We start from the raw sequence: 55689 nt of genomic DNA on the forward strand, positions 1-55689 counted from the left end.
CCGGCGGGGGGGGGGGGCGCCCCCGGGCGGGGGGGGGGGGGCGCCCCGCCCCCCCCCCCCCCCCCCCGCCGGGCCTGGCGATCAACTCGCCGCACAGGTAGGAGGCAAGAGCCGTAGGGTTCGGCCATGGTGACTGCGACTGTCCGCGAGTGGAACGACGAGGAGGGGTGGGGCGTGCTCGACTCGTCTGAGACCCCGGGCGGGTGCTTCGGCCACTTCTCCGATATCCAGGCGACCGGCTTCCGAACTCTGACGCCCGGACAGCGGGTCGACCTCACCTGGGAAGCCCCCGGCTTCGCACAAGACGGATACGACTACCGTGCGGTGACCATCGTGCCCCGCCCGGCCTGATATCCACGTCGCCGACCCCGAGGGGTGACGTCAGGAGGGGGGCGTCAGCCAGTGGTAGTCGGTGGTGGCGCCGACGCGGCGGGCGAACTCGGTCATCCCGGCCAGATGCCTTGGGCCGAGGCCGAAGTCCAGCGTGCTGAAGTACGTTTCCAGGAGCGTCGGTTCGAAGGGTGCCCACCGGGCGGCGCGGGCCGCGATCTCGTCGAGGTGCGCCAGGGAGAGGTCCCGCGCGGCGAGGAGGGACCGGTGCACCTCGTGCACCGTATCGGGCTCCCTCGCCAGGTAGTCGCGGCGGACCGCCCAGACGGCGAAGACGAACGGCAGCCCGGTCCAGTCGTGCCACAGTCGGCCCAGGTCGTGCACGTCCAGCCCGTCCTCGGGCAGTCGGCGGGTATGGGCCTGTAGGCCGACGTCCCCGATGACCACGGCGGCGTCGGCGGCCTCGAGCATACGCCCGAGGTCGGGGCGGCAGCTGTGGTAGTCGGGGTGGGCGTGGTGGCGCTCGGCGAGGATGAGCTTCGCCAGGCGCACGGAGGTACGCGAGGTGGAGCCCAGCGCGACGCGCGCCCCGCCGAGATCGGCCAGCGGCTTCCGGGAGACGATCTCGCAGGACATGACGTCGCCGTCGCAGCCGACGGCGATGCCCGGGAGCACGGCGAGGTCATCGGCGTGCCGGAGGAACTCCATGAGCGAGACGGGGCCGATGTCGAGATCGCCCGCGACCAGCAGATCGCTCAGCCGTTCCGGGGTGTCCTTGGTGAGCTCCACGTCGAGGAGTGCGCCGGTGCGTCCCAGACCCCAGTACAGGGGAAGGCAGTTGAGGAATCGGATGTGGCCGACGCGCGGACGGTGTCTGCCGGCGGCGGGCACGCTCACCGCTCGGGCCTCGGGGCGACCGGTGTCCCCTCTATCAGCGAGAAGGGCTGGGGCCGGGGCAGCGGAGTGACGGCGGAGAGCCGGAACCCCGACGCGCGCAGCAGCGCGTCCCAGTCGGCGCGGGTGCGCTCCCGACCGCCCACCTTCACCAGCATGTTGAGGTCGCTCAGGAACATCAGCTCGTCCGCGCCCGCCGCGACGGTGTCGGGCAGCACTCGCTCGACGAGCAGCAGACGGCCGTTCTCGGTCAGGGCCTCCCGGCAGCGCTGGAGGATGGCGACGCACTGCTCGTCGTTCCAGTCGTGCAGAACGCTCTTGAGCACATGCACATCGCCGTCGGCCGTGACGGCCGTGAAGAAGTCCCCCGGTTCGCTGGTGCAGCGGTCGCCGACGCCGAGGTCCGCGAGGTGCCGCTCGGCGCCCTCCAGCCCGTCGGGGGTGTCGAAGACGACGCCCTTCAGGGTGGGGTGGGCGCGCAGGATGGCGGCCACGAGGGTGCCGCGGCCGCCCCCTATGTCGACGACGGTGGTGAAGCGCCCGAAGTCGTAGTGGTGCGCGACCAGATCGGCCACCATCCGGGTGCCCTGGCTCATCGCCGCGTTGAACTCCTGGGAGAGCTGCGGGGCGTCGCCGAGGTAGCTGAAGAAGTCCTGCCCGAACGCCTTGGAGAAGTGCGGGCCGCCGGTGCGGACGCTCTCCTCCAGTCCCGTCCAGGCACCGACGGTGATGGGGTCGGTGAGCATACGGACCAGCGCGTGGAGGGAGTCCGGGTGGTCCGTGCGCAGCGGCGATCCGGCCTCGGTCAGCGAGAACCGCCCGCTCTCGTCCTCCGCGAGGAGCCCCAGCCCCGCCATCGCGCGCAGCAGCCGGTGCATGGCCTGTGGGTCGGCTCCGCATGCGCGCGCCAGATCAGCCGACGTACGCGTCGTGTCGCGGAGCAGATCGGCTACGGACAGCCGGGCCGCGACGCGCACCACCTGCGCGGCCATATGCCCGTGGGCCAGTCTCGCGACGGTCGCGGTGACGCTCCGACCGTCCTCCGTGCGCATGCCGGATAAGCTCATCCGTACATCCCCCGTTCGCGACCTGCGGGTTATGTCCCACAGGGTTATGGGCGCCACATTAACACCAGCGCATTCGGGCGGGCCAAGGGGTTTTGGTGTGCGACTTCCCCCTTTCACAATTTTTAATTGAAGGCAGAACGTATTTCGCCCGAGAAGGGGAATTCCTCTCCACGATGCGGGACTTCGAGGAAGTTTCCTGTGGAAAGGGGTGCGAAGCTCACGCTCACGGGTGCGCCTCGGTCTCCCGGGCGGAGAATGGGAGGGTGGCTCGTTCATCGTTCCGGATCGGAGGAGAACCGTGGCCGAGAACGCCGAGAACTACCACCCCCGCCGTACCGCGGTCCTGCTGGTCGATCCGTACAACGACTTCCTCTCCGAGGGCGGCAAGGTCTGGCCGCAGGTCGAGCCCGTGGCCAAGGCGGTGCGGCTGCTGGACAATCTGCGTTCCGTGGTGGACTCCGCGCGCCGGGCGGGCATGCGGATCGTGATCGTCCCGCACCGCCGCTGGGAGCCGGGTGACTACGAGAGCTGGGACCATCCGAACCCGACCCAGCGGTCGATCATGGAGCGGCACAGCTTCGCCCGGGGGACCTGGGGTGGGGAGTTCCACCCCGACTTCCAGCCGCGGGCGGGGGACATCGTCGTCAAGGAGCACTGGGCGCAGAGCGGGTTCGCCAACACCGATCTGGATTTCCAGCTCAAGCAGCACGGCATGACGCATGTGGTGGTCATCGGCCTGCTCGCGAACACCTGCATCGAGTCCACCAGCCGGTTCGCCATGGAGCTCGGCTACCACGTGACGCTGGTCCGCGACGCGACCGCGGCTCTGCTCCCCGAGATGATGCACGCCGCGCACGAGTTGAACGGCCCGACCTTCGCCCACGCCATCCTCGGCACGGAAGAGCTCGTCTCCGTGTTCCAGGAAGTCATGTGAGAAGTCATGTGAGAAGTCATGTGAAGGGCGCGGGACGTGCGCCGTCGCCGTCGACGCGGTCGGCGACGACCATGGCGACGTCGTCCGCCAGCACCCCTTCCGTATGGCGCAGCAGGCGCCCGTGCAGGTCTTCCAGGAAGGCCGGCGGAGTGCACGGCCGTACCGCTTCCATCTCCTCGGCCAGGGGGAAGAAGGCCCGGTCGCGGTCGCGGGCTTCGATGACGCCGTCGGTGTAGAGCAGGAGACGGTCGCCGGGGGCGAAGGGGTAGGTCTCCACCCTGGTGGGCGCGGCGGAGAAGAAGCCTTCGAGGCCCAGGGGCGGCAGGGGCGAGCTGGGAGTCAGGGAGCGGACCTTTCCCTCGCGGAGCACCATCGGGGGTGGATGGCCGCGGTTGACGAGTTGGATCACGAAGGAGTCCGGGACCTGGGCGACCAGGATGGTCACGAACTCCTCCGCCTGGGCGTCCTGGTTGCCGGTGGTCCCGATGGCGGCCTCGCGGCTCAGGGCGGCCGCGCAGTGGTTGACGACCTCGGCCAAGTCGTCCTCGTAGTGCACGGCCTCGCGGAAGGCGCTGAGCACGGCGGCGGCCGCGCGGACGGCGTGGAGGCCCTTGCCGCGGACATCGCCGATGATCAGGCGGATGCCGTAGTGAGTGTGCACGGCCTCGTAGAGGTCGCCGCCGATCTGGGCGCCGGTCTCGGCCGCGAGATAGGTGCTGGCCGCGCGCAGGGGGCCGAGCCGGGCGGGGACGGGGCGCAGGATGACGTCCTGGGCGGCGGAGGCGATACGGCGGATCTGGTCGAGCTCGCCCTGTCTGCGCGTACGCACCGCGCTACTCATGGTGATGCTGGCCGAGGACACCAGCAGCAGCCCCAGGAGGTTGCTGTAGACCTGGTCGCTGCCCCACGCCTCGTTGTAGGTGGCGGTGGTCACGCTGACGGCCAGGGCGACGCCCGCGGCCGCCATCGTGCCCCTGGGGCCCATCGTCAGCGCGGCCAGTGCGGGGGTCGCCGTGAGGAACGGGCCGGTGTACAGGAACTCGAGGGGTGAGAGCTCGATGCCCAGCGCGATCAGCGCGATGAGGAAAGGCACGCACCGCTCGAACACGATGACCCACTGGCCGTGACCACCCAGCCCCGGGCGAGGCCGAGGTGGTGAGCGGACGAGCGACCACATGGATCCAGCCTGCCCCGTCGGAGCGCAAGGTTCCACTTCAGCCGGACGCGGGACCGCCCCACCCGGTCACAGGGCCAGCTCCTGGCCGTCGAAGCGCGCCCGCAGGCGGCGGTCGTGGGTGGCGATCACCAGGGTGCCCCGGTAGCGGGAGAGCGCCGCGTCCAGCTCCTCCACCAGGGCGGGTGAGAGGTGGTTGGTGGGTTCGTCGAGCAGGATGAGGTCGGCGGGTTCGGCCACGAGCAGGGCCAGTTCCAGTCGGCGGCGCTGGCCGGTGGACAGGACGCGGAGCGGGCGGACGAGGTCGCGGTCGTGGAAGAGGCCGGTGGCCGCCAAGGCTGCCGCGCGCTCCTCGCCGTAGCGCTGGAGGACCGTACGGTCGTCGCGGACCGGCCGGGTGCTCTGCCGGAGGAAACCGACGCGGGAGGGGCGGTCGACCGTGCCCGCGGCCGGGACGAGTTCACCGGCGAGGACCTGGAGCAGGGTGGACTTGCCCGCGCCGTTCTCCCCCGTGACCAGCAGCCGGCCGCCGGGCGGGATCTCCAGGGCGGCGAGCGCGAGCCGTCCGGGCACCTCGACGCCCGACAGGGTCACACCGCGGTCGGCCTCGCCCTCGACACGGGCCGTGAAGCGCAGCGGCACCGGGGGCGGCGGCACCGGGGCCGAGGTCAGCCGGTGGAGGCGTTCGCGGGCGTTGCGGACGCGGCTCATCGCGCCGTGCGCACGTGACCGGGCGCGAAAGGCGCCCGCGCCGCTGAAGGCCGCCGGGGCCTTCCGGGGGATCGCGGAGAGCAGGCCGATGTTGGTGGCGGCGAGCCGGGACTGACGGGCCACATCGGCGCGCCAGGCGTCGTGTTCGCTGATCCAGCGGGCCCGCTCGGCGGCCTTCGCGGCGAGGTAGCCCGCGTAGCCGTTGCCATGGCGGCGCACGGTGCGCCGGTCGGGGTCGACCTCCAGAACGGTGGAGGTGACCCGCTCGAGGAAGACGCGGTCGTGGGTGACGGCGACGACCGTGCCGCGGTGGGCGCGGAGGTGCTCCTCCAGCCAGCCGACGGCCTCGTCGTCGAGGTCGTTGGTGGGCTCGTCGAGCAGCAGCAGTTCGGGCGAGGAGGCGAGGGTGGCGGCGAGGGCGAGCCGGGAGCGCTTCCCTCCGGAGAGGGTGCCGAGGCGACGGCCGGGGTCGAGTGGCTCCCGCTCGCCGAGGCGGCGCAGGGTGACGGCGACCCGGCGGTCGGCGTCATAGCCGCCGCGCGCCTCGAACTCGGCGAGCAGCCGGGCGTATTCCCCGGCCGCGGCCTCCTCGGCCTTCCGAGCCTCCTCGGCCCTCCCGGCCCTCCCGGCCCTCCCGGCCGTGGACAGGGCGGCCTCGGCCGCGTGGAGGCGGCGCTCGAGGCGGCGCAGATCGGCGAGGGCGAGATCGACGGCCTGGCCGACGGTCGCGGAGCCGGGCAGGTCCAGGGTCTGGGCGAGATGGCCGATACCGCCGGGGGCGACGACGGTGAGCGTGCCGTTGTCGGGGGTCTCCTGCCCCGCGAGGAGCCGCAGGAGCGTGGACTTCCCGGAGCCGTTCTCCCCGACGACACCCACCTTCTCGCCGGGGCGGAGGGTGAACGAGACGCGGTCCAGGACGACGCGGTCGTCATAGCGCTTGGTGACGTCCACGAGGGCGAGCTGCGAATCGGCGGCGGTGATGGGGGTGGGGGCGTCTGGGAACAAAGGCGGTCCCTTCGATGGGGTACGGGGCGTCGACGAGAGCGCGAGACGGTGCGTATCGTCTTGCATCCCTCGTAACATAACACCCGCCCCCCGGGTTCGCAAGACGCGGCGTCTCGTTTGCCGGGCCCGGGTCGAGGTGCAGCGCGACCACCGGCAGCGCGCCGACACCGGGCGGGCCGAACGCAAGGAAGCCATCCGCGAGTTCCTGACCGCCGCGCAGCGGGTGGAGTTGATCCTGGACCGCAGGAAGCTCGGGCTGCCGTCGCCCGACGATCCCGAGGATGAGAAGCTGCACGGCCTGTGGCTGACGCAGAAGGCCGTGGAGCTGGTGTGTTCATGGGAAGTGGCGCTGGCAGCACATGAGTTCACCAGCGTGCTGCACACGCTGGTCCGCGACAGCGCGCCGGACGGGCAGCCGTCGGGGAAGCGGGAGCGGCGGCATGGCTTCATGGAGGCGGGCGCGCGGGGAGCTGGAGTCCGCGCGGACGGGGACGGGGACGCGGGCGGGAACGCGCACGCGGGCCGCAACGGGGATGGGAGACCGGAGATGAGCAGACGGCGGTATGTGGCCCGGGGCGTGCCCGGCGGGTACCGGATCTGGGACAACCACGGGCGCCGGTGGTGGGGCGACTTCTACGAGCTGTGTCCCGACGACCTCCTCACCGAGCTCAACGGTGCGGCCGACCAGGCGAGGATCACCGCGCTGCTCAAGCGCTACCGGGCCCTGAAGAGGTAGGCCGGACGCCACCTCAGGACGTCCCACTTGGGGAGGTCTGGGGAGGTCATGGAGAAATTTCAGCGGGCATTGAGAACTTTCGCCGCTGTTGCCGTATCTCCTATGACCACATCCCTGAAGGGTGGACATGTGAAGAGAAAGAAGCACAGACGGTCTCGACTTCTCGTCATGACCGTCGCCGGAGTTGCCGCGATGGGTGTCGGGGCTGGCGCCCTTCTGATGACCGACAACGACGCCTCGGCCGGGCAGTCGGCCACACCGCGGGCGGCCGTGCGGGAGACCCTCACCATCAAGTGCCCGGACGTCTCCATCCGGTTGACGCGGGTGCCGCGGCAGGCGCAGCCCACGGTGGACGACGAACTGGCGCGGATGGACAGCCAGGTGGCCCAGGCGTACCAGCAGCTGGCCACGCGGGGATCCAGTGCGAGCGACGACTGGGTGAAGACGCGGGTGCTGGAACCGCTGTCGACGCGGCGCCGCTCCGCGATCATCCGCATCACCACGACGATCGACAAGGTCGCGTCCCGGCCGCAGGGGCTGTCCTCGCTCGCCTCGTGCACCGTGCAGCGGGACACCGCGGCACCCGCCAGCGCCGACGCGAACGCCGACGCGAGCGCCGGGACCACCGCCACTCCCGCCCCGGGTGGTGCCACTCCGGCCGCGGGCGGTCAGCAGCAGCAGCCGCAGAGCGGGCCGCAGAAGGCCGACTTCGTGGACATTCGCCGGGTGCGGCCCAACGTCAGCAAGCCGGCGCCGAAGCGCAACGCCTCCAAGGGCACCTTCTCCTCGCGCTGCGGCCGCAACGGGAACAAGCACTTCAACCCGGACAACGTGATCGTGGCGCCCGGTGTGAGCAATGGCGCGCACCATATGCACGACTACGTCGGCAACCTCGCGACCGACGCGTTCTCCTCCGACCAGGACCTCGCCGCCGCCGGGACCACCTGCTCCAACGGCGACCGCTCGACCCACTACTGGCCGGTCCTGCGGCTGCGCGACGGCAGCGACGAGAAGGACCTGAACGCGGACGGCGGCGGCAAGGACGGCAACGTCGGCCGTATCCTCCAGCCCTCCTCGGTGAAGCTCACCTTCCGCGGCAGCCCCGTCGGCAAGGTGACGGCGATGCCGAAGTTCCTGCGGATCATCACCGGTGACGCCAAGTCGTTCACCAACGGCACGGCCAACGCCAACGCTTCCTGGAGCTGCACCGGGTTCGAGAACCGGCAGCTGAAGGACAAGTACCCGCTGTGCCCGCGCGGCAGCGACGTGGTGCGTACGTTCAACTTCCAGAGCTGCTGGGACGGGAAGAACACCGACAGCGCCAACCACCGGGCCCATGTGGCGTTCGCCCAGGCCGACGGGTCGTGTGCGCAGGGGTTCCGGGCCGTTCCGCAGCTGGTCCAGCGGATCACCTACAAGGTCAAGCCCGGTTCGGTGTTCGCCGTCGACAGCTTCCCCGAGCAGTTGCACAAACCGGTCACGGACCACGGCGACTTCATCAATGTGATGTCGTCACGGCTGATGGCGAAGGCGGTGCGCTGCATCAACAACGGCAGCAAGTGCGGCTGAGCCGCGTTCCGGCTACCGTTCGCGCCATGACACCAGCGCCCCGGAGGACAGGATTCGTCCGCCGGGGCGCTGGCGACGGTCTGGAGGGCCGCTGGACCAGCACGCCCTTCGACCTCGGCGCGATGGAATCCAGCGAGCTGGGATTCCTGCCCGACGGGCGCGGCTGGAGCCTCTGGGCGAGCGCCGGTGAGGGGCTGAGTGTGACCCGGTTCCGGTGGCACTGTCCGGCACCGGGCCGTCTCGTCCTCCGGGAGGAGTGGCTGACCTGTGGCGACTGGGCGCCCGGCGAGGAGGACTGGAGCTTCGCCTCGGTGGACTCCAGCGGCCCCGCGGACGGCATGACGGCCACGGCGTACACCCTGGGGCCGCAGCCACCGCCCGGGGGCGGGGAGCGGCCGCTGTGGGCCGTACGGTTCGAGCAGGCCGTGGAGTTCAGCCATTTCTTCGCGCGTGAGGAAGGGCCGGTGCGCCCCGACCAGGACCCGTCGTACCGCTACTTCCCCGGCCCCTGAACACGCTCTGAACAGGGCCGTCGGACGGCGGAACGGGGAACGGCGGGGGAACGGCCTGTCGCCCACATAGGTTCATCGGGAATACTGCCCGCCGTGGAGCAGAGCACAGGACCGATCATCCCGCCCATGCACACCGGCGCCGGCACCGACCCGGGGTACATCCCCGGGCTCACGTCCCCGCGCCCCGCCGACGGGGAGGAGGAGACCCCGAAGGACACGGCGGAGCAGCCAGCCGAGGACGTCGTCGAGGAGGACACCGCGACGGAAGCCGAGGCGGACGAAGCCGACGAGGCCGAGGACGACACCGAGGCCGACGACGCGGCCGAAACCGAAGCCGAAGCAGAGGCCGACGCCGACGGCGGGGACACCGACGAGGACGACGGTGACGGGCCCGTCTTCGAGGCGTCCGACCACCGCGGTGGCATCGTCGCGCGCCGCTCCGGGATCACCGTCCGCATGGACGGCGAGGAGGCCGAGTTCGGCTGGGACGAGATCGGGGCGGTCGAGGTCGACACCCCCCGGTTCAAGAAGCGGTTCTCCGTCACCGTCTACGCCACCAACCGCCGCTGGTACGAGGCCGAGGTCAAGCCGTCGTCGCGGGGGCTGCTGGCGACGTGGACCGCGGAGCTCGACGCGGTCCTGGACGCCTACTTCGACGACTCCAAGCCGGACACCGAGCCGAAGGCCGAGAACGCCGAGGAGAAGGCCGCCGCGGACGACGAGTGACGGGCAGGGCCGCACCGGCCCCGCCCGCACCGCCCACTCTCCGCCCGCACCGCCCGCCCGGCTCCGTGCGGGCAGAACTGCTCAGTGCAGGCAGAACTCATTGCCTTCCGGGTCGGCCATGACGACATGGCTGCTGCCGGGCTCCTCCACGGCCCGCAGGACGGTGGCGCCGAGCCCTTGCAGCCGTGCCATCTCCATCTCCCGGCTTTCGGTGACGGGGTGCACATCGATATGCAGCCGGTTCTTGTCCCGCTTCCCCTCCTTGGCCTCCGGAACGGCCTGGAAGAGCAGGCGTCGGCCGAGACCCGTGCCGGTCCGTGGGTCCACGGGGTCGTCGGGGTGGCGTACGGCGGCGGCGTGCCGCCACACCTTTCGGCCGTCGACCACCGCGTAGTGCTCCTCCCCGATCACCCCCTGGGCGAGCAGCCCCTCGATGAGGGCGCTGTGGTCCTCCTTGGTGTAGTCGAGCGTCTGCGCCCAGAAGTCGGCGAGCAGCTGCGGATCGGCGCAGTCGATGACAAGTTTCCAGTGCACGGCCATGGGTCGTTCGGTCCTCCGCGTCCAGGGGCCTGGGGCAACACGGCCAGTCCATCACCCCGGCGCACCCGCCGCACCCGTTCACCGGCCCGCTGACGCGCTGCCGCGGCGCCGCCGGTGGGCGATCCGGCCCAGTACGACGTCGAGCGCCAGGAACGCGGCCAGCGGGATCCCCAGCAGCGGCAGGTAGTACCCGAGTACGGCGACGGCGGCGGCCAGCGGGAGCAGGACGTACGGCGACACCTCGCGCCACGCCCCGCGCGGGACGGGGCGGCCGAAGGCCGAGCCGCGGCCGCGCTGCCACCACATCCGGTAGCCCCACCCGATCAGCAGGATCAGCGCCAGCGCGAGCGCGGCCAGGGCGATCTGGTTGACGAGGCCGAAGAGATTGCCGGTGTGCAGATCGATGCCCCAGCGGGTGAGCTTGGCGAGCACCGGGTAGTCGGCGAACCGCTGGACGTCGGTCACCTCGCCGGTCGCCGGGTCGATGGCCGCCGCGTCCTGCTTCTCCGGCCAGCTGCGCTGGATCTGGCTGACCACGTACGCCTGGTCCGGTCCGGCGGGCGGCACGATTTCCACCGGGTTGCCGAGGCCCTCGGCGCGGGCGGCCTTCAGTACGGCGTCGAGGCCCACATCGCCGGTGTGCCGTCCGCCGGACCCGCCGTGGTCCATACCCGGCATGGCGCCCGCTCCGCCGCCGTGGCCCGCGTGTTCACCGCCGCCACCTGCGCGGTCGTCGTCCAGGGTGGCCGAGACGGCGGGGGTGTTCTGGCCGAGCGCGGAGCGGAGGTCGGCGACGCTGGTACCGGCGTAGGTGGACCAGGTCAGCCCGGTCGCGGAGAGGAAGAACAGCCCCAGGGCCACCCACACCCCGACCGAACCGTGGAACGACAGGGTGCGCCGACGGCCGGTGGCCGAACGGTCGGGCAGGGCGACGGCACGCACCCCGCGCCGGGCGGCACCGCCACGGCGGCGGCGCGCCAGCCACAGCACCAGACCCGCGCCGGTGATCACCCACAGCCAGCTGGCGGCGAGTTCGCTGTAGAGCCGTCCGGTCTCACCGAGGTGCAGATCGCGGTGGAGCTCGTCGATCCATGTGCGCAGCGGGAGGGCGCCGGAGGAGCCGTACTGCTCCAGCGCGCCGCGCACCTTCCCGGTGTACGGGTCGACGAACACGGCCAGGGTGTGGTCCGCGTCCACGCCCTTCACCCCGGACAGCAGCACCCGGGTGGTGGCGCCGTCCTCGGGCGACGGCCTCACGGCGCTGATCTCGCCCTCGGGGTGGGCCTCGCGGGCGGCGGCCACCTGGCGGGAGAGCGGCAGCTCGGTGTCGCCGGTGGGGACGCGCAGTTCATGGTCGTAGACGAGCTTCTCGGCCTGGAACGAGCCCGCGTAGAGGAGTCCGCTGACGGCGGCGACGAGCAGGAACGGCGCGATCAGCACCCCGGCGTAGAAGTGCAGCCGCAGGACGAGCGGGCGCAGCGCCGCCCATGAGGCGCGGCGGGCCGGGGTGGTGGGTTCCTCCGGTGGCGCGGTGTCCGGGGTGCCCGGGGCGTCGTCCGCGGCGGCGGAGAGGGGTTCTGCGGTCATGGACGGCTCCCGGATCGCTGGGTGTGTCGGTCGTCGTGCCGCGCGGGGCGGTCCGCACGTCGGCACAGGGGTGCCGGTTGAGTGGTCGGCCAAGTGGACGCCCGAGTTCCGGAACTTCGGCTGTGATCTGAAGCACACCGCTCCCGTTTGTCATGCGAGGACGAAGATTCACCGGGGGCTCCCGTCCACCGCCACGGCCGCTGGCACGATGACCGCCATGGCCACCGGGTCGTTCCTCCGCCTCGCGCGAGCCGCCGTGTTCGCGGCGGTGTGCGTTGTGGTCACGGCCCTCGGACATGTGCTGATGTCCGGTGGTGGCACGCTGCCGCTGTGGTCGGTGGGCTGCGCCTTCGCCGGAACTGCGGCGGTCGCGTGGTGGTCCGCCGGACGGGAGCGCGGCGCGCTGGCCGTGACCGGTTCGACGGTGGTCGCCCAGTACGGGCTGCATGTGCTGTTCACGCTCTCGGAGTCGTGGGGCGCGACGCCCGCCCACGGGCCTCCTCCGATGGCCATGCCCATGCACCACGGCGCGGACGCGATGTCCGGCGCCGGGCAGCCGATGGGCTCCATGGACGCCATGGGCTCGATGGACGCCGTGGGTTCGATGAGTTCGACGGGGCTTCCGGGGCTGGACCTGCCCTGGCACGGCAGCGCCGGCATGGCCCTCGCGCATCTGCTCGCCACGCTCCTCACCGGAGTGTGGCTGTGGCGCGGTGAGACCGCCGCCTTCCGGCTCGTCCGGGCGCTCGCGGCCGCCGTGTTCGTACCGCTGCGCGTCGCCCTGCGGATGCTGGGCGCGGTGGCGCCCGAACCGCCCGGCTGGTCCTCCCTGCCCACCGCCACGCGCCGGTTGCGCGGTGCGCTGCTGTGGCATGTGATCCGCCGCAGAGGGCCGCCGGGGCATCCGCTCCTCTGCCACTGACCGCCCTTCCTCAGCGCGCCCTTCTCGCGGCGCACCGGTGAGGGGCGGAGCACCGGCTGCCCGCCCGGCGCCGGATCGATGCCCGGTACCGCGGGCCCCCGTGCCACTCCCGGCTGCCGTCCGCGCGCGCCCCCGCGCCCGCCGCGCGGCGGACCGTGCGGCTCGAGCACCTCCGCGGACCGTCCACCGCCACCGGAAGGACGTTTGACGATGCCCGCTGCCCTGAACGACGCCGTCGAGTACGCCGTCGAGTACGACGCCCAGCAGGTCACCGCCTGGGCCCTGGCCGCCCGCGACGGTGACCCCGACGCCGTGGAGCGGTTCGTCCGCGCCACCCGCCGCGACGTCCGCCGCTTCGTGCTGCACCTCAGCTCCGATCCGCATGCCGCCGACGACCTCACCCAGGAGACGTACTTGAGGGCGCTGACCGGCCTGCCGACGTTCGCCGGGCGCTCCTCCGCCCGTACCTGGCTGCTGTCGATCGCCCGCCGCGTGGTCATCGACCGCTACCGCAGAGCCGCCGCCCGCCCCCGGCTGCTCGACACCGACGACTGGCAGGAGGTGGCCGAACGGGCCCAGCCGGTCGGGCTCCCCGGTTTCGACGAGGGGGTGGCGCTGCTCGACCTGCTGGAGGAACTGGCCCCGGCCCGGCGCGAGATGTTCCTGCTGACGCAGCTGCTGGGGCTGCCGTACGCGGACGCCGCCGAGGCGACCGGCTGTCCCATCGGCACCGTACGGTCCCGAGTGGCCCGCGCCCGGGAGGAGATGACGGCGCTGCTGGCGTCGGCGGCCTGAGGGCGGGGGCGTTGGCGCCGGGGATATGGGGAGCCGGGGCCCGGCGCGTGGGCCCCGGTAGCGTGGAGCCATGACCGGGGGAGAGAGCGAGCCGATGATCCGGGTGCTGCTCGCGGACGACGAGCCGATGATCCGCGCCGGGGTGGCGGCCATCCTCGGCGCGGCCGGGGACATCGAGGTCGTCGCCGAGGCCGGGGACGGCCATCACGCCGTGGAACTCGCCCTGAGCCACCGCCCGGACCTGTGTCTGCTGGACATCCGGATGCCCCGGCTGGACGGGCTCCGGGCGGCGGCCGAAATCGGCCGGGCGCTGCCCGGCACCGCCGTCATGATGCTCACGACCTTCTCGGAGGACGAGTACGTCGCGAGTGCGCTCGGCTCCGGCGCGGCCGGATTCGTGCTCAAGTCCGGCGATCCGCGCGAGCTGATCGCCGGGGTGCGCGCGGTGGCCGGGGGCGGTGCGTACCTCTCCCCGTCCGTGGCGCGGCGGGTCATCGCACAGCTGGGCTCTGGGCAGTTGGGCCGACAGGCCGGTGCCCGCGCGCGGATCGCCGAGCTGACCGGGCGCGAGCGCGAGGTGCTCGCCCTGGTCGGCGCCGGGCTGTCCAACGCGGAGATCGCCCGGCGGCTGCACCTGGTCGAGGGCACGGTGAAGGCGTACGTCAGTCAGGTCCTCGCCCGGCTCGGGGTCAAGAACCGGGTACAGGCGGCGATCCTGGCGTACGAGGCGGGTCTCGTACACCAGGAGTGATCCGCACCGGGCCCGGGGCCGGTCCGGCCGGAGACCTTACTTTCGTCGGGGGCGCCCACGGGGCCGATCGACGATGCTGGGCCCATGCTGCGCAGTGGACTTCGACGGCTGGAAAGGGCACGGCTGGCACGGGGGCGGGGGCGGGGGTGGGCCTCCCGGCTCCTCGACGCCGCGCTGTGGACGGCGCTGTGGCTGCCGCCCGCCTCCGAGGCGGCGCTCTCCTCGTACGGCCGGGCCAAGGTGGTGGCGGTCGTGGCGGCTCCGCTGCTGGCGGCGGCACTCGCGGTGGGCCGCCGGTGGCCACTGGCGGCGCTCGGGGTCCCGGTGGCGCTCAGTCTGGCCCTGAGCGCGAAGATGTTCACCCCGCTGTACTGGCCCGCGCTGGCCGTATTCGGCTTCCTCGCCGGATGCCGGACCGCCACGGCCCGCCCCGTGCTGTGGTTCCTCGGCTCGGTGGCGGTGGCGGGGCTGCCGCTGTGCGTGGTGGTCGAACGGGATCTGTGGGCGTGGCCGGGGCTGTTGCTGACCCTGCTGGGCAGCGCGGGACTGCCGTGGCTGCTGGGCCGATACCGCCGCCAGTACGCCGAACTGACCCGGCTGGGCTGGCGGCTGGCCGACCGGATGGAGCGTGAACAGCGGGTCGTCGCCGAGCGCACCCGCTATCGCGAACGGGCCCGCATCGCGGGCGATATGCACGATTCGCTCGGCCATGAGCTGACGCTGATCGCGGTGCGGGCCGCCGCCCTCGAAGTCGACGCCACACTCACCGCGCGCCAGCAGCGGGCCGCCGGGGAGCTGCGGGCGGCCGCGGGTGCCGCCACCGCACGGCTGCGGGAGATCATCGGGGTGCTGCGCGCGGACGAGGACACGGACCCGGAGGGGGCGGACCGGCCCGCCACCGCCCCGCCCGGGGAGAGCGCCGAGACCCTGGTGGCGCGGGCCCGTGCCTCCGGGCTCGACATCACCCTGGAGCGTCACGGCGAGCTGACCGGGCTGCCGCCGATGGCCGCCCTCGCCGTACACCGGGTGCTCCAGGAAGGGCTGACGAACGCCGCCAAACACGCACCGGGCGCGGCGGTCCGGGTCCGGCTCGTCCGTACCGAGGACCCTCCGGCCGTCGCCCTCACCGTCGTCAACTCCCCCGCCGCCACGGCACCGCTGCCGGAGGTGGTCTCCGGTGGCTCGGGCCTGGTGGGGCTGGACGAACGGGTCCGGCTCGCCGGCGGTGAGCTGCGCGCGGGCCCGGCCCCGGACGGCGGCTTCGAGCTGACCGCCGACCTTCCCGCCACGGCCGCTCCCCCACCGCGCGCCGCCACCGACGCCTCCCGGCTCACCACCTCCGGACGGGAGTTGACACGGGCCCGGCACCGGGTGCGGCGCCAGCTCACCCAGGCCCTGGTGGCACCGGTGGCGGCACTGGCCGGGATCCTGCTGCTGATGGCCCCCGTCAGCCTGGCGAGTTCGTACTTCTCGGTGCTGGACCGGAGCACCTACGACCGGCTCGCGGTGGGCACCCCGCGCGGCGAGGTGACACCGCGGCTGCCGCTGTTCACCCGGGACGGACCGCCCGACGGCTCCCCGGCCCCGCCCCGTGGCCAGGACTGCGTCCACTACAGCACCGGGCTGCTGGCCTCCGACGCCTACCGGCTGTGTTTCGCCCGCGACCGGCTGGTGTCCAAGACACTGCTGACACACGGGCGATGAACGGGGCATCCCTCATCCCGCCCACACACCCGAGAAGGGGGCCGTTCCGCGCTGACCGCTCACACCGCCATCAGCCGCGTCAGCTCCTCCGCCACCGCTCGCGCCGCCGGGCTGGTCCAGCGGCGGCGGTGGTGGGTGAGTTGGATGGGGACGGGGGGTACGGCGGGGGTGTGGACCTCGGCCAACGTGGCCTCCGCGAGCTGGCGTTCGGCCGTGGTGCGGGGGAGGAGGGTCAGGCCGAGACCGGCCGCCACGCAGGAGCGGGCCGCCTCGATACTGCCGAAGCGGGTGAGCCGGGGCGCCGGGCCCGGCAGGGCGAGCAGGGTGCGGACGAGCTGGTCGCTGTAGGAACACCCCTGCTCATGAACGAAGAAGCGCTCCCCGGCCAGCCCAGCCCAGCCCACCGTATGCCCGGCCAGCGGATGGTCCGGGCCGGACAGACAGACCAGCGGTTCGCGGGCGATCGGGCGGGCGGTGAGCTCGGTATCGGTCACCTCCGGCTCCAGCAGCAGGGCGAGGTCCAGCCGGCCCGAGCGCAGCCCCGCCACGGCCGCCTCGGTGCCCACCGCGTGGAGCTCGAGGTCGATCCCGGGGTGGCTGCGGCGCAGCGCGGCGATGAGTCCGGGCAGCCGGGACGCGCACAGGGACTCGCCCGCGCCCAGCACGACCTGTCCCTCCACCGCGCCGTCCGCCGCGTCCGCGCTCCCGGCCGCCGCGGCCGCCCGCAGCCGGGCCTCGGCGTCGAGGACGTCCTCGGCCTCCTTCAGCAGACGGCGGCCGGTGCTGGTCGGGAGGGTGCCGGAGGGCAGCCGGTCGAAGAGCCGGGTGCCCAACTCCTTCTCCAGTGTGCGGATCTGGACCGTCACGGTGGACTGGGCGAGATGGAGTTCGGCGGCGGTGGCGGTGAAGCTCCCGGTCCTCGCCAGGGCCGCGAACGTCCGCAGGAGTCGGGTGTCCATCCCTCCAGGCTATCGGGATCCTCGATGGACACCAGCGAAAGGAATCGTTGGACGCGATGGCCGTGAGGGCTCGATCATGGTTCCCATGACGACCCCACCGCTGAACGACACCGAGGTGCTGCGCTACTCCGCCTTCACCACCGAGCCCGCCGGCGGCAACCCCGCCGGTGTGGTCCTCGACGCCGGGGCCCTCGCGGGCGACGACGCCGCGATGACCGCCGTCGCCGCCCGGCTCGGCTACTCAGAGACCGCGTTCCTCACCGAACGGGACGAGGCCGCGCGCCGTTACCGGCTGCGGTTCTTCAGCCCACGCGCCGAGGTGGCGTTCTGCGGCCACGCCACCGTGGCCACGGCCGTCGCCCTCGTCGAGCGCGACGGCCCCGGCGAGCTGGTCTTCGACACGGCCTCGGGCGAGATCCGGGTGGCCACGGCGACGGACGGCGACGGACCGCCCCGCGCCACCCTCACCAGCGTGCCCACCCGGTCCCGCCCCGCCGAGGACGCCGAACTGGACGCGGCGCTGACGGCCCTGGGCTGGTCCCGGGACGACCTCGACCCGGCGCTGCCCCCGCATGTCTCCTTCGCGGGCAACGACCACCTCGTCCTCGCCGCCGCCACCCGGGAGCGGCTGGCGGCGCTCGACTACGACTTCGCCGCCCTGGAGGAGCTGATGACACGGCGCGGCTGGACCACCGTGCACCTGGTGTGGCGCGAGCACCCGGACCGCTTCGACTTCCGGGCCCGCGATCCGTTCCCGGTGGGCGGGGTGGTCGAGGACCCGGCCACCGGCGCCGCGGCCGCCGCCTTCGGCGGCTATCTGCGCACGCTGGGGCTGATCCGGGAGGAGACACGGGTACGGATCCGCCAGGGCGAGGACATGGGCCGCCCCAGCGACCTCCTCGTCGAGGTCGCCCCCGACGACGCCCGGGTCCGCGTCAGCGGCCAGGCCGTCCCGATCCCCTCCTGAGGCCGGAGGAACCACGTCACAGACGGTCGTAGGGTCGGCCCTCCTCGTTGAGGAGGATGTACGACGGGGAGAGGGCCGACGCCTCGCGGGCCAGCTCCAGCAGGCGGGAGGCGGACGGCAGGGGGCCGAGGCCCAGCCGCTCGACGAGTTCGGCGCGGTCACCGGCGAGGTCCTCGAGACCGCAGTCCTCGCTGTACTCGGCCTCGAGGGAGGCGAGCAACTCCGCGGTCTCGCGCTCGTCGAACTCCCGCCCCGCACGCGCGATCGTGTCCAGCGCCTCCCCCCAGCACAGCGCCCCGATCCGCAGTCGCAACGCCTCGGTGAGACCGGTGCCGACGATCCCGGCCGAGCCCTCGGAGTCGGCGTAGAGCACCGGGCGTTCGTCGCCACCGTCCCCGCACAGGAAGAACGAGCCCCCGCCCGCGTCCTTCCCGATCCCCTCCAGCGCCGCGCCGGACGCCAGCCGTACCGGTTCGACGTGCTCGTAGAAGCCGGGGTCGAAGTCGAAGGGGTGGGTGGCCAGTTCGGCGGCCCGGGGGTCCTCGCGCAGCCGGTCGAGCAGGGAGCCATGTCGGTTCATGGGGCGGACCCTACCGAGGGGCACCGGACCCGGCCCCCGGCCCCCGCTTCCGCGCCGCCCCGGACGGGTACGGCCGCGCGGCGGGGCGGCCGGACGGGGCTCAGGCCGGATAGGCGTGGGTCTGGGCGGCCTTGAGGGTGGCCCAGACGGTACGGCCCGGCTGGAGGCCGAGTTCGGCGACGGCCACCGTGGTCAGATCGGCGAGCAGCGGCAGTTCACCGGTGAGCTCCACCCGGATCTGGTCGCCGTGCGACTCCAGCCCGGCGACCTCGGCCCGCCATACGTTGCGCGCGCTGGCGTCGGGGTGGTCGCGGTGCAGGGTGACGGCCGAGGGCGGGAAGGCGACGAAGACCGGGCCGGTGAGGTCCTCGGTGGTGGTGATGGCCGTACCGCCGTCGAGGGTGACGGTGTGGCCGTCGGCCCGCCCCTGGTAGAGGTTGAGCCCGACCAGGCTGGCGATGTAGTCGGTGCGCGGGCGGCGGGAGATCTCGGCAGGGGTGCCCTCCTGCACCACACCGCCGTGTTCGACGACCACCAGCCGGTCGGCGAGCACCATGGCGTCCAGCGGGTCATGGGTGACCAGGACCGCCACCGCCTCGAAGTCGGCGAGGTGGCGGCGGAGCTGGGCGCGGACGTCGAGGCGGGTCCGGGCGTCCAGCGCGGCCAGCGGTTCGTCGAGCAGCAGCAGCCGGGGCCGGGTGGCCAGCGCGCGGGCGAGCGCGACCCGCTGGGCCTGGCCGCCGGAGAGCCGTCGGGGCTTGGCGTGGGCGTGTGCCGCCAGGCCCAGCCGGGCCAGCCAGTCGGTGGCCTCGGCGCGCGCCTCGGTCTTTGACAGGCCGTGGCAGCGGGGGCCGAACGCCACGTTGTCCAGCGCGGTGAGGTGGGGGAAGAGCAGATAGTCCTGGAAGACCACGCCGACCGGGCGGGCTTCGGGCGGGGTGGCGATGCGCCGCTCCGGCTCCTCCAGCGCCTGGCCGTCCAGCCAGAGCGATCCGGCGGTGAGCGGGGTGAGTCCGGCCAGGGCGCGCAGTGCGGTGGTCTTGCCCGCGCCGTTGGGGCCGAGCAGGGCCACCACCTCACCGGGCGCGGCGGTCAGCCGCAGATCCAGCCGGAAGTCGCCGCGGGCCACCACGAGATGGGCGTCCAGGCCCTCGGCGGCGGTCTGCCGCGCGGCGGACGGGGTGCGGGCGGGGCGGGTGCTCATGACGCCGCCATCCAGCGGTCGCGCAGTCCGGCCAGCACCGCGATGGAGACGGTGAGCAGCACCAGGCTGAGCGCGATGGCCGCGGCCGGGTCGCTCTGGAGCGCCAGGTAGACGGCCAGCGGCATCGTCTGCGTACGGCCGGGGAAGTTGCCCGCGAAGGTGATGGTGGCGCCGAACTCGCCGAGCGCCCGCGCCCAGGCGAGGACGGCTCCGGCGGCCACCCCCGGCGCGATCAGCGGCAGGGTGACCCGCCGGAAGGCGGTGAAGCGGGAAGCCCCGAGGGTGGTGGCGGCCTCCTCGTAGCGGGGGTCGGCGGCGCGCAGCGTGCCCTCGACGCTGATGACGAGGAACGGCATCGCCACGAACGCCTCGGCGACCACCACCCCGGTGGTGGTGAACGGCAGGGTGATGCCGAAGGCGGAGTCCAGCCAGCGGCCGACCACCCCGTTGCGGCCCAGCGCCAGCAGCAGCGCCACACCGCCGACCACGGGCGGCAGCACCAGCGGCAGGGTCACCAGGGCACGCAGCAGCCCGCGGCCGGGGAAGCGGGCCCGGGCCAGCACCCAGGCCAGCGGTACGCCCAGCACCAGCGCCACGGCGGTGGCGGCGGTGGCGGTGATCAGCGACAGCCGCAGCGCCTCCCAGACCGCCGCGCTGGTCAGCTGCTCGGGCAGACCGCGCCACGGCGCCCGGAGCAACAGCGCCACCAGCGGCAGCACCAGGAAGGCGAAGCCGCCGAGCGCGGGCAGCAGCAGCGGCACCGGGACCCCGGTCCGGGTACGGCGGACAGTACGCCGGGACCGCGGCCCGCCGCTGAGCCGCTCGGCGGCCCCGCCGGTGGTTCCGGTGGGCGTCACGGCTTGAGGAAGCCCGCCTGGTTCAGCACCTTCTGGCCCTGCGCGGACCGCACCAGATCGATGAAGGCACCGGCCGCCTTGGCGTTCGGCGCGTTCTTCAGCGGCACGATCGGGTAGTCGTTGATCGCCTTGGCCGACTCCGGGAACTCCACCCCGGCCACCTTGCCGCCCGCGGCCTTCACATCGGTCTTGTAGACCACGGAGGCGTCCACCTCCTTCAACTCCACCTTGGTCAGCGCGCCCTTGACGTCCTGCTCGTAGGAGACCGGCGTCAGCTCGAGGTGGCTCGCGTCCAGGGCCTTCTGCGCGGCGGCGCCGCACGGCACCTCCTTGGCGCACAGCGCCACCTTCGTCCCGGACCGGGTGAGGTCCTTGAGGCTCTTGATCTTGTCCGGGTTGCCCGGGAGGGTCGCGATCTCCAGCTGGTTGCGGACGAAGGTGTCCGGAGCGCCCTTGGCGTCCTTGTGGTCGGTGACGATCTTCATCGTCTTCGGGCTCGCGGCGGCGAACACATCGGCGGGCGCGCCGGAGGTGATGCTCGCCGCGAGGGCGTCGCTGCCACCGAAGTTGAACGTCACCTTGGTGCCGGGGTGCTCCTTCTCGAAGGTCTTGCCCAGTGTCTGGAAGCTCTCCTTCAACGAAGCGGCCGCGAAGACCGTCACCGTGCCGGACAGCTTCTCCGAGGCGCCGGAGTCCTTCTTCTTGCCGCCGTCGCCGGAGTCGTCCGAGGAACAGGCGCTGAGCGTCAGGGCCGCCACGGCGAGGCCGCCGACCACGCGCAGGGCACGACGGGACGCGGAACGGGTGGTCACAGGGTCTCTCCCTCTCTGTCGCACCGGGCGCGGACCCTCATGATCCGGCCACGGCACGCGGGTTCACGGTCTTTCCACGACCACATTGGTCGACTTGATCACGGCCACCGCGGGAACGCCCGGCTCCAGCTCCAGCTCCTCCGCCGACTCCCGGCTGATCATCGACACCACCCGGAACGGCCCCGCCTGGATCTCCACCTGCGCGGACACATCGCCCAGGATCACTTCGGTGACGATCCCCGGGAAGCGATTGCGGGCCGAGGAGCCGGGGTTCTCCCGCTCCGCGCCCCGGGCGGCCTCCCGCGCGAACGCGGCCAGCGCGGGCCCCGGCACCATCCGCCGCCCCTGCTCATCCCGCTCCGCCGCCAGCCGCCCGCTGTCGACCCAGCGCCGCAAAGTGTCGGCACTGACCCCCAGCAACGCCGCCGCCTCACCGATCCGGTACTTGTGCATCCGGCAATCATAGTGGCGCATCTGCGAGGGCGGAGTCATCTATGGGATCGCATAAGGCCGGTGAGAGGCGCATTGGGGCTGGCATGTGCGGAAGGACAACACCGGGCGGGCGCGGGCCGTTGGCCGGATTATTTTCATTGCCTTAGGCGACTGGTGGTCGATGCAATCACTTCGGCGTACGGTGGGGAAACAGGGCCTTCCGCCGCGGGACCGGCGGAAATGTCGCCCGCGAGGCAGAGCCATGCCCCGGAGTGACGGGGCGAGCCGACCGGAGGGAGCGATTCCGCGGATGTGCGGTATCACCGGATGGATCTCGTACGACAAGGACCTGACCGCCGAGCGTGAGGTGCTCGAGGCGATGAACCGGACGATGAGTTGCCGGGGGCCGGACGCGGAGGGGGTGTGGGTGGACCGCCATGCGGCGCTGGGGCACCGGCGGTTGGCGGTGATCGACATCGAGGGCGGCAAACAGCCCATGGCGGTCGAGCGCGACGGGCGCACCGTGCTGGTGACGACGTACAGCGGGGAGATCTACAACTACCGCGAGCTGCGGCGGGAATTGGCGGTGCGCGGGCACGCCTTCCGGACCAACAGCGACACCGAGGTGGCCCTGCACGCCTATCTGGAGTGGGGCGAGGACTTCGTCCGGCGGCTGAACGGGATGTACGCGTTCGCGCTGTGGGATCCGCGCGAGCAGGAATTGCTGCTGGTGCGGGACCGGATGGGGATCAAGCCGCTCTACTACTGGCCGACGGCCGACGGGGTGCTGTTCGGCTCCGAGCCCAAGGCGCTGCTGGCCCATCCGCGGGTGCGGCCGGTGGTGGACGGGGAGGGGCTGGCCGAGCTGCTCGGGTTCGTGAAGACGCCGGGGCACGCGGTGTACCGGGGGATGTACGAGGTGCGGCCCGGACATGTCGTACGGGTGCGCCGCGAGGGGCTGACCGAACGGCGCTACTGGGCGCTGGAGGCGCGGGAGCACACCGATGACCAGGAGACCACGGTGCGGCGGGTGCGGGAGCTGCTGGACGACATCGTGGACCGGCAGTTGATCGCCGACGTACCGCTGTGCACCCTGCTCTCCGGTGGACTCGACTCCTCGGCGATCACCGCGCTGGCGGCCCGGCGGCTGGCCGGGACGGGGAACGGACCGGTGCGGTCGTTCTCGGTGGACTTCGCGGGGCAGACCGAGAACTTCACGGCGGACGCGCTGCGCGCCACCCCGGACGGCCCGTACGCCCACGCGCTGGCCGAGCACGCCCGCTCCGACCACCAGGACATCGTGCTGGACACCGCCACGTTGATGGATCCGGAACATCGCGCCGCCGTGCTGACCTCGCGCGATCTGCCGTTCGGACTCGGGGAGGGCGACACCTCGCTCTATCTGCTCTTCCGGGAGATCCGGAAGCGCTCCACGGTCGCGCTCTCCGGCGAATCGGCGGACGAGGTGTTCGGCGGCTACCGGTGGTTCCACGACGAGGACGCCGTACGGGCCGACACCTTCCCCTGGCTGCACGCCTTCCGCAACACCGGTTTCACCGGGACCGACACCGGCGGGCTCGAGACGCTGATGAGCCGTGAGCTGCTCACCAAGATCGACCTCGAGGGCTACCGGGACGCCCGCTACCGCCAGGCGCTCGCCGAAGTGCCCCGGCTGGAGGGCGAGTCGGCGGCCGAGCGGCGGATGCGGGAGATCTGCCATCTGCATCTGACCCGTTTCGTCCAGATCCTGCTGGACCGCAAGGACCGGATCAGCATGGCGGTCGGCCTGGAGGTGCGGGTCCCGTTCTGCGACCACCGGCTGGTGGAGTACGTGTTCAACACCCCCTGGTCGCTGAAGACCTTCGACGGCCGGGAGAAGTCACTGCTGCGGGCAGCCACCCGGGACGTCCTCCCCGACGCCGTCGCCGACCGCGTCAAGAGCCCCTACCCCAGCACCCAGGACACCCGCTACGCCGACGCGCTGCGCGGCCAGGTCCGGGAGCTGCTCGCGGACCCGGGCGCCCCGGCCCGGCCGCTGATCGACAAGGAGGCCGCCGAACGGGCCGTGCACGGCCGGGAGCATGAGTCCCGGCAGGCCATGGAGATGGTGCTGGGCGTCGACTCCTGGCTGCGCGCCTACGGAGCCGAACTGGCCCTCTGAGCCACCGGCTCCGGCTGATCCACCGCAGGACGCGCGCCCGGCGATCCCCCGTTCGCCTCCGCGCCGCTCCCCGCCGCGGCGGCCCGGACCTCCCCGTCCCGGGCCGCCGCACAGGGGTTTCGGTCCCCAACGACCGGGGTTAACCTCGATCCGACCGCTCGAAGCAGCCCGCCAGGTGGGGCCGATCCCGCCCCACCGGGACCCCTCGATCTTCTTGTCACCCTGCTCACACCGTGAAAGGCTCATCGGCGCCCCGACAAGGGGAATCCCAAACTCCGAGGCAGTTCCGTGCTGTTCGGCTGCCCACCCCCGCGGCCTGTTGTGAGAGGGTTGCCCCCGGCGGGGGCGCCGCTGTTCATGAGTGAGGAAACGCCCATGCCCCACCACTCATCTCTCCGGGACGGCGTGAACGTGCCGTCCGGCCACGCCGCCCCTCCCCATGAGGGACCTGACGGCGAGGCCTCCCCGACCGCCCTGCTCAACACCTACTGGGACGCGGTCGCCGACTACGCGGAACTCTGCACCACCAGCCCCGAGAACGGCATGCGGCTGGCCACCGAGGCGTTCCGGCGCGGTATCCGGCAGACCCGCAATATGCGCACCCGGGGCTGGCAGCGGCTCCCCTGGCTGCCGCTGCTGCTGGCCGCCGTGCGGAAGACGGCGGCGGACTGGCACACCCACCGCCACGGCGACCGGCTCAACCCCGATCTGCGGCAGTGGCTCGATTCGGACCAGGCCGCCCGCTACGCCGTACCGCGCCGGGAGCAGCCGCTCGCGCTGCGCGGACTGCGTGATCTCCCCGAACCGGACGGCACGTTGCTGTGGTCGGTCGAGGTGGAGTCCTGGTCCGTGGAGACCGTCGCCCGTGAGCACGGCTGCGACACCCTGACCGCCGCCGAGGAGATCGACCGGGTCCGCCACGCCTACCGGGAGCGCTGCCGCCGCAACCATGTGGAGTCCCTGACCGGTGCGGAGTGCGCCAGCTACGCCAAGTTGCTGGACGCGGCGACCCGTTCGCCCGACGCCCCCTCCCCCGCCGACCTGTGGGACCACCTGTCGTGGTGCGTACCGTGCCGGGAGGCGTCCGCCTGTCTCTATCTGCACGGCGGCGGACTGCCCGGCGCGCTGGCGGGCGGTGTGCTCGGCTGGGGCGGACACCCGTATCTCGAACGGCGCCGGATGGTCGCCGCACGGGCCCCCGGCGCCCCCTCCGTCCGCTCCGCGGCGACCCCGGACGCGGTCAGGCCGCGTTTATGGCAGAGGCTGCTGGACCGGTTCGACCTGCCGTGGCTCAGACGGCTCCGCCACAGAGGCGGGCGCCACGGCGGCCGGACCGTCCGCGGACGTGACCGCCCGACCCGGACCACGGTCGTGCTGTCGGTGACCGCGGTGGTGCTGCTCGCCGGGGTGGTGGCGCTGACCAGTATGGGCACCTCCCGCACCCGGGACGAGGCGTCACCTCGGGACCCGGCCACCTCGCTGCCGGACGGGGTGCCGCCGGGCACGGCGCCGGACGACCACGACCGGTCCAGCAGCCCCGAACCGCCCAAGGACGACGAGCACGACAAGGACCACAAGCCGAAGCCCCCGCGCTCCCAGCAGCCCTCGCGGCCCGGGGAGGACCGCGACCCGGGCCATGGATCCGAGGACCCGTCCGCGTCGCCCTCCCCGCCCGTGTGCACCTCGGAGTTCGCGGTCACCGAGACCTGGCCCGGCGGTTTCGAGGCCGAGGTCACCATCACCTCCCGCAAGGCGCTGGACACCTGGCGGGTCAGCTGGACCGTGCCCGGCTCCCAGGAGATCACCAACCTGTGGGACGGGAAGTACACCCGGAGCGGCGACAAGGTGACCGTGACCCCGGAGAGCTACAACGGGCAGGTGAAGGCCGGCGGCTCGATTTCCTTCGGCTTCACCGCCGACACCGGGAACGGCGCCAAGGCACCCAAGTCCTTCGCCCTGGGCGGCAGCCCCTGCTCAACCTGAGCAGACCGCTCTGACCTGCGCATATCTCCATAGGGACCGGGCCCGCCCGGGGCGGCGGACCACCCGGATGGCCGTACCAGACCTCCGGCCGCGGACGAACCTGTGGCGGAATGCGGGGGAAGCCCTCCTTCCCCCACGGTGAGGTGAGCGATGAGCGGCGGCCCGGCATGAGCAGCGTCCTGAGCGGCATCGTGTCCCTGCCCGCCGACACCCCGGCGGGGCAGGCGGCCCGGGTGGTGGTGGAGGTCCGCAATGTGTCCCGCGCGGACATGCCCTCGTCGGTGGTGGGCGCGCAGGTGCTCACCGACGTCCCGCTGAGCCCGGGCGGCCACGTCCCGTTCAGCGTCAAGGTGCCCGGGGAGCTGGTCCCCGGGGACGCCTACGGGCTGCGCGTCCACGTCGACGTCAGCGGCACCGGGTTCCTGGAGCGCGGCGACCTGGTGAGTGCCCAGGCCAATCCGGTTCCGGCGGCGTCGGTCGCCGGGCTGATCGCCCCCGTCAGCAAGGTGTGAACGGGCGTCGGGCGGAGGGGTACGGACCGCCGGGCCCGTCCGTACCCCTCCGCCCGCGCCGTCATCCGTTCGCGTCGGCGTCGGAGTCCGCCCGGTTCACGGCCGACTCGGCGTCGTCCACCAGCTTGTTGAGCTCGGCGAGTTCGGAGGACGACGGGGCCGGGGTGGTGGCCGAGGGGGTGGCGTCCGACGGCTTCCCGGAGTCGTCCGAGCCACCGCCGCAGCCGGTGACCAGCGCGGCGCAGAGCACCGCGGCGGCGGCCGCGGCCCCTGCCGTGCGGCGGGTCACGAGGCGGATCCGTTGTGGTGCGCGGTGCACCACGTCTTGACCTTGGCCAGGTCCTTCTGGCGCTTCTCCAGCGTGGGGACGAGGGCCTTGCGGAACTTCAGCCGGTCGTTGAGGAAGGTGGCGATCTCGGTGTGGCCCGCCTGCTTCGCCTTGTCGATCCGCTTGCTGATCCGGGCGATCGAACCGCGCCGGGTCTCCGGGCCGCGCAGCCGCTTCAGGGCCCGCTCCAGCCGCTTGTCCATCTTCGGGGCGCGCTTGCACAGCGACGTGGCGCCGTCGCCGGTCACCTTGCCGCCCTTGCCCCGGCCCTTGCCCTTGCCGTGCCGGTGTTCGCCCTGGCCGTCCTTGCCCTGCGCGCCCTTGCCGTCGGCGCTCGCGGTGGCCGCCGGGCCGGAGGCAGGGGCGCCGCCGTCCGCCTGGGCGAGACCCGCCGTGCCGAGCAGGGCGGCGCTGGCCGCGAGGGCCACGGCCGCGCTCTTTCCGCGGTGCATGGTGTCGTCCTTCCTTAGGCCGTAGCTGCCTGTCGGAAGGGACGCTAGGGACGCTCTTTGTGGAATTCCTGTGGGCCGGGTCCCGGGTGCGGGCCGGATCCGGCGTACCAGTCCCGGCGCAGCAGCGGCAGGGTGACCTCCCCCGCGCCGAGGGCCGCCCCGGACCCGTCGGCGACCACCGGCAGCCGGACCCCGATCCGCGCGCCCGGCAGCCCGTCGGGCCGGTCCGCCACCGCGACCGTGCCGCGGTGCAGGGCGATCTGCTGGGCGATCAGGGTGAGGCCGAGCCCCGAACCCGGGCTGTCCGGGCGGCGGTGGAACCGCTGGAAGACCTCCTCACGGCGCTCGGGCGGTATCCCGGGCCCCCGGTCGTCCACCGTCAGCGCCGCGACCGGGCCGTCCGGGGTCCGCACCGGGTCCAACGCCACCTCGATCAGCGCGGGTCGGCCCTCGGCGGTGCCGTGCGTCAGCGCGTTGGTGAGCAGGTTGTCCACCACCGAGCGCAGCCCCTGCTCCCAGCCGTGTGTCCACAGCCCCGGCACGGTGCGCACCCGCACCTCGGCCTCCGGGTGGCGGCGGCGCAGATCGGCCGCCGACGCCTCCACCACCTCGGCGAGATCGACCGGTTCGAAGGCGTCCGCCTCCACCAGATCGCCGTGGGCCAGCGCCCGGAGCATCACCAGCAGCCGCAGCAGCCGCCCGTGCTCATGGCCGAGGTCGGCCAGTACCTCGGTGCGGTCGGCGGTGGGCAAATCGGGGTATTGGGCGAGGATGTCGAGGTTGGTGCGCATGCTCATCAGCGGGGTGCGCAGTTCGTGCGAGGCGGCGGCGGCGAACGAGCGCGCGGTCTCCAGCGCCTCCGCGGTGCGCGCCGCCTGCTGGTCGTAGCGGTCCAGAACGGTCCGCAGAGTGGCCGCCAGATCGTCCACCTCGGCGATCCCGCTGCGCCGGTGCTCCAGCCGGGCCGGGCTGGTACGCGGATCGAGCCCGCTGGTGCGGCGCTGGAGACGGCGCAGCGGCCGGACCGTACCCGACGCGGCGGCCCAGGCCAGCGCCCCGGCGAGCGGGGCGGCCAACAGCGCCACGGTCACCACGCGGCGCCGTACGAGGGAGAGTTCGGCCTCGCTGGTGGCGTCGGGGGAGAACAGCCACAGGGTGCCCCGCGCCGGGGATCCGCCCTTCCGCGGTCCGACCGTCACCGCGAGGGACAGCGCCCGCCAGCTGTCACCGTCCGCGCGCACCGTGACGGGCCGCCCGGTCACCTCGGGCAGGGCCGTGGAGTCGTCCGGCCGGGGGCCCGCGGAGACGGCTCCCTGGGGGCCGTTGAGCCGGATGCCCATGTCCAGCGCCGAGCCCAGCAGCCGCCGTTCGCGGTTCTGCTGGGCCTGGGGACGGCCGGAGGTGGTGGCGCGCAGCAGTGCCCGCGCGTCGGGGGCCACGGCATGGGCCGCCCGCCGCAGCCGGGCGTCCTGTTCGTCGTGCAGATCGGCGGCGACCAGCCGCAGCAGCACCCAGCCGGAGGCGAGGACGAGGACGGGGACGGCGGCGCCCACGGCGAGCGCGATACGGGTGGCCAGCCTCATGACGTCCACCCGCCGGGGCCGTCGGTGACGTTGGCGGAGTCGGTGGCTTCGGGGGAGTCGGGGGAGCGCAGGACGAAGCCCACGCCGCGCACGGTGTGCAGCATGCGCGGCCGTCCACCGGCCTCGAGTTTGCGCCGCAGATAGCTGACGAAGGTGTCCACGGCGTCGGTGCGCACCTCGAAGTCGTAGCCCCAGACGCGGTCCAGCAACTGGTCACGGGTGAGCACGATCCCGGTGTTGCGGGCGAGCACCTCCAGCAGTGCGAACTCGCGCCGGGTGAGCCGCAGCGGCGCCCCCGCCAGCCGCGCCTCGCGCGCCTCGGGGGCGATCTCCAGCGGGCCGACGCGCACCCGGTCGGTGGGCGCGGACGGGCGGCGGCGCAGCAGGGCGTGCAGCCGCAGCACCAACTCCTGCAACGCGAAGGGTTTGACGAGGTAGTCGTCGCCCCCGGCCTGGAGCCCGGCGACCCGGTCGGACACCTCGTCGAGGGCGGAGAGCATCAGCACCGGGATGTCGTTGCCGTCCCCGCGCAGCGCCCGGCACACCTCGATACCGCTCAGGTCCGGCATGGAGATGTCCAGGACCACCACGTCGGGGGTGTGGTCGCGCACCGCGGCGAGGGCGGCGCGGCCGCCGTCGGCGAGCGACACCGAGAAGCCGTTGAGCCGGAGTCCGCGCTCCAGGGAGCGCCGGATGGCCGCGTCGTCGTCGGTCACCAGGACCCGTCCGCCACCCATGGTCTCCATCGGGCACCACCTCCGGCCCGCGATGGTACGGGCCCGGTGCGCGCACGGGGTGGGACGGTCCGAAGCGGCGGGCTACGCGGCGGTGTGGTGGGCCAGCGGGGCGTGTGGATCGGGGGCGCCGGGCACCGGCGCCGGATCGGCGTGGATCAGGGCGGCGGTCAGCCGCGGTACGGCGTGCAGCAGGGCGTGCTCGGCCTCGACGGCGACCCGGTGGGCCTCCCGTACGCTCAGCGCCCCGTCGACCACGACCGCGACCTCCGCCCGCAGCCGGTGGCCGATCCAGCGCAGCCGCAGCTCGCCCACGCCCCGTACGCCCGGGACCGCGGTGACCGCCCGCTCGGCGGCGTCGACCAGCTCCGGGTCCACGGCGTCCATCACCCGCCGGAACACCTCGCGGGCGGCGTCCCGCAGCACCAGCAGGATGGCGGCGGTGATGGCCAGCCCCACCAGCGGGTCGGCCAGCCGCCAGCCGAGCGCCGCACCGCCCGCGCCCAGCAGGACGGCGAGCGAGGTGAAGCCGTCGGTGCGGGCGTGCAGACCGTCGGCGACCAGCGCGGCCGAGCCGATCTCCCGGCCGACGCGGATGCGGTAGCGGGCGACCCATTCGTTGCCGAGACAGCCGATGACGGCGGCCGCGGCCACGGCGGGCAGCTGGGTGATCTCCTGGGGGTGCAGCAGCCGTTCGACCGCGGTCCAGGCGGCGAACGCGGCGGAGGCCGCGATGGTGAGCACGATCGCGATCCCGGCCAGATCCTCGGCTCGGCCGTAGCCGTAGGTGAAGCGGCGGGTGGAGGCACGGCGGCCGAGCACGAAGGCGACGGCGAGCGGCAGCGCGGTCAGGGCGTCCGCCGCGTTGTGCACGGTGTCGCCCAGCAGCGCGACCGAACCGGACAGCGCCACGACCACGGCCTGGACCACGGCGGTGGTGCCGAGCACCGCGAGCGAGACCCACAGGGCGCGCATGCCCCGCGCGGAGGACTCCAGGGCGTGGTCGGTGCGGTCGGCGGAGTCATGGGAGTGGGGGCGGAGCAGATGCCCGGCCCGGTGGCGCAGCCGGGCCCACCGGCCGCCGCCGTGCTGATGGCCGTGCCCATGCTGCCCGTGGTGTCCGTGCCGGTCGTCCACGACGCTCCCCTTCCGCTCGCCGGCCGGCCCGTCGTCGGCTGGTCCGATGCGCTGGACACGGTCGCTCCCGTAGGGCCATTATGTGCGTATGAGCGCACGCATGCACCTATCAGCTGCGCATCATGCGCATCAGCGAGCACCGAGCGCCGAGCAGTTCGACCGCGCGGCGCGGGTCCTCGGGCTGCTCGCCGACCGCACCCGGCTGGCCCTGCTGCATACGCTCACCCGGGGCGAGGCCGATGTCTCCGCCCTGACCGCCGCCTGCGGCGCCGCCCGTCCGGCCGTCAGCCAGCATCTCGCCAAGCTGCGACTGGCCGGTCTTGTCAGCTCCCGCAAGGACGGCCGCCGGATGGTCTACGCGCTCCAGGACGGACATCTCGCCCGGCTGGTCGCCGAGGCCCTCAGCCACGCCGATCACGAGCTCTCCGGCCTTCCCCGGCACGACTGACCCGGACCCGGCCCCGTCGGGACCCGCCCGCCCCGTCGGGACCCGCCCGGACGCGTCCGGACACGTCCGGACCGAGAGCGGAACCAAAGGTTCCGGTGTGATCCGGCCGGATCCGGCTGTGTGCCCATTCAGTCGCGACAGTCCCACTGGTTACGATCTGGCGCGATGGGAAGCCCGCGGGACGCAGACGGCGGCATAGCGAGGGGCGTGGTGCGCGGCACCGCGCTCGTCGGGCTGTGGCGCGCCGCCCTGCTGCTGGCCGCGGTGTTCTGGGTGATGCCGTCGTGCGTCCACCCCGCCGCGCACCACACCGCACCGTCCGCGGGGTGCACCCACCACGCCACGACGCCCGCACCCGATCCGCTCGCCCCCGGCGCCCAGCCGGTCCGCGCGGAACAGGACCACCCCTCCGATCCGGACCCGGGGGACGGCGACAACTGTGTCGCGGGCCCCCGCGGCACGGGCCAGGCACTGGTGCCCACGCCCTTCGCACCGCCCCTGCGCACCGAGGTGCCGCCCACCGGCGAACCGCGGACGATGGTGTCCATCCGGGCACCGCCCGGCCGCTCCGTCCACGCCCTCGGCCTCCACCAGCTCCAGGTCCTGCGGACCTAGACCGGCGGCCGAACCAGACGCGATCACTTCCCCCATCCAGTGCGCGAAGAGCGAGGACTGACAACAGCCATGGCTTCCAAGGGCTCGAAGACGAAGGGCGCGGCCGCCGATCGCCGCGCGAAGATAGAGGAGCTGCGCCGCGCGGAGAAGGCCCGCGAGCGCCGCTACCGGATCCTGACCATCACCTCCTGCACGGTGATCGTCGCCGGTCTGGCCGTCGGCGGCTACTTCCTGGTGGGCGCCGGGGACAAGAAGGAGGAGAAGCAGTCCAAGGTCACCTCCCAGACCGTGCGCAGCGGTACGTTCAAGGGCATGACCACGTGGAAGGGACTGACCCAGACCCACGTCCGGGGCAAGGTCAAGTACGCCATGTCGCCGCCGGTCGGCGGGAACCACAACCAGGTCTGGCAGAACTGCTCCGGCGATGTCTACGACAAGCCGCTGGAGAACGAGTACGCGGTGCACTCCCTGGAGCACGGCGCGGTGTGGGTGACCTACACCGACAAGGTGCCGGCGAAGGACCTGGCGACGCTCAAGGCGCGGGTGGAGAAGACCCCGTACTCGCTGATGAGCCCCTACCCGGAGCAGAAGTCCCCGATCGTGCTGAACGCCTGGGGCAGTCAGCTGAAGATCGACAAGGCGTCGGACCCGCGGGTGGCCGCCTTCTTCAAGAAGTTCGTGCAGGGCGACCAGACTCCTGAGCCGGGCGCCGCCTGCACCGGAGGGAAGCCTTCATGACCGGTGTCCGGGCCGGGTTCGGCCGTGCGTCGCGCCAGCCCCTGGTGGCGGGTGTCGCCGCCGCGCTCGCCGTGCTCACCCTGGTCGCGGCGGGGCTGCTGTGGCTCATGACGGACCGCTCGGAGGGCAGCACCGGCACCGGCACCCCGTCGGACACCTCGGCGGAGGCGGGGTTCGCCCGGGATATGGCCGTCCACCACCAGCAGGCGGTGGAGATGTCGTTCATCGTGCGCGACCGCACCGACGACGAGGAGGTGCGGCGGCTCGCGTACGACATCATCAACACCCAGGCCAACCAGCGCGGGATGATGCTCGGCTGGCTGGATCTGTGGGGGCTCGACGTGACCTCCGACGACCCCCCGATGACCTGGCTGGAGCGCGGCTCGAAGGACCATGGCTCGATGGACCACGAGGGGATGGAGGGCATGGGCGACGGCTCGCGCTACACCCCGCACGACGGGTCGCTGATGCCGGGCATGGCCACCAACGCCGAACTGGACAAGCTGCGTTCTGCCAAGGGCAAGAAGGCCGAGGTGCTCTATCTCCAGCTCATGACCGCCCACCACAAGGGCGGGGTGATGATGGCCCGGGGCGCGGTGAAGCTGGCCGACGACCCCACCGTGACCCGGCTGGCCAGGACGATGGTCCAGGGGCAGCAGTCGGAGATCGCGCTGATGGCCGATCTGCTCAAGGCGCGCGGCGCCCGCGCTCCGTCCGGGAGCGGAACCTGACGGGGCCACCACCCGTGACACCGGCGCCCCGGCCCTCGCGGCCGGGGCGTCCGCGCTCCGGTGGCCACCGGGAGGGATTCAGCCCAGCGGCGCCGGGGTGAAGGTGACCGGGATGGAGGCCACTCCGCGCATCAGGGTGGAGGAGCGCCACTGGATCTCCTCGACCGGCACGGTCAGCGTCACATCAGGAAGCCGGTCGATCAGCACCTCGATCGCCGTCATGGCCATGACCTCGGCCAGTTCGCGCGCGGGCTCCGGACAACCGTGCTCACCGTGGCTGAACGCCATATGGGCCTGGTTGCCCGAGGCGCCGGCGCGGAAGTCCGGGCGGACATGGGGATCGGCGTTGGCGGCGGCGAGCCCGAGGACCAGACAGTCGCCCTTCCTGATGTGCTGTCCGCCGAGCGTGGTGTCCTCGGCGGCCCAGCGGCCGATGAAGTTGGGGACCGGGGTGTCCTCCCACAGCACCTCGTTGAGGGCCTGGCCGACGCTGCGGCGGCCGCCCGCCATGGTGACCGCGAAGCGTTCGTCGGTGAGCATCAGCCGCAGCGCGTTGCCGATCCAGTCCGCGGTGGGCTGGTGGCTGGCGTAGACCATGCCGATCAGATCGTTGACGATCTCCTCGTCGCTCAGCCCCGCGGGGTGCGCGGCCAGCCGCTCGGTGATGCCGGGCGTCGGGTAGACCCGGACCTTGGCCACCAGCGCCGCCATCCGGTCGTACATCCGCTGGTACGCGACGGGCTGATTGCCACTCTCGATGGTGAGGTCGAGCATGTCGCGCTGGAGGGCGGCCGATTCGGAGGCGTCAAGACCGTACATCCGGGTCACCACCCGCAACGGGAGCTGGTCGGCGTACTCGGCGATCAGATCGGCGCGTCCGCCGCCCGCGAAGGTGTCGATCAGTGCGTCCGCGACCCGTTCACAGTCCGCCCGCAGCTCGAACTGGTCCACCGAGGACAGTGCGTCGAACATCGCGTCGGAGCGGCGCTGGTGCTCGGCGCCCTCGGTGAAGAGCATCGTCGGGCGGTAACCGACGAAGGTGATCATCGGCCAGTCGGCCGGGATACGGTCCCAGGCGTGCCAGCGGCGCGAATCCCGGGCGAAGATCTTGGGGTCCGAGGTGACCCGGTGCAGCTCCCGGTAGCCGAGCACCAGCCAGGCGGGCACATCGCCGTCGAGCAGGACGGGCGCGACGGGCCCGTGGTCCCGGCGGAGCTGCTGGTAGAGCTCCTCCGGACGGTCCTGGAAGCGCTCGGTGGGCGTACGCACCGCGTCGGGGTGGAACGGACACCCCGACGCGGGAGTCGCGGGCGCGGCCGCCTCGCCGGGCGGACTGCCCGCCGCGGCCGGGAAGGCGGGTTCGGGGGTGGTCACACGGTGCTCCCCACAGCGGAGGTGGCGGACAGGGAGTAGAGGTAGCGGGCCAGCGTGACCAGTACGGTCTTACTGGAGTCGCGCTTACGGGCATCGCAGTCGATCACCGGGACCTCGGGCGGCAGATCGAGCGCCTCCCGCACCTCCTCCAACGAGTGCTGCGGTTCGGTGAAGTTGTTGCGCGCCACGATGAACGGGGTGCCGTGGTGCTCCAGGCGGTCCAGCGCGTACCAGGAGTCGGCCAGCCGGTTGGTGTCCACCAGCACGACCGCGCCGAGGGTTCCGGAGAACAGCCGGTCCCACAGGAACCAGAACCGCTCCTGGCCGGGGGCGCCGAACAGATAGAGCACCATCCGCTCGTCGAGGCTGATCCGGCCGAAGTCGAAGGCGACCGTGGTGGTGGTCTTGTGCTGGACGAAGGAGGCGTCGTCGATCCCGATCCCCGCCTGCGTCATGGTCTCCTCGGTGCTCAGCGGACGGATCTCGCTGACCGACTGGACCATCGTCGTCTTGCCGACGCCGAACCCGCCGACGATCACGATCTTGAGGCCGTCGCTCGCGCTCTCCCGCAGCGGGGCGCGTTCGGCGCTGTCAGAGGTTCTGGAGTGCAACGAGCACCTTCTTCAGGGTTTCGGGCTCCGGCAGCCGTCCGCCGGGACGGGCGGCGTGCGGATGGCGCGCGGTGATCCGGCCGGTGTCGAGCAGATCGCACAGCAGGATCTTCACGACGCTGACGGGCAGGTCCAGGTACGAGGAGATCTCCACGACCGACAGCGGGCCGCGGCACATCCGCAGGATCTTGATGTGCTCGGACTGCATGCCCGGTACCGGATCGCATTCGCTCACGATCAGCGTGACCATGTCGAAGACGCTCTCGTCGGCGCGGCTGCGTCCCCCGGTGACGGTGTACAGCCGGTCCGGGTCCTCGTTGTCGAGTGCCCCTCGGATCATGCGCCGGCCCCGGCGCCGCCGGCGGCCACGCGCGGCGCGGCGCGCAGATACTCGCCGATCTGCTCGACCAGCTCGTTCATATTGTGGCCGATGACGCCGACATCGGCGTCGTCATGGGCCACGACGGCCAGATGGGCGCCCTCACCGGCCTCGACGATGAACAGGATTCCGCCGTGGAACTCCGTCATCGACTGCCGGACGCCGCCGCTGCCGTCACCGAACTCGATGGACGCGCCGTGGGCGAGGCTCTGGATGCCCGACGCGATGGCCGACAGCTGGTCTGCCTGGTCCACCGACAGCCCTGAGGTGAGGCACAGCTTGAGGCCGTCCCGGGACAGCACCAGCGCGTGACGTGAACCCGGAGTCTTCTCCAGGAGGTTCTCCAGCAGCCAGTCCAAGCTGCGGTCAGTGGTGTTCATCGGCGTTCCTTCTGTCACGGCTGGTCGTTCTCAGCAGGCTCGGCGGACTCGGCGGACTCGGAGTGCTCTGCGGACGCCGTCGACTCGGCGTTACTCGCGGCACCGGCGGAGCCTTTGCGGGTTGCCTGGCGGAAGGCGCCGAAACGCGCCCCGGCCTCCTCGGGGCGCGGACGGCTGGTCTTCGTACCCGCTTCCGGCGAAGGCGTGGGCGTGGACCGGGAGGCGGCGGCCAGCGTCTCGCCGCGGCGCCGCTTGGGCAGTCCGTTGACCGAACGCGGCGGCTGGGCGGCGGCGGACGGGGCACCCGGGCCCGGACCCGGATCGGCGGCCGCCTCCGGGGCCGGGGCCGCCTCCGGCGCCTCGGCCGGGGCGCTTTCGGCGCGTTCGGCCACCCGCGCGGACGCGGTGGCGGCCGCCTGCCGGGACTCGACGGCGCGGGCGCGGGCGGGCGGTTCGAGTACGGCGTCCTGGTTGACGTGGGTGATCAGCTGCTGCGGGATCAGGACCACGACGCCGGTGCCGCCACGCGCGGACGGCCGGAAGGAGACGGTGAGATCGTGCTTACGGGCCAGACAGCCGACGACCGCCAGCCCGAGCCGGGTGCCGGACAGGGTGGTCAGGTCCAGGGTCTCGGAGGACACCGCCTTCTGGGCCCGGGCGAGCGCGGCGGGGCCCATGACCAGACCGCCGTCCTCGACGGTGACCACCACACCGGTGTGGGTCTCCTCGACGTAGACATGCACCTCCTCGGTGGGAGGCGAGAAGCTGGCGGCGTTGTCCATCAGTTCGGCGAGCGCGTGCATGACGCCCTCGGCGGCGTACCCGGCGACCGCGGCGTTGCTCGCCGAGTGGACCCGTACCCGCTGGAAGGCGCTGATCCGGCCGACCGCGCCGCGCAGCACGGACTCCATCACGATGGGCTTGGTCCAGCGGCGGCCGGAGCGGGCGCCGGTCAGTACGGCGATGGAGTCCGCGATCCGGCCCGCCTGGGCGGTGGTGTGATCCAGCCTCAGCAGATCGCCGAGGACGTTCTCGTCGTGCCGGTTCTCCATCTCGCGCAGGTCGGCGAGCATCGTGGTGGCGAGCGCCTGGACCCGGCCCGCGGCGTTGGCGCAGGCGGCCATCGCGGAGGCGCGCATCCGTTCACCGGTGCCGATCTCCTGTACCAGCACCCGCAGCAGCCGCTGGTGGGCGGCGCTGACCGGACGGGTCACCTGGGTCAGCACGGTGTCCGCGGAACCCCCGCCCCGCAGCCGCTTCACCGCTGCGGGAATCGTTTCGTCAGCGAGCCTGGCGGCCTCCAGCTCCTTCGCCCCGGCCTCCCGCTCCAGCGTGGTGATCCGCTCCTGGAGGCGGCTGATGGACCGCGACCGGAGGGCCGCGACCGCGAGGGCCACCGCCAGCAGAACGGCGGCCATCCCGCAGAAGACGGCGACCGCGGTGCGGTCCGCGGCGGGCACCTCGGCCGTCACCCACAGCCCCGCGCCTCCGGCGACGACGGCTGCCAGCAGGGGGACGACCAGAGCCTGCCGCGTCAGCGAGGGCCCCTTATAGGGATGGCTGGATATGTGTGCTGACATCTATCAGGTCCTCATGGGCGCGTTCGTGGTGGTGAGACTGGACCACGCGGACATCAAGCCGTGGGCGGCACATGCTAGTACTGCTCACGCGGTTTTGACCGGTACCGCTCAGTACGCGGACCATGACATCGCCTCCGCGTCCGGGGACCCGCGCACACCGTTCACCAGGACAAAGGTGAACAGTTCTGAGGTGATGTCACGTATCGGTCCGATGAAAGGCCGGAAATCGGCCTCGTTATCGGAGAGTGCGGGTCCAGTAGCGCGGGAACTCTCACATGACCTCCACGGAACAGTGTCAACGTGAACGTCGCCGTAACCGTGCGCGTCGGCCCCGCGGTCGGGCCCTCGCACCGCTAGGGCAGCGTCAGTTCGGCCCAGATGACCTTGCCGGAGGAGGTGTAGCGGGTGCCCCAGCGCTCGGCGAACTGCGCCACCAGGAACAGTCCGCGGCCGCCCTCGTCGGTGGTGGCCGCGTAGCGCAGATGCGGTGAGGTGCTGCTGGTATCGGACACCTCGCAGATCAGTTGCCGGTCGCGGAGCACCTGCACCCGGATCGGTCCGGTGGCATGGCGGATGGCGTTGGTGATCAGCTCGCTCAGCACCAGCTCGGCGGTGAACGCGATCTCGTCCAGGCCCCATTCGCCGAGCTGCCGCATCACCCCGGCGCGCACCTCGGCCACCACCGCCGGATCGGAGGCCACCTCCCAGGACACCACCCGCTCCGCGCCCAGCACCCGGGTGCGGGCCACGATCAGCGCGATGTCATCGCTGGGGGTGGTGGGCAGCATCTCGTCCAGCACATGGGTACAGATCTCCTCGGGCGTCCGGCCGGGGTGCGAGAGGGCGTCGCGCAGCAGCTCCAGACCGGTGTCGATCTCACGGCGGCGGTCCTCGATCAGCCCGTCGGTGTAGAGCACCAGATGGCTGTGTTCGGCCAGTTCCAGTTCGGCGGTCTCGAACGGCAGCCCGCCCAGGCCCAGCGGCGGACCCGCGGGCAGATCGGGGAACTCCACCGAACCGTCCGGACTCACCACCGCGGGCGGCGGATGCCCCGCCCGCGCCATCGTGCAGCGCCGGGTCACCGGGTCGTAGATCGCGTAGAGACAGGTGGCACCGATGATCGACTCGCTCGCGGCCTCCAGCCCCTCGCCCCCGTCGGCGGAGCCCGGGCTCTCGTCCTGGTCGATCCGGGCGATCAGATCGTCCAGATGCGACAGGATCTCGTCCGGCGGCAGATCCAGCGTAGAGAAGTTATGGACCGCCGTACGCAACCGGCCCATCGTCGCCGCCGCGTGCAGACCATGCCCCACCACATCACCCACCACCAGAGCAACCCGCGCCCCCGGCAACGGAATCACATCGAACCAGTCACCCCCCACCCCCGACTCCGCCGGCAGATAGCGGAAGGCGACGTCCAGGGCGTTCTGGGCGGGCAGGGCGCGCGGCAGCAGGCTGTGCTGGAGGGTCACCGCCATGGTGTGCTCACGGGTGTAGCGCCGGGCGTTGTCGATGCAGACCGCCGCGTGGGAGGCCAACTCCTCGGCGAGGGAGACCTCTTCGTCCTCGAAGGGCTCCCGCTCCTTCATCCGCCAGAAGTTGACCATCCCCAGCAGTACGCCCCGGGCCCGCAGCGGCACGGTGACCAGCGACCGCACTCCGTACTCGATGACCTTGGCGGTCTGTTCGGGGTCCTGGGCCTGCCAGCCGGTGGCCTCGGCGAGATCGGTCTCCACCACCGGCCGTCCGCTGCCGTAGCCCCACGCCTGGGGGGTGGAGGCGACAAACGCGAAATGCTTGCCGACCGGGTAGAAGGGGTGGTCATGGCGGATGCCGTAGACCGCCGCCCGCACCATCTCCACCCCGCTCACCGGCAGCGGCTCCTCGCCCCGCCCCACCGGCTCCGCCAGGTCGACGGTGACGTAGTCGGCGAACCGCTCCACCGCGATCTGCGCCAGCTCCTCGGCGGTCCGGCCCACATCGAGGGTGGTGCCGATCTCCACACTGGCGTCGAACAGCAGCTTCAGCCGCTTCTGCGCCACATCGGCGCGGCCGGAGAGGGCGCGCAGCTCGGTGGAGTCACGCAGGGTCGCGACGCTGCCGGACGGCCCGCCGACGCGGTCGGTGAGCCGGTTGTTCACGGCCAGCAGCCGCTCACCGGCCACCACCACCTCATCGGTGACCACCCGCCGGGAGACCAGCAGATCGGCCATATGGGGCTCGAGACCGAGCTCCTCGACCGGGCGCCCCTCGGGCCGGGGCGGCAGTTCCAGCAGCCGGGACGCCTCGTCGTTGGCGAGCACCAGCCTGCCGTCGGCGCCGACGATCAGCACCCCCTCGCGGACCGAGTGCAGCACCGCGTCATGGTGCTCGTACATCTGGGTCATCTCGACCGGGTCCAGCCCGCGGGTCTGGCGTTTGAGACGTCTGGTGACCAGACCCGTACCGCCGGTGGCGAGCGCGAGCGAGGCGATGACGGCGCCGATGAGCAGCGGGAGCTGGCGGTCGGCGACCCCGCTCACCTTCTTGACCATGATCCCGGCGCTCACCAGGCCGATGACATGGTGATGGTTGTCGAAGACCGGGACCACCGCCTGGCTCACCTCGCCGAGGGAGCCGTGCACGGTCTCGATCACCTGACCCCCGGCCAGCGCGGGTTTGATGGTCCCGATGAAGGGTTTGCCGATGCGGTCGGGCTTGGGGTGGGTGAGCCGGATCCCCCTGTTGTCGGTGACCACGACGAAGTCGAGATCGGACTTCTTGCGGACGTCCTCGGCCTTCGGCTGGAGCAGCGGGGTCGGATCGGGGCTCTGCAACGCCCGGATGATCCCGGGTGCGGCGGCGAAGGACTCGGCCACCGCGAGCGAACGCCCCTGCGCCTCCTCGGTGGCGTCATGGCGCACCTGGAGCACCAGCGCGATGGTGGCCGCGGCACCGAGCAGCAGCACGATCACCAGTTGCAGAACGAAGACCTGTCCGGCCACGCTGCGGACGCTCAGCCGCGACCCCGAGCGCCGCCCCGCCACCTCCGGGCGCTCACGCCGCTGACTCCGTGGGCGCCGACCGGGGATCATACGGGCAGCCCACGATCGACCCTTAAACCGGGCCATATACCTACATCTACACCGGAGCTTCCCCGAAGGCGAGTTCCGGCGCCCTGACCCCGCCCGGGTACCGGCGACGTTCCGTGATCCGCCGGACACCGTCCATCACCCGCGCCGACACTCGCCACGCGGGGTGCCGAGCCGGGTGGTCTGTGTAAACCTGAAGACGGGACATTTCACCCGAATTGCCCCTCATCGGGACCATGTGGTCTTCGATTGCGCCTGATGAAGGAGCCCGAAATGGCCAGTCACGCCGGTGGAGTTCAGACAGGAGCCGCCACCCCGCGCGCCCATCATGAGGTGAGCGGATGGCTCGTCTTCGCCGCGGTCATGATGATCTTCGGCGGCCTGATGACCCTGTTCCAGGGCATCTCGGCCATATCCAATGACCGAGTTTTCGTCGCCACCCAGAACTACATCTTCCAGTTCGACCTGAGCGGCTGGGGCTGGGTCCATATGATCCTCGGCATCGTCCTCATCGTGGCCGGCCTGGCCGTGTTCACCGGGGCGATGTGGGCGCGGGTCACCGGTGTGGTGCTCGCCGGACTCAGTCTGATCGCCAACTTCCTGTGGCTGCCGTACTACCCGGTGTGGGCCGTGGTCCTGCTGATCGTGGACGGCTTCGTCATCTGGGCGCTGTGCACGGGATCGAGCCGCGGCACCGCCTGAGCCCCCGGCCCCGGCCGAAGGGCACCGCTACAACCCGATGACGACCAGCGCGGTGTCATCGGCGGCCGGGCCGCCGGTGACACCGAGCTCCGCCAGCAGGGCGTCGGCCAGCTCCTCGGGCCCCAGTCCGCTGTGCCGGGAGAGGCTGCCGGTGAGCCGGTCGAGTCCGGTGTCGATGTCCTCGTCCCGGCGCTCCACCAGCCCGTCGGTGTAGAGGACCAGGGTGGACCCCGGCTCGTAGTGGACCTCGGCCTGCGGCCGGGGCACATTCTCGAACCGGGCGCCCAGCGGTGGATCGGTGGCCCGGTCCAGCAGCTCCGCCCGGCCGTCGGTGCGGAGCAGCGCGGGCGGCGGATGGCCCGCGCAGCTGTACACCACGGTGTGCGCCCCCGCGTCGATCACCACCTGTACGGCGGTCGCGGCGAGCGCCCCCTCGACGAAGCGCGCGTACAGCCCGAGCACCTCAAGGGCGCGCGCGGGCCCGTCCACCACCCGGGTCGCGGCGGACAGCGCACTGCGCAGCTGCCCCATCACACAGGCCGCCTCGAGCCCTTGTCCCACCACGTCCCCCACCGCGACCGCGATCCGGTCCCCGGACAGTTCGGTCAGCTCGTACCAGTCGCCGCACACATTGAGCGAGCCCACGGCGGGGCGGTAGCGCACGGCCGCGTATGGATACTCCTCCGGTGAGCTCCTGGGCAGCATCGCCCGCTGGAGCGCGAGGGCGGTCTCCCGCTCCCGGGCGTGGGCCTCCCGCAGCCGCTCGTTCAGCTCCTGGAGCTCACGGGCGCGGATGTAGAGGTCGGCACCCATGTTCTCGGCCCGCGGGCTCATCGGCGACCGCTCCCCGGCCCCCCGCTCGCGCCCGCGGACGAACTCCGTCACATCCTCGACCCGGTGGATGATCAGCTCCACCCGGCCCTCCTCGTCCAGCACGGGGGTGTTGATGGGGCTCCAGTACCGCTCCTCGAACCGGCCGCCCTCGCCCACCACCGGGATGTCGTACTTCAGCATCCCCATGGTGTCCCGCTCCCCGGTGCGCAGCACCCGGCACAGCGAGGACTCCAGACTGCGGGTGGCGTTGTGCTCGGGGTCGTCGGGGTTGTCGGGGAAGGCGTCGAAGACGTACATCCCGACCAGTTCCTCGCGGGTGCGCTGGGTGTCCCGCAGATACGCGTCGTTCACCGCGACGATGACCAGGTCACGTCCCAGGATCAGCACCGGGGTCGGGATGGCCTCGAAGAGGGCCTCGTAGTCGATCTGCGGTCCCGTGGCGCGCTCCCTGTGTCTGCACCCGCCGGGCCCCCCTCCGTACCAATGTATGCCGCTTCCGCCGCCCCCTCCCCTCGGCGGGCCCTCCGGCCCGGGTGCGGCCGGGGGCCGGGCGGGGCAGGCTGAACCCATGCTGCTGGCAGATGTCGCGCGGACCTCCCGGCAGGTCGCGGCCACCTCCTCGCGTGCGGAGAAGACCGCCGCGCTGGCCGGGCTGTTCCGCCGCACCGAGCCCGCCGAGGCCCCGGTGGTGATCACATACCTCTCGGGCAGGCTGCCGCAGCGCCGCACCGGGGTGGGCTGGGCCACCCTGCGGGAGCGGTACGAGCCCGCCGCCGAGCCACGGCTCACGGTGTCGGAGGTGCACCGGGCGCTGGACCGGGTGGCCGCGGTCTCGGGCACCGGCGCGGCCGCGGCCCGCAAGCGGCTGGTGGCCGAGCTGATGTCCGCCGCCACCGAGGACGAGCAGCGCTTCCTGCGGGGGCTGCTCAGCGGGGAACTGCGGCAGGGCGCGCTGGACGCCCTCGCCGTGGAGGGGCTCGCGGCCGCGGCCGGTGCCCCGCCCGCGGAGGTGCGCCGGGCGGTGATGCTGGGCGGCTCCCTCGGCGCGGTGGCCGAAGCCCTGCTGGGGCGCGGCCCACAGGCGCTGGCCGGGTTCCGGCTGGAGGTGGGGCGGCCGGTGCTGCCGATGCTCGCGCAGAGCGCCAAGGACGTCGACGAGGCCATGGACCGGCTCGGTCCCTGCGCGGTCGAGGAGAAGCTCGACGGTATCCGGGTCCAGGTGCACCGGGACGGCGAGGAGGTACGGATCTACACCCGCACCCTCGACGAGATCACCGCCCGGCTGCCGGAGGTGGTCGCGGCGGCGCGGGAGCTGGCGGTGGAACGGGCGGTCCTGGACGGGGAGGTGATCTCGCTGGACGCCGAGGGGCGGCCGCGGCCGTTCCAGGAGACCTCCGCCCGGGTCGGCTCCCGGCTGGATGTGGCCGGGGCCTCGGCCGCGCTGCCGCTGTCCCCGGTCTTCTTCGATCTGCTCGCCGTGGACGACCGCGATCTGCTGGAGCTCCCGGCCCGGGAGCGCCACGGCGAACTGGCCCGGGTGGCACCCGCGCCCCGGCGGGTGCGGCGGCTGGTGGCCGAAAACCCCGCGGACCCCGAAACCCGCCGCGCGGCACGGGAGTTCGCCGCCGATGTACTGGCCCGCGGGCATGAGGGGGTGCTGGTCAAGGGGTTGGAGTCGGTGTACGGCGCGGGGCGGCGCGGTGCCTCCTGGCTGAAGGTGAAGCCGGTGCACACCCTCGATCTGGTGGTGCTGGCGGCGGAGTGGGGGCACGGCCGGCGCACCGGAAAGCTGTCCAATCTGCATCTGGGCGCACGGCGGCCGGACGGCACGTTCGCCATGCTCGGCAAGACGTTCAAGGGGCTCACCGACGCACTGCTGTCCTGGCAGACCGAGGCACTGCTCGCCATCGCCGTCAGCGACGACGGATGGGTGGTGCGGGTACGGCCGGAGCTGGTGGTGGAGATCGCCTTCGACGGGCTACAGCGCTCCTCCCGCTATCCGGCGGGCGTCACCCTGCGGTTCGCCCGGGTGCTGCGCTACCGGGAGGACAAACCGGCGGACCGGGCGGACACCGTGGAAACGGTGCTGGCGCTGCGGCGCGACGGCGGGGAGTGAGCGGGCCGGAGCGGGAAGGCCGACGGGAGGCGACGGGCGTGGACGCGGGTCTCAGCGGCCCAGCGCCCGCGCGGCCAGCCGGTACGCGGCCAGGTCGGTCACCGAGATCATCGGCATCAGGCGGCTCGCGGCCAGTCGGCTGAGGTCGCCGTGGCCCGCGGTGTTCCAGTCCGCGCGGACCACCTCGCACATCGTGGTGACGCCGGAGAGCCCCGCCAGCAGCGACAGATCGACGGCGGCCTCGGGGTACGCGGCCCGCTCCAGCACCCCGCCGGGCACCGCGCGCACCGGGAAGACATGGCCGGGGCGGCCCAGTTGACCGGGGGTGGTACGCGGATCGGCGAGCGCCTGGATGGTGTGCGCGCGGTCGAGTGCGGAGCCACCGGTGGTGGTGGGCCCGAGCAGATCGACGGAGACGGTGAAGGCGGTCGACTGGAGAGCCGTGTTCTCCTCCACCATCTGCGGCAGCGCCAACCGGGCGGCGCGCTCATGCGGCAGCGCCACGCACACCACTCCGGAGGTGTGGTCCAGCAGCTGGCGCAGGGCGCCCTCGTGGGTGTGTTCGGCGGCGAGCACAAGGTGGCCCTGGTGCCCCCGCGACGCGTCGTCCAGGACGACCACGAAACCGCCCTCGGCGAACGCCTCACTCGCCTGTTCCACGGCCAGCAGACGTTCCGTCCCGACCGGTTGCTCCAGCACTGCCATGGGTGCGGCCCTCCTGTCAGTCTCCCTGCGGATTTCCCCGCGGATTCGGTTCCGGGGACGCGGTGCCGGGGGCAACGGGCAGAAGCGGCGCGGCGCACGGTCCGGGCTGCCCGGCCGTCCGGCGGGCGCCACCGTGCGGCACGGGTGCCGCCGCGTACCTCCTCCCATCCGGACTGTCACCGTCGGTCCCGGAATTCCACCGGATCGGCCGGCCGATGGATTCGGCCGGGTCGCGGACTGTCACCGCCGGTTCGGATTTTCACCGACCCCGGAGCACGCGTACTCACGCTGGAGAGCATCTTGGCACACACCAATCCTCTGACGAAGTGTCAATCCTCACACCCCGTACGTTGGTGACTACACAAGATCATGCCCGTACCGGACCCTTGGGCACAGCGCCTCGGCCCTCAACTCTCGCTCGGATCATAGGAGTTGGCCAGCTCGAACGGATCGGGCTCCAGACCCGCCGTCGGCCAGCGCTGCTCGCGCCGCCACCGCTCGTTCTCCAGCGCCAGCGCGTTCCACAGCTGGTTGAGCGGATGCGAGGCGTCGTAATGGGCCCGCTCACCGCGCCGGGTGAAAGCGCCGAGCAGCACCTCCAGCCGGGGCCCGGTGTCATTGACCAGCTCCACGGCGCGCAGCTCCCGCCCCTGGGCGACCCGCGGATCGCCCGCGGCGTCCGCGACCCCCTTGGTGACCAGCATGCAACCGCGCAGCAGCCCCGAACGCAGCAGCTCGAAACCGTAGTTGACGGTGTCGATCTCGGCGGCGATGCGCAGCCTGCCGCGGTAGTCGGCGCCGAACCAGGTGTGCAGCACCCCGTTCATCAGCCCGCTCGTCGAGATCACCAGCGGGAGGCCGCGCAGCGCACCGGCCTCGACGGTCGGGCCGGGCAGCTCCTCCTCGGACAGATTGGTCAGCAGCGAGACACCGTTGCGGCGCCACTCCATCACGTCGAACGCGTCGAGCTCAGGGTCGCCACCGGGCCTGGTCACCACACTGCCGCAGACCAGATCCACGTCCTTGGCACGCAGTTTGGCCAGCACATCGCGGGTGCGGACATGGCCGACCTTGAGCTCGATACCGCGCTGCCGGAACTCCTCGGCCACCCGCTCCCCGGCGCCCGCCAGATAGCCGAGGGTGAAACGGGTGGTGCCCACCATCAGCGTTCTGCCGAGCCGCCGCCGTGACTCGTGGATCCCCTCCAGCCAGTCGCCGAGCGTGCCGCGCGCCAGGTCGACCAGCGCCTCCCCGGTACCGGTGAACAGCACGTCCTTGCCCCGCCCCTGTTTGAGGACCAGCGGTTCGCCGCACAGCTCACGGAAGTTGCGGTTCATGGTGTCGAGCTGCTTCTGCACACTCGACTGCTCCCGCCCCAGAACCCGCGCCGCCCCCAGGGCCGTTCCCGCCTCATGGACCACGATCAGCGTACGGAGCTGGTCCATGGTGGTGTCCATCAAGGCGAGCGGGCTCTGGAGAAGCCTGTTCCGGCCGCCCGCTACCGGCGGTCCCAGTGCACCTGATCTCGACATGATTCCCCCCGCTTTCACTCTGCCCCTGATTTTCAGGACTGATGAGTTTAGTCACGGATCCCCATGGGATACCCGGAATTGATATTCATGCGAAAGGGAACGGCGGGCGGAATCGGCGGAAAGCCACTGATGCAGAAGAATGCCCCCGAATACATTCCGGACCGGATACGCCGGGCGCCCCTGTCGCCCTACGGTCGACCCCGCGGGAGCCGGACGACCCCCGGGCCCATGAGGACACCAGGGGTCGTTCGCCGCGCGCCGCGCGAAAGCGGCCGAACCCGCGGAATGGTCGGTTCAGACGCCGATGTCGCCGCCGTCACGCCGCCATACGCTGATCACCGACGGGCGGACCAGCTTGCCCGGTCCGTCCGGCCAGCTGGACTTGGGGTTCTCCACACTCGCCCCGTCCATCTCGCCCGGGTGCTGCACGGCCACCAGAACCCGGCGGTCCTGGACGATCGGACCGCAGGTCTCGGCACCGTTCGGCACCGTCAGGAACTGCTTGACCTCACCGCGGCGGCGGCCCGCGGTGGCGACGCCGAACAGCCCGTCGTGGTTGCCCAGGGCGTTGCCGTCGGTCGAGATCCACAGGTTGCCGTAGGAGTCGAAGGTCAGGTTGTCCGGGCAGGAGATCGGGCTGACCTGGTCCTTCGGGAAGCCGCCGAAGTAGGTGGCCGGGTCCTCCGGGTCACCGCAGACCAGGAACAGCCGCCAGCTGAAGCCGCGCGAGGCCGGATCGTCGCGGTGCTCGGTCAGCTCCAGGATCTGGCCGTGCTTGTTGCCGTTGCGCGGGTTGGCCTCGTCGGCCGGCGCCTTGTCCTGCTTGCCGCGGTCGCTGTTGTTCGTCAGCGCGATGTACACCCGGCCGGTGCGCGGGCTCGGCTCGACGTCCTCGGGACGGTCCATCTTCGTCCCGCCCGCCTTGTCGGCGGCCATCCGCGTGAAGACGTACACCTCCTCGGCGGTCATGCCGTCGACATACGAGGTGTTGCCATTCGCCAGCGGGATCCAGCGGCCGCCGCCGTCGAACTCCCCGTCCTCCGGCAGCTTCCCGCTGCCGTCGATCTCGGCGGCCGGGCTGTCACCGGTGAACTTGGCGACGTACAGCGTCCCCTCGTCCAGCAGCGTGCGGTTGTGCTCACGCGCGGCGCGGCCGGAGCCCTTCATCATGCGCTTGGACGAGACGAACTTGTAGAAGTAGTCGAACTTCTCGTCGTCGCCCATGTAGAGCACCGGACGGCCGTCGTCGGTCAGCCGGGGCTCGGCGGCCTCGTGCTTGAAGCGGCCCAGCGCGGTCAGCTTGCGCGGGGTGGAGTCCGGGTCGTACGGGTCGATCTCGATGACCCAGCCGAAGCGGTTGGACTCATTGGGCTCCCGCGCCACGTCGAAGCGCTTGTCGAAACGCTCCCACTTGCGCTCGGAGGCGGCACCGGCGATGCCGTAGCGCTTGAGGCGCGCGGCCGTCGTCGGGTCGGTGACGGAACCGCCGTTGGCGAAGTACTGGTTGAAGTTCTCCTCGCCCGACAGCACCGTGCCCCACGGGGTGATGCCGCCACCGCAGTTGTTCAGCGTGCCCAGGATGCGCCTACCGGTCGGATCGGCCGAGGTGCGCAGCAGCTTGCCGCCCGCCGCCGGGCCGGTGACCTCGAACGGCGTGGTGCCGGTGATCCGGCGGTTGAGGCGGTGGCGGTTCACGGCGGTCAGCTTGCCGAGGCGGCGGTCCTCCTGCGCCACCACGACGGACATCCCGTGCGCGGCCCAGCCGATCTCGGCCTGCTCGCGGGTGGGGTTGTCCGCGTCGTACCCCGCGAACATCAGCACCTCGTCGGTGTACTCGTGGTTGACCACGAGCAGCTGCCGGTCCCGCTCGTGCGGGACGTCGAGGACGGCCATGTAGTCGTTGTTGTAACCGAACTGCTGCGCCTGCGCCTTGGCCGACTGGTGGTCCGCGTCGAAGGCGGGCGCGCCGCGGAGGATCGGGTCGCCCCAGCGGATGACGACGTTCTGGTCGTGGCCCTCGGTGACGACCACCACGTCCTTGGTGTTCGGCGCGACCGGTGTGAACCGCAGGCCCCGGGCCGCCCGCCCCTTGGCGGCCGCGGAAGCGGTCTGCTCCGCGGCGGCGGTCCCGGCGGCCGAGGCACGCGGTGCCCCGCCGAGCGCCGTGGCCCCGGTCGCGGCGGCCACGGTCACCACGGCACTCGCCCGCAGCAGCGAACGGCGCGACGCGGAACGCGCGATGACGTCGCCCACGTACTCGTTGTCGCTGGTGTTCGGCACCTCGTGGAAACAGGCGTCACCACAGCGGTACCGGCACGTCAGCGCGGAGCGACCGCCCGGATGCGCGCTGATGAGCGGCAGTAGCTTGCGCACGTCTTCCCCTCCGTAAGGGTGTCACGTAAGGCTTCTGGTGGACCCGCTCGCGCGGCCCGCACCGACATCACGTCGGAATCCTCTTTCGGCGCGAAGCTATGGGCGTAGAACTTCGGTGCGGCATCCGGTTCATGAACCATGAGTGAACGGCGGGCGACTGGAATCGGCGGAAGAGCGTGACCTGGCGGCCCGCTAGCCTTTCGGCACCACGGTCATGCACCGCCATGCACCGCACACGACACGTGAGAGGCATCTCCCATGGGCATACGGGACCTACTGCGCAAAGTTTTCGGACGCTCCCGGGCCACGACGGCGGACGACTCCGCCACACCGGAGGCCGCAGTTGACCCGGCCCCCGAGCCCGGGGAAACGGAGGCCGCCGCGACGGCCGTAGCGACCGAGGAGCCCGCGCCCAAGCCCCGGGCGCGGCGCTCCGCCGACGACGACACCCCGCCCGACCCGGCCCTGGCCGAACCCCTGAAGACCCTGGACGAAATCCTGGGCTCCCCCACCGATGCCCCCGCCCCGACAGCAAAGCCCGCCGCCGAGCCGGAGCCGAAGGCGGACACCGCCCCGGCGGCCGCCACCGAGGCGGAGTCCAAGGCGGAAGCCGCCCCGGCGGCCGAAGCGGAGACGGCCGGGGCGGCCGAGCCCGAGCCCGCCCCCGCGACGGAAGCCACCGCCGAGGCCAAGCCGAAGGCGGAGGCGCCCGAGGCCAAGGCCCCGAAGGGGCCCAAGGCCGAGGCTACGGAGGTGGACCCCGCCCCGGCCGCTGAGGCCGAGCCCACCGCCCCCGAGCCGGAGGCCCCCGCCGAGGCCAAGCCGAAGGCAACGGCCGCGCCTGCCAAGAAGACCGCCAAGGCCCAGGCCAAGAAGCCCGCTCCGGCGGCAAAGGCCGAGCCTGCCAAGGCCCAGGCCAAGAAGCCCGCCCCGGCGGCGGCCAAGGCGGGCGCGGCCGAGGTTCAGGAGAAGGCTCCTGGGCTCGTCGGGTTGTACACCGCCGCCGCGGAGGCGATCGAGAAGCAGGGAATGACGGGCACCCCTGCCGTCGTCTACCTCGTGCTCGACCGGTCCGGGTCGATGCGGAACTACTTCAAGGACGGCACCGTCCAGCACCTCGCCGACCAGGCCGTGGCCCTCGCCACGAACCTCTCCACCGGCACCGTCCCCGTCGTCTTCTTCTCCACCGACATCGACGGCACCGCCGAGATCGACCTCGCCAACCACTCCGGCCGCATCGAGGAGTTGCACGGTGCGCTCGGCCACATGGGACGGACGAACTACCACACCGCGATCGACGCGGTCATCGACCACTACAAGAAGTCCGGAGCCACCGACCCCGCGCTGGTGATCTTCCAGACCGACGGTGCGCCCACCGGGAAGCCCGCCGCGGAGAAGGCGCTGTGCGCGGCGGCCGGGCTGCCGCTGTTCTGGCAGTTCATCGCGTTCGGCGACCCGGAGGCGAAGGGCTTCGACTTCCTGCGCAAGCTGGACTCGTCGGCCGCCCTCGCCGTGCCGGAGAAGCGCGCCGTGGACAACACGGGCTTCTTCCACGCCGGGCTGGACCCGCGCGCGGTGGCGGACACGGAGGTGTTCGAGCAGCTGGTGCGGAAGTTCCCGGAGTGGCTGGTGGCGGCCCGCGCGGCAGGCGCCGTCAAGGGCTGACGCCGGTCACGGAACCCGGCACCAGGGGGCCGCCCGCGGCGGGGAAATCCGGCGCGGGTGGCCCTCTGTGCTCCGATACGATATGGGCAGCTCGTCAAGGAAAAGTCACCCACAGTACCGACTCGGGAGCAGCCTGCAATGGCTCGACACCTCATCACCAGCGCCCTTCCCTACATCAACGGGATCAAGCACCTGGGCAACATGGTGGGGTCCATGCTCCCGGCCGATGTCTACTCGCGGTATATGCGCCAGCGCGGCCATGAGGTGCTCTACATCTGCGCCACCGATGAGCACGGCACCCCGGCCGAGCTCGCCGCCAAGGAGGCGGGGCTGCCGGTGGACGCGTTCTGCGCCGAGCAGCATGACGCGCAGAAGGCGATCTACGACGGCTTCGGCCTCGCGTTCGACTACTTCGGCCGTAGCTCCTCCGAGCAGAACGTGCAGATCACCCAGACGATCGCCCGCGAGCTGAAGGCGAACGGGTTCATCGAGGAGCGCTCGATCCGTCAGGTGTACTCCAACACCGACGGCCGCTTCCTCCCCGACCGCTATATCGAGGGCACCTGTCCGCACTGCGGCTACGACAAGGCCCGCGGCGACCAGTGCGAGAACTGCACCCGGGTGCTGGACCCGACCGATCTGATCGACGCGCGCTCGGCGATCAGCGGCAGCAGTGACCTCGAGGTGCGGGAGACCAAGCATCTGTTCCTGCTCCAGTCCAAGCTGGCCGAGGAGGTCGGCGCCTGGGTCGACGAGCACGGCAAGGACTGGCCGACGCTGGCGTCGTCGATCGCCCGCAAGTGGCTGACCGAGGGGCTCCAGGACCGGGCGATCACCCGTGACCTGGACTGGGGCGTACCGGTCCCGGCCGACACCTGGCCGGATCTGGCGGCCGAGGGCAAGGTCTTCTACGTCTGGTTCGACGCCCCGATCGAGTACATCGGCGCCACGAAGGAGTGGGCGGACCAGAACCCGGCCGACCGCGACTGGAAGTCGTGGTGGTACGACGTGGACCGGACCGTCCGCTACACCGAGTTCATGGCGAAGGACAACGTCCCGTTCCACACCGTCATGTTCCCGGCGACGCTCCTGGGCACCCGGGACGCCTGGAAGAAGGTCGACTACGTCAAGGCGTTCAACTGGCTGACGTACTACGGCGGTAAGTTCTCCACCTCGCAGAAGCGCGGTGTGTTCACCGACGCGGCGCTGGAGCTGCTGCCCGCCGACTACTGGCGCTACTTCCTGATGGCCAACGCCCCGGAGTCCGACGACACCTCGTTCACCTGGGAGCACTTCTCCGCCACGGTCAACAAGGACCTGGCCGACACCCTCGGCAACTTCGTCAACCGGGTGCTGTCCTTCTCCCGTAAGCGGTTCGGCGACGACGTCCCGGCGGGCAAGGCGGCCGGTGCTGCCGAGGAGCGGCTCGGCGAGGAGATCGCGCGGCTGCTCGCGGAGTACGAGGAGCACATGGACACGCTCCAGTTCCGCAAGGCGGCGGCGGCGCTGCGCGCCCTGTGGAGCGCGGGCAACTCCTACCTGGAGGAGAAGGCCCCCTGGCTGGAGATCAAGACCGACCAGGAGGGCGCGGCGCTCACCCTGCGCACCGCGATGAACCTGATCCATCTCTACGCGATCGTCTCCGAGCCGTTCATCCCGGCGTCCGCGCGGGCCATGCGGTCGGCGTTCGCGCTGACGGACGACACCGCGCCGTGGGTGAGCCAGGAGGAGGCCAGGGCGCTGGCGTCGGTTCCGGCGGGCACCGCGTTCACCGTGCCGCCGGTGCTCTTCGCGAAGATCACCGAAGATGACCTGGAGTCCTACCGGGAGCGGTTCGGCGGCGTGGAGCAGCCGACGGCGTAGTCCCGGTACGGCGGGCCCGTTGAGCGCCCGACAACCGTTCGTTTAGTGCCGCCGATGACCCTGTGAGTCCACACCACGGGGAAGTCGAGGAACACAGTGCCGGACGCACGGGTCACGGTGACGGTCCACGGCCCCGACCCGCACGCACGGGCCGGGGTCGTCCGCCATCTCCAGGAGCAGCCCGCCGTCGAGCTGATCGCCGGTGAGGAGTCCCCCGCCACCGTGGCCGTCATGCTCGCCGACCGTCTCGACGAGGTGACCGGCACCGAGCTGCGCCATCTGGTGCGCGGCGGGGCGCAGCGGGTGGTGCTGGTCGCGGGCGAGCTGCGGGAGACCGAGCTGATGGCGGTGATGGAGTACGGCGTACGGGCGGTGCTGTGGCAGCACCGCACCACGCCCAGGCGGCTGTTGCGCGCGGTGCTGCGGGCGGCGCGGACCGAGCGGCGGGGCGAGCCGTGCGGGGTGGACCGGCGGCTGTCGGAGCCGGGCATCCGCGGCTAGCGCCAGGAACGGACAGCGGGCGGACGTCAGCGGGCGAGGGACGCGGAGTCGCCCATCACCACCACCGGATGGCGCTCCGGGTCCAGGGTCAGCAGCAGGCTCTTCATATTCTTCCGGGAGAGGCTGACACAGCCCTGGGTGGGGCCGCCGTGGTCCACGTGGAACCAGATGCCACCGCCCCGGTTCCAGCCCATCGGCCGGGCCGGATCCAGCGGTGAGGCACCCGCCCGCCGGTTGTAGTTGATGGCCACCACATAGCCGAAGGACCCGGACAGCGGCTCGCCCTCGGAGCCTGAGCCATGGATGGTGAAGGCCCGCGGGGCGTGTTCGTAGGGGAGCAGCGTGCCGGGGTCCTTACGCCGCCCGCCCGCGTCGGTGAGCCCGAAGACCCCGATCGGGGAGCGCAGATCGCCCTGGTGGTGCCGGTCGGTCCAGCCGCGCCGCCCGTTGTGGGCGATCCAGGAGGCACCGGACCGCCAGGCCACGCCCGCGTCGCCCGTACCGCTTCTGGTGCCGTGGCTCTCCTCGTCCGCCTCCACCCGCTCGTAGAGCACGACGGTGGAGCGGGAGGAGTCGCGGCCGGTGCCGGTGACGACCACCACCTGGTCGGAGTCGTCCGGCAGCTCGTCCCGGGTCCGCGGGCCGAGGCCGGGCAGCTCCCGGGACAGCTCGAGGTCGGGGACGGAACGGGCCGCCGGGCGGACCGGGCCGCCCCGCCCGGGGTGGTGCGCGCTGGCGGGCTCACGGGCCGCCCCACGGCCGGACGGAGCGCCGTCCGTGAAGGCGTCCGGTGCGCCGGGGCGGCCGGGAGATCCCTTATGGCCGCCGCCCGCCTCGCATCCGGTCAGCGACAGTGCCGACAGGAGGAGGGCGGCGGCGGTCAGCGCGCCCGCGGCCCTCCGTCCGGTCCGCGTCCGTACCCTCAGACAGCTCTTCACACTTGAAGAACCCGCTGGGGTACCGGTGTGGTTGCCTCACCGCGCCGCGCGTTACTCCGCGGGCTTCCCGGCCTGGTCCTCGGCCCGCTGCTCGTCCTTCTTCGCGGTCTGCTTGAGCTGCGGCTTACGGATCGACAGATGCAGCTCGCGCAGCCGGGACTCGTCCACCTCGCTGGGCGCGCCCATCAGCAGATCCTGGGCGTTGCCGTTGAGCGGGAAGGCGATGGTCTCGCGGATGCTGGGCTCATCGGCCAGCAGCATCACGATGCGGTCGACACCGGGGGCGATACCACCGTGCGGCGGGGCGCCGAAGTGGAACGCGCGGAGCATACCGCCGAACTCGCGCTCGACCTCCTCGCGGGAGTAGCCCGCGGTTTCGAACGCCTTGAACATGACCGCGGGCTCATGGTTCCGGATGGCGCCCGAGGACAGCTCGGTGCCATTGCAGACGATGTCGTACTGCCAGGCCAGGATATCCAGCGGGTCCTTGGTCTCCAGCGCCTCCAGACCGCCCTGCGGCATGGAGAACGGGTTGTGGGAGAACTCGATCTCCCCGGTGTCCTCGTTCCGCTCGAACATCGGGAAGTCCACGATCCAGCAGAAGCGGAAGACGTTCTCCACGAAGTGACCGGTGCGCTTGGCGGCCTCGACCCGCACCGCGCCCATGATCTTGGAGACCTCGTCGTAGTCACCCGCGCCGAAGAAGACCGAGGTGCCGGGCTTGCCCTCGACCTCGGCGATCAGCTTCTCGACATCCTCGTCGGAGAGGAACTTGGCGATCGGGCCGGTCAGCTTGGCGTCCTCGCCGATCCGCACCCAGGCCAGCCCCTTGGCACCGTGCAGCGCCGCGAACTCGCCCATCTGGTCGAAGAACTTCCGCGGCTGGTCGGCGGTGTCCGGTACGGCCAGGGCACGGACGTGCTTATCGGCGAACGCCTTGAAGCCGGAGCCCGCGAAGACATGGCTGACGTCCTTGAGCTCCAGCTCGGCCCGTAGATCGGGCTTGTCGGAGCCGTACTTCAGCATCGCCTCGCGGAACGGGATCCGCAGGAACGGCGAGGTCACATGGCGGCCGCCGCCGAACTCCTCGAAGAGCTCGGTCATGACCTTCTCGATGACCTCGAAGACGTCCTCCTGCTCGACGAAGCTCATCTCGACATCGAGCTGGTAGAACTCGCCCGGCGAGCGGTCGGCGCGGGCGTCCTCGTCGCGGAAGCAGGGCGCGATCTGGAAGTAGCGGTCGAAGCCCGCGATCATCAGCAGCTGCTTGAACTGCTGCGGGGCCTGCGGCAGCGCGTAGAACTTGCCGGCGTGCAGCCGGGACGGGACCAGGAAGTCACGCGCGCCCTCGGGGGAGGTGGCGGACAGGATCGGGGTCGCCATCTCGTTGAAGCCCTGGGCGGTCATCTTCTGCCGGATCGCGGCGATCACGGCGGAGCGCAGCATGATGTTGCGGTGCATCCGCTCACGGCGCAGGTCCAGGAAGCGGTACTCCAGCCGCCGCTCCTCGTTCACCCCGTCCTCGGGGTAGACGGTGAAGGGCAGCGGGTCGGCGGCGCCCAGCACCTCGACACCGGTGACCTCGACCTCGATCTCACCGGTCGGCAGCTCGGGGTTGACGTTCTCCCCGCCGCGCGCGATCACCCGTCCGTCCACCCGGACGACGGTCTCCTTGGTGAGGGAGCTCAGCGCCTCGTTGGCCGGGGTGTCGGGGCGGACCACCAGCTGGACCAGGCCGTGGTGGTCGCGGAGGTCGATGAAGAGGATGCCGCCCAGGTTCCGTCGATTGTGGAGCCAGCCGGAGAGCCGGACGTCGGTGCCGACGTCAGCGGCGCGGAGCTGACCACAGGTGTGGGACCGGTACCGATGCATCATTCA

General features: G+C 72.1%; 52 protein-coding genes and 1 riboswitch. Of the genes, 23 read left to right on the forward strand and 29 right to left on the reverse strand.

Translation table 11 applies throughout. The annotated features are described in order from the left end of the window. The first annotated feature begins 126 nt into the window (after nucleotides 1-126). On the forward strand, nucleotides 127-351 hold the full coding sequence (locus AB0C66_RS20760) for a cold shock domain-containing protein (RefSeq protein ID WP_362440335.1): 225 nt from the start codon (nucleotides 127-129) through the stop codon (nucleotides 349-351). 30 nt (nucleotides 352-381) lie between these two features. On the opposite strand, the gene AB0C66_RS20765 is transcribed toward AB0C66_RS20760, so the two are convergent. Together AB0C66_RS20765 and AB0C66_RS20770 are read right to left on the reverse strand one after the other, a co-directional pair. Next, nucleotides 382-1227, reverse strand: coding sequence for a menaquinone biosynthesis protein (locus AB0C66_RS20765; protein ID WP_362440338.1), 846 nt, complete (start codon nucleotides 1225-1227; stop codon nucleotides 382-384). Beyond that, nucleotides 1224-2276 carry a methyltransferase gene (locus tag AB0C66_RS20770; protein ID WP_362440341.1) on the reverse strand — a complete coding sequence of 351 codons (1053 nt, stop codon included), beginning with the start codon at nucleotides 2274-2276 and terminating at the stop codon, nucleotides 1224-1226. The genes AB0C66_RS20765 and AB0C66_RS20770 overlap by 4 nt, the downstream gene beginning before the upstream one ends. A 313-nt stretch (nucleotides 2277-2589) precedes the next feature. Between AB0C66_RS20770 and AB0C66_RS20775 the strand changes: the two genes are divergently transcribed. Next, on the forward strand, nucleotides 2590-3225 hold the full coding sequence (locus tag AB0C66_RS20775; RefSeq protein ID WP_362440344.1) for an isochorismatase family cysteine hydrolase: 636 nt from the start codon (nucleotides 2590-2592) through the stop codon (nucleotides 3223-3225). Nucleotides 3226-3241: 16 nt separating this feature from the next. Here the strand turns inward: AB0C66_RS20775 and AB0C66_RS20780 are convergent, their stop codons facing one another. Both AB0C66_RS20780 and AB0C66_RS20785 read right to left on the reverse strand, forming a co-directional pair. Next, the gene (locus AB0C66_RS20780; RefSeq protein ID WP_362440347.1) at nucleotides 3242-4318 is read right to left on the reverse strand and encodes a PP2C family protein-serine/threonine phosphatase; all 1077 of its coding nucleotides are present in this window, start codon (nucleotides 4316-4318) and stop codon (nucleotides 3242-3244) included. A 150-nt stretch (nucleotides 4319-4468) separates the two neighbouring features. Next, on the reverse strand, nucleotides 4469-6091 hold the full coding sequence (locus AB0C66_RS20785) for an ABC-F family ATP-binding cassette domain-containing protein (protein WP_362441087.1): 1623 nt from the start codon (nucleotides 6089-6091) through the stop codon (nucleotides 4469-4471). A gap of 571 nt (nucleotides 6092-6662) precedes the next feature. Between AB0C66_RS20785 and AB0C66_RS20790 the strand changes: the two genes are divergently transcribed. The 4 genes from AB0C66_RS20790 (at nucleotide 6663) to AB0C66_RS20805 (ending at nucleotide 9658) form a co-directional block, all read left to right on the forward strand. Next, the gene (locus tag AB0C66_RS20790) at nucleotides 6663-6851 is read left to right on the forward strand and encodes a hypothetical protein (protein WP_362441090.1); all 189 of its coding nucleotides are present in this window, start codon (nucleotides 6663-6665) and stop codon (nucleotides 6849-6851) included. A 168-nt stretch (nucleotides 6852-7019) separates the two neighbouring features. Further along, nucleotides 7020-8420, forward strand: coding sequence for a DUF1996 domain-containing protein (locus AB0C66_RS20795; protein ID WP_362440350.1), 1401 nt, complete (start codon nucleotides 7020-7022; stop codon nucleotides 8418-8420). A 26-nt stretch (nucleotides 8421-8446) separates the two neighbouring features. Further along, nucleotides 8447-8932 (forward strand): hypothetical protein, encoded by a 486-nt coding sequence (locus AB0C66_RS20800; protein ID WP_362440353.1) that lies wholly within the window; start codon nucleotides 8447-8449, stop codon nucleotides 8930-8932. A 126-nt stretch (nucleotides 8933-9058) separates the two neighbouring features. Further along, nucleotides 9059-9658, forward strand: a complete 600-nt coding sequence (locus AB0C66_RS20805; RefSeq protein WP_362440356.1) for a hypothetical protein — start codon at nucleotides 9059-9061, stop codon at nucleotides 9656-9658. Nucleotides 9659-9739: 81 nt separating this feature from the next. Here the strand turns inward: AB0C66_RS20805 and AB0C66_RS20810 are convergent, their stop codons facing one another. After that, nucleotides 9740-10198 carry a VOC family protein gene (locus AB0C66_RS20810; protein WP_362440359.1) on the reverse strand — a complete coding sequence of 153 codons (459 nt, stop codon included), beginning with the start codon at nucleotides 10196-10198 and terminating at the stop codon, nucleotides 9740-9742. Between the two features lie 78 nt (nucleotides 10199-10276). Then, nucleotides 10277-11785: a PepSY domain-containing protein gene (locus AB0C66_RS20815; RefSeq protein ID WP_362440362.1), complete on the reverse strand. Its 1509-nt coding sequence runs from the start codon at nucleotides 11783-11785 to the stop codon at nucleotides 10277-10279. Nucleotides 11786-12002: 217 nt separating this feature from the next. Here AB0C66_RS20815 and AB0C66_RS20820 point away from each other — a divergent pair, with 217 nt between their 5' ends. From AB0C66_RS20820 to AB0C66_RS20835, 4 genes are all read left to right on the forward strand, one after another. Further along, complete coding sequence (locus AB0C66_RS20820; RefSeq protein ID WP_362440365.1) at nucleotides 12003-12707, forward strand: hypothetical protein; 705 nt, start codon at nucleotides 12003-12005, stop codon at nucleotides 12705-12707. Nucleotides 12708-12917: 210 nt separating this feature from the next. After that, nucleotides 12918-13502 carry a sigma-70 family RNA polymerase sigma factor gene (locus tag AB0C66_RS20825; protein WP_362440368.1) on the forward strand — a complete coding sequence of 195 codons (585 nt, stop codon included), beginning with the start codon at nucleotides 12918-12920 and terminating at the stop codon, nucleotides 13500-13502. 94 nt (nucleotides 13503-13596) lie between these two features. Further along, nucleotides 13597-14253, forward strand: coding sequence for a response regulator transcription factor (locus AB0C66_RS20830; RefSeq protein ID WP_362441093.1), 657 nt, complete (start codon nucleotides 13597-13599; stop codon nucleotides 14251-14253). A gap of 84 nt (nucleotides 14254-14337) precedes the next feature. After that, entirely contained in the window at nucleotides 14338-15957 is a 1620-nt protein-coding gene (locus AB0C66_RS20835) for a histidine kinase (RefSeq protein WP_362440371.1), read from the forward strand. 59 nt (nucleotides 15958-16016) lie between these two features. Here the strand turns inward: AB0C66_RS20835 and AB0C66_RS20840 are convergent, their stop codons facing one another. Then, nucleotides 16017-16916 carry a LysR family transcriptional regulator gene (locus tag AB0C66_RS20840; protein WP_362440374.1) on the reverse strand — a complete coding sequence of 300 codons (900 nt, stop codon included), beginning with the start codon at nucleotides 16914-16916 and terminating at the stop codon, nucleotides 16017-16019. Nucleotides 16917-17001: 85 nt separating this feature from the next. Here AB0C66_RS20840 and AB0C66_RS20845 point away from each other — a divergent pair, with 85 nt between their 5' ends. Then, nucleotides 17002-17883 carry a PhzF family phenazine biosynthesis isomerase gene (locus AB0C66_RS20845; RefSeq protein ID WP_362440377.1) on the forward strand — a complete coding sequence of 294 codons (882 nt, stop codon included), beginning with the start codon at nucleotides 17002-17004 and terminating at the stop codon, nucleotides 17881-17883. A 16-nt stretch (nucleotides 17884-17899) separates the two neighbouring features. On the opposite strand, the gene AB0C66_RS20850 is transcribed toward AB0C66_RS20845, so the two are convergent. The 5 genes from AB0C66_RS20850 to AB0C66_RS20870 all read right to left on the reverse strand — a co-directional run bounded on the left by AB0C66_RS20850 (nucleotide 17900) and on the right by AB0C66_RS20870 (nucleotide 21789). Beyond that, on the reverse strand, nucleotides 17900-18463 hold the full coding sequence (locus tag AB0C66_RS20850; RefSeq protein WP_362440380.1) for a hypothetical protein: 564 nt from the start codon (nucleotides 18461-18463) through the stop codon (nucleotides 17900-17902). A gap of 100 nt (nucleotides 18464-18563) precedes the next feature. After that, on the reverse strand, nucleotides 18564-19667 hold the full coding sequence (locus tag AB0C66_RS20855) for an ABC transporter ATP-binding protein (RefSeq protein WP_362440383.1): 1104 nt from the start codon (nucleotides 19665-19667) through the stop codon (nucleotides 18564-18566). Next, nucleotides 19664-20524, reverse strand: a complete 861-nt coding sequence (locus tag AB0C66_RS20860) for an ABC transporter permease (protein WP_362440386.1) — start codon at nucleotides 20522-20524, stop codon at nucleotides 19664-19666. The genes AB0C66_RS20855 and AB0C66_RS20860 overlap by 4 nt, the downstream gene beginning before the upstream one ends. Beyond that, on the reverse strand, nucleotides 20521-21336 hold the full coding sequence (gene modA / locus AB0C66_RS20865) for a molybdate ABC transporter substrate-binding protein (RefSeq protein WP_362440389.1): 816 nt from the start codon (nucleotides 21334-21336) through the stop codon (nucleotides 20521-20523). Before modA ends, AB0C66_RS20860 begins: the two co-directional genes overlap by 4 nt. Nucleotides 21337-21399: 63 nt before the next feature. Then, nucleotides 21400-21789: a TOBE domain-containing protein gene (locus AB0C66_RS20870; RefSeq protein WP_362440392.1), complete on the reverse strand. Its 390-nt coding sequence runs from the start codon at nucleotides 21787-21789 to the stop codon at nucleotides 21400-21402. A gap of 289 nt (nucleotides 21790-22078) precedes the next feature. Between AB0C66_RS20870 and asnB the strand changes: the two genes are divergently transcribed. The 3 genes from asnB to AB0C66_RS20885 all read left to right on the forward strand — a co-directional run bounded on the left by asnB (nucleotide 22079) and on the right by AB0C66_RS20885 (nucleotide 26424). Beyond that, nucleotides 22079-23929, forward strand: a complete 1851-nt coding sequence (asnB, locus tag AB0C66_RS20875) for an asparagine synthase (glutamine-hydrolyzing) (RefSeq protein ID WP_362440395.1) — start codon at nucleotides 22079-22081, stop codon at nucleotides 23927-23929. A 375-nt stretch (nucleotides 23930-24304) separates the two neighbouring features. Continuing rightward, nucleotides 24305-25912 carry a cellulose binding domain-containing protein gene (locus tag AB0C66_RS20880; protein WP_362440398.1) on the forward strand — a complete coding sequence of 536 codons (1608 nt, stop codon included), beginning with the start codon at nucleotides 24305-24307 and terminating at the stop codon, nucleotides 25910-25912. Between the two features lie 167 nt (nucleotides 25913-26079). Further along, entirely contained in the window at nucleotides 26080-26424 is a 345-nt protein-coding gene (locus AB0C66_RS20885; protein ID WP_362440401.1) for a hypothetical protein, read from the forward strand. Nucleotides 26425-26485: 61 nt separating this feature from the next. On the opposite strand, the gene AB0C66_RS20890 is transcribed toward AB0C66_RS20885, so the two are convergent. From AB0C66_RS20890 to AB0C66_RS20910, 5 genes are all read right to left on the reverse strand, one after another. After that, nucleotides 26486-26713: a hypothetical protein gene (locus AB0C66_RS20890; RefSeq protein WP_362440404.1), complete on the reverse strand. Its 228-nt coding sequence runs from the start codon at nucleotides 26711-26713 to the stop codon at nucleotides 26486-26488. Beyond that, nucleotides 26710-27204, reverse strand: a complete 495-nt coding sequence (locus AB0C66_RS20895; RefSeq protein ID WP_362440407.1) for a hypothetical protein — start codon at nucleotides 27202-27204, stop codon at nucleotides 26710-26712. Before AB0C66_RS20895 ends, AB0C66_RS20890 begins: the two co-directional genes overlap by 4 nt. Nucleotides 27205-27248: 44 nt before the next feature. After that, nucleotides 27249-28787, reverse strand: a complete 1539-nt coding sequence (locus AB0C66_RS20900; RefSeq protein ID WP_362440410.1) for a HAMP domain-containing sensor histidine kinase — start codon at nucleotides 28785-28787, stop codon at nucleotides 27249-27251. After that, nucleotides 28784-29533: a response regulator transcription factor gene (locus AB0C66_RS20905; RefSeq protein ID WP_362440413.1), complete on the reverse strand. Its 750-nt coding sequence runs from the start codon at nucleotides 29531-29533 to the stop codon at nucleotides 28784-28786. Before AB0C66_RS20905 ends, AB0C66_RS20900 begins: the two co-directional genes overlap by 4 nt. 72 nt (nucleotides 29534-29605) lie before the next feature. Further along, complete coding sequence (locus AB0C66_RS20910; protein ID WP_362440415.1) at nucleotides 29606-30658, reverse strand: cation diffusion facilitator family transporter; 1053 nt, start codon at nucleotides 30656-30658, stop codon at nucleotides 29606-29608. An 88-nt stretch (nucleotides 30659-30746) separates the two neighbouring features. Here AB0C66_RS20910 and AB0C66_RS20915 point away from each other — a divergent pair, with 88 nt between their 5' ends. From AB0C66_RS20915 to AB0C66_RS20930, 4 genes are all read left to right on the forward strand, one after another. Next, nucleotides 30747-31106, forward strand: a complete 360-nt coding sequence (locus tag AB0C66_RS20915; protein ID WP_362440418.1) for a metalloregulator ArsR/SmtB family transcription factor — start codon at nucleotides 30747-30749, stop codon at nucleotides 31104-31106. A 165-nt stretch (nucleotides 31107-31271) separates the two neighbouring features. Further along, nucleotides 31272-31721, forward strand: a complete 450-nt coding sequence (locus AB0C66_RS20920) for a hypothetical protein (RefSeq protein ID WP_362440421.1) — start codon at nucleotides 31272-31274, stop codon at nucleotides 31719-31721. Nucleotides 31722-31790: 69 nt separating this feature from the next. Next, nucleotides 31791-32459 (forward strand): DUF3105 domain-containing protein, encoded by a 669-nt coding sequence (locus AB0C66_RS20925; protein ID WP_362440424.1) that lies wholly within the window; start codon nucleotides 31791-31793, stop codon nucleotides 32457-32459. After that, entirely contained in the window at nucleotides 32456-33190 is a 735-nt protein-coding gene (locus tag AB0C66_RS20930) for a DUF305 domain-containing protein (protein ID WP_362440427.1), read from the forward strand. Before AB0C66_RS20925 ends, AB0C66_RS20930 begins: the two co-directional genes overlap by 4 nt. 78 nt (nucleotides 33191-33268) lie before the next feature. On the opposite strand, the gene AB0C66_RS20935 is transcribed toward AB0C66_RS20930, so the two are convergent. From AB0C66_RS20935 to AB0C66_RS20960, 6 genes are all read right to left on the reverse strand, one after another. Beyond that, nucleotides 33269-34459, reverse strand: coding sequence for a cytochrome P450 (locus tag AB0C66_RS20935; RefSeq protein WP_362441095.1), 1191 nt, complete (start codon nucleotides 34457-34459; stop codon nucleotides 33269-33271). A 101-nt stretch (nucleotides 34460-34560) separates the two neighbouring features. Next, a complete protein-coding gene (locus AB0C66_RS20940; RefSeq protein ID WP_362440430.1) occupies nucleotides 34561-35175 on the reverse strand; it encodes an ATP/GTP-binding protein in 615 nt (204 codons plus the stop codon). Further along, entirely contained in the window at nucleotides 35156-35515 is a 360-nt protein-coding gene (locus AB0C66_RS20945) for a DUF742 domain-containing protein (RefSeq protein ID WP_362440433.1), read from the reverse strand. The genes AB0C66_RS20940 and AB0C66_RS20945 overlap by 20 nt, the downstream gene beginning before the upstream one ends. Next, nucleotides 35512-35934, reverse strand: a complete 423-nt coding sequence (locus AB0C66_RS20950; RefSeq protein ID WP_362440435.1) for a roadblock/LC7 domain-containing protein — start codon at nucleotides 35932-35934, stop codon at nucleotides 35512-35514. The genes AB0C66_RS20945 and AB0C66_RS20950 overlap by 4 nt, the downstream gene beginning before the upstream one ends. Nucleotides 35935-35948: 14 nt before the next feature. After that, on the reverse strand, nucleotides 35949-37514 hold the full coding sequence (locus AB0C66_RS20955; protein ID WP_362440438.1) for an ATP-binding protein: 1566 nt from the start codon (nucleotides 37512-37514) through the stop codon (nucleotides 35949-35951). 353 nt (nucleotides 37515-37867) lie between these two features. Next, nucleotides 37868-40585, reverse strand: a complete 2718-nt coding sequence (locus tag AB0C66_RS20960) for a SpoIIE family protein phosphatase (RefSeq protein WP_362440441.1) — start codon at nucleotides 40583-40585, stop codon at nucleotides 37868-37870. 270 nt (nucleotides 40586-40855) lie between these two features. On the opposite strand from AB0C66_RS20960, the gene AB0C66_RS20965 reads away from it, so the two are divergent. After that, on the forward strand, nucleotides 40856-41284 hold the full coding sequence (locus tag AB0C66_RS20965) for a hypothetical protein (RefSeq protein WP_362440444.1): 429 nt from the start codon (nucleotides 40856-40858) through the stop codon (nucleotides 41282-41284). Between the two features lie 27 nt (nucleotides 41285-41311). On the opposite strand, the gene AB0C66_RS20970 is transcribed toward AB0C66_RS20965, so the two are convergent. Beyond that, nucleotides 41312-42607, reverse strand: a complete 1296-nt coding sequence (locus AB0C66_RS20970) for a SpoIIE family protein phosphatase (protein WP_362441098.1) — start codon at nucleotides 42605-42607, stop codon at nucleotides 41312-41314. Between the two features lie 79 nt (nucleotides 42608-42686). On the opposite strand from AB0C66_RS20970, the gene AB0C66_RS20975 reads away from it, so the two are divergent. Continuing rightward, nucleotides 42687-44234, forward strand: coding sequence for an ATP-dependent DNA ligase (locus AB0C66_RS20975; protein ID WP_362440447.1), 1548 nt, complete (start codon nucleotides 42687-42689; stop codon nucleotides 44232-44234). Between the two features lie 51 nt (nucleotides 44235-44285). On the opposite strand, the gene AB0C66_RS20980 is transcribed toward AB0C66_RS20975, so the two are convergent. From AB0C66_RS20980 to AB0C66_RS20990, 3 genes are all read right to left on the reverse strand, one after another. Then, nucleotides 44286-44939: a 3,4-dihydroxy-2-butanone-4-phosphate synthase gene (locus AB0C66_RS20980; RefSeq protein ID WP_362440450.1), complete on the reverse strand. Its 654-nt coding sequence runs from the start codon at nucleotides 44937-44939 to the stop codon at nucleotides 44286-44288. A gap of 150 nt (nucleotides 44940-45089) precedes the next feature. Further along, nucleotides 45090-45220, reverse strand: a riboswitch (FMN riboswitch). Nucleotides 45221-45346: 126 nt separating this feature from the next. Next, entirely contained in the window at nucleotides 45347-46396 is a 1050-nt protein-coding gene (locus AB0C66_RS20985; RefSeq protein WP_362440453.1) for a LysR family transcriptional regulator, read from the reverse strand. 369 nt (nucleotides 46397-46765) lie between these two features. Continuing rightward, nucleotides 46766-48844, reverse strand: coding sequence for a PhoX family phosphatase (locus AB0C66_RS20990; RefSeq protein ID WP_362440455.1), 2079 nt, complete (start codon nucleotides 48842-48844; stop codon nucleotides 46766-46768). A gap of 258 nt (nucleotides 48845-49102) precedes the next feature. Between AB0C66_RS20990 and AB0C66_RS20995 the strand changes: the two genes are divergently transcribed. The 3 genes from AB0C66_RS20995 to AB0C66_RS21005 all read left to right on the forward strand — a co-directional run bounded on the left by AB0C66_RS20995 (nucleotide 49103) and on the right by AB0C66_RS21005 (nucleotide 52873). Next, nucleotides 49103-50509: a VWA domain-containing protein gene (locus tag AB0C66_RS20995; RefSeq protein ID WP_362440458.1), complete on the forward strand. Its 1407-nt coding sequence runs from the start codon at nucleotides 49103-49105 to the stop codon at nucleotides 50507-50509. Between the two features lie 138 nt (nucleotides 50510-50647). Further along, nucleotides 50648-52372 carry a methionine--tRNA ligase gene (gene metG, locus AB0C66_RS21000; protein ID WP_362440461.1) on the forward strand — a complete coding sequence of 575 codons (1725 nt, stop codon included), beginning with the start codon at nucleotides 50648-50650 and terminating at the stop codon, nucleotides 52370-52372. Nucleotides 52373-52468: 96 nt separating this feature from the next. Further along, nucleotides 52469-52873 carry a DNA-binding response regulator gene (locus AB0C66_RS21005; RefSeq protein WP_362440465.1) on the forward strand — a complete coding sequence of 135 codons (405 nt, stop codon included), beginning with the start codon at nucleotides 52469-52471 and terminating at the stop codon, nucleotides 52871-52873. Nucleotides 52874-52899: 26 nt separating this feature from the next. Here the strand turns inward: AB0C66_RS21005 and AB0C66_RS21010 are convergent, their stop codons facing one another. Both AB0C66_RS21010 and aspS read right to left on the reverse strand, forming a co-directional pair. Further along, nucleotides 52900-53811, reverse strand: a complete 912-nt coding sequence (locus tag AB0C66_RS21010; protein WP_362440468.1) for a hypothetical protein — start codon at nucleotides 53809-53811, stop codon at nucleotides 52900-52902. Between the two features lie 51 nt (nucleotides 53812-53862). Further along, nucleotides 53863-55683, reverse strand: coding sequence for an aspartate--tRNA ligase (gene aspS, locus AB0C66_RS21015; RefSeq protein ID WP_362441101.1), 1821 nt, complete (start codon nucleotides 55681-55683; stop codon nucleotides 53863-53865). Nucleotides 55684-55689 lie beyond the last annotated feature (6 nt).

The organism is Streptomyces sp. NPDC048636, from assembly GCF_040650655.1.
In the GTDB taxonomy this organism is placed as follows: Bacteria; Actinomycetota; Actinomycetes; order Streptomycetales; family Streptomycetaceae; genus Streptomyces.

What these genes read in the sequence shown, in the direction of transcription:
- AB0C66_RS20760 (WP_362440335.1), top strand. Translation starts at nt 127, where the DNA reads ATGGTGACTGCGACTGTCCGCGAGTGGAACGACGAGGAGGGGTGGGGC.
- AB0C66_RS20770 (WP_362440341.1), bottom strand. Translation starts at nt 2,276, where the DNA reads ATGCGCACGGAGGACGGTCGGAGCGTCACCGCGACCGTCGCGAGACTG.
- AB0C66_RS20790 (WP_362441090.1), top strand. Translation starts at nt 6,663, where the DNA reads ATGAGCAGACGGCGGTATGTGGCCCGGGGCGTGCCCGGCGGGTACCGG.
- AB0C66_RS20795 (WP_362440350.1), top strand. Translation starts at nt 7,020, where the DNA reads ATGACCGTCGCCGGAGTTGCCGCGATGGGTGTCGGGGCTGGCGCCCTT.
- AB0C66_RS20800 (WP_362440353.1), top strand. Translation starts at nt 8,447, where the DNA reads ATGACACCAGCGCCCCGGAGGACAGGATTCGTCCGCCGGGGCGCTGGC.
- AB0C66_RS20805 (WP_362440356.1), top strand. Translation starts at nt 9,059, where the DNA reads ATGCACACCGGCGCCGGCACCGACCCGGGGTACATCCCCGGGCTCACG.
- AB0C66_RS20810 (WP_362440359.1), bottom strand. Translation starts at nt 10,198, where the DNA reads ATGGCCGTGCACTGGAAACTTGTCATCGACTGCGCCGATCCGCAGCTG.
- AB0C66_RS20815 (WP_362440362.1), bottom strand. Translation starts at nt 11,785, where the DNA reads ATGACCGCAGAACCCCTCTCCGCCGCCGCGGACGACGCCCCGGGCACC.
- AB0C66_RS20820 (WP_362440365.1), top strand. Translation starts at nt 12,003, where the DNA reads ATGGCCACCGGGTCGTTCCTCCGCCTCGCGCGAGCCGCCGTGTTCGCG.
- AB0C66_RS20825 (WP_362440368.1), top strand. Translation starts at nt 12,918, where the DNA reads ATGCCCGCTGCCCTGAACGACGCCGTCGAGTACGCCGTCGAGTACGAC.
- AB0C66_RS20830 (WP_362441093.1), top strand. Translation starts at nt 13,597, where the DNA reads ATGATCCGGGTGCTGCTCGCGGACGACGAGCCGATGATCCGCGCCGGG.
- AB0C66_RS20835 (WP_362440371.1), top strand. Translation starts at nt 14,338, where the DNA reads ATGCTGCGCAGTGGACTTCGACGGCTGGAAAGGGCACGGCTGGCACGG.
- AB0C66_RS20840 (WP_362440374.1), bottom strand. Translation starts at nt 16,916, where the DNA reads ATGGACACCCGACTCCTGCGGACGTTCGCGGCCCTGGCGAGGACCGGG.
- AB0C66_RS20845 (WP_362440377.1), top strand. Translation starts at nt 17,002, where the DNA reads ATGACGACCCCACCGCTGAACGACACCGAGGTGCTGCGCTACTCCGCC.
- AB0C66_RS20850 (WP_362440380.1), bottom strand. Translation starts at nt 18,463, where the DNA reads ATGAACCGACATGGCTCCCTGCTCGACCGGCTGCGCGAGGACCCCCGG.
- AB0C66_RS20855 (WP_362440383.1), bottom strand. Translation starts at nt 19,667, where the DNA reads ATGAGCACCCGCCCCGCCCGCACCCCGTCCGCCGCGCGGCAGACCGCC.
- AB0C66_RS20870 (WP_362440392.1), bottom strand. Translation starts at nt 21,789, where the DNA reads ATGCACAAGTACCGGATCGGTGAGGCGGCGGCGTTGCTGGGGGTCAGT.
- asnB (WP_362440395.1), top strand. Translation starts at nt 22,079, where the DNA reads ATGTGCGGTATCACCGGATGGATCTCGTACGACAAGGACCTGACCGCC.
- AB0C66_RS20880 (WP_362440398.1), top strand. Translation starts at nt 24,305, where the DNA reads ATGCCCCACCACTCATCTCTCCGGGACGGCGTGAACGTGCCGTCCGGC.
- AB0C66_RS20885 (WP_362440401.1), top strand. Translation starts at nt 26,080, where the DNA reads ATGAGCAGCGTCCTGAGCGGCATCGTGTCCCTGCCCGCCGACACCCCG.
- AB0C66_RS20895 (WP_362440407.1), bottom strand. Translation starts at nt 27,204, where the DNA reads ATGCACCGCGGAAAGAGCGCGGCCGTGGCCCTCGCGGCCAGCGCCGCC.
- AB0C66_RS20900 (WP_362440410.1), bottom strand. Translation starts at nt 28,787, where the DNA reads ATGAGGCTGGCCACCCGTATCGCGCTCGCCGTGGGCGCCGCCGTCCCC.
- AB0C66_RS20905 (WP_362440413.1), bottom strand. Translation starts at nt 29,533, where the DNA reads ATGGAGACCATGGGTGGCGGACGGGTCCTGGTGACCGACGACGACGCG.
- AB0C66_RS20915 (WP_362440418.1), top strand. Translation starts at nt 30,747, where the DNA reads ATGAGCGCACGCATGCACCTATCAGCTGCGCATCATGCGCATCAGCGA.
- AB0C66_RS20920 (WP_362440421.1), top strand. Translation starts at nt 31,272, where the DNA reads ATGGGAAGCCCGCGGGACGCAGACGGCGGCATAGCGAGGGGCGTGGTG.
- AB0C66_RS20925 (WP_362440424.1), top strand. Translation starts at nt 31,791, where the DNA reads ATGGCTTCCAAGGGCTCGAAGACGAAGGGCGCGGCCGCCGATCGCCGC.
- AB0C66_RS20930 (WP_362440427.1), top strand. Translation starts at nt 32,456, where the DNA reads ATGACCGGTGTCCGGGCCGGGTTCGGCCGTGCGTCGCGCCAGCCCCTG.
- AB0C66_RS20945 (WP_362440433.1), bottom strand. Translation starts at nt 35,515, where the DNA reads ATGATCCGAGGGGCACTCGACAACGAGGACCCGGACCGGCTGTACACC.
- AB0C66_RS20950 (WP_362440435.1), bottom strand. Translation starts at nt 35,934, where the DNA reads ATGAACACCACTGACCGCAGCTTGGACTGGCTGCTGGAGAACCTCCTG.
- AB0C66_RS20955 (WP_362440438.1), bottom strand. Translation starts at nt 37,514, where the DNA reads ATGTCAGCACACATATCCAGCCATCCCTATAAGGGGCCCTCGCTGACG.
- AB0C66_RS20960 (WP_362440441.1), bottom strand. Translation starts at nt 40,585, where the DNA reads ATGATCCCCGGTCGGCGCCCACGGAGTCAGCGGCGTGAGCGCCCGGAG.
- AB0C66_RS20965 (WP_362440444.1), top strand. Translation starts at nt 40,856, where the DNA reads ATGGCCAGTCACGCCGGTGGAGTTCAGACAGGAGCCGCCACCCCGCGC.
- AB0C66_RS20975 (WP_362440447.1), top strand. Translation starts at nt 42,687, where the DNA reads ATGCTGCTGGCAGATGTCGCGCGGACCTCCCGGCAGGTCGCGGCCACC.
- AB0C66_RS20980 (WP_362440450.1), bottom strand. Translation starts at nt 44,939, where the DNA reads ATGGCAGTGCTGGAGCAACCGGTCGGGACGGAACGTCTGCTGGCCGTG.
- AB0C66_RS20985 (WP_362440453.1), bottom strand. Translation starts at nt 46,396, where the DNA reads ATGGACACCACCATGGACCAGCTCCGTACGCTGATCGTGGTCCATGAG.
- AB0C66_RS20995 (WP_362440458.1), top strand. Translation starts at nt 49,103, where the DNA reads ATGGGCATACGGGACCTACTGCGCAAAGTTTTCGGACGCTCCCGGGCC.
- metG (WP_362440461.1), top strand. Translation starts at nt 50,648, where the DNA reads ATGGCTCGACACCTCATCACCAGCGCCCTTCCCTACATCAACGGGATC.
- aspS (WP_362441101.1), bottom strand. Translation starts at nt 55,683, where the DNA reads ATGCATCGGTACCGGTCCCACACCTGTGGTCAGCTCCGCGCCGCTGAC.